This is a genomic window from Coxiella-like endosymbiont (genome assembly GCF_030643785.1).
Taxonomy (GTDB): domain Bacteria; phylum Pseudomonadota; class Gammaproteobacteria; order Coxiellales; family Coxiellaceae; genus Coxiella.
The window spans coordinates 1,211,100-1,268,770 of sequence record NZ_CP094378.1 but is presented as its reverse complement, the minus strand read 5'-3'; the positions used below and the strand labels follow the sequence as shown (position 1 = coordinate 1,268,770).

The window sequence follows — 57,671 nt, the reverse complement described above, 5'->3', positions numbered from 1 at the left end:
TATTGACGCAACAATTGGCCAAAACACATGCTGAGCAAGCTAAAGAATTTACCAGAATTAATCGATTACTTAATGATTTATTCAAGGATATAGAAGCATTGCGTAATTCGCCAGCAACGGAATCGCCTGAATCTTCAGAATCCTCTGTCACTTCGGAGATTAAACCCTTAAAAGAGGAAAAAGAAAAAAATAAGAAAAACATAATTTATTAAGTTAGTTTAGCTTTTTGATTTTTAGCTAAGTAATTTCAGAATCAATCTTCAATATAATTAATTCTTTTTATAGTTTTGCGTAGGTCTCTTTTACCAGAGAGTTTGCTAATATCAACGATAAAATATTGAGTAGGAGCATAAAACTAAAACCAATAGTCAGTTTCTGAAAGAGAATAGCCGTTAACCAAAGATTTGATAAATAAACTGATTAAGGGCGAGATAATCTCCCAAAAAATTATTAATGTGTTATTCAAGTCTATTCCGGAAGTTAGCGTTGTAGCCAAATAATCCTATGTATCCACAAAAAATAAGCGTTGGTTTTCGACTCTTTGCAATATTCGAGAAATCCCCCAGCAAAAGACACCGGACAGCAAAAACAAACTAGGTGAAAGAAATCATGTCAGCAGCTAGTGCCTAAAAAAGGCTTCTTGATTCAAGATAATTAGTACCCCAAATAGCACCAAGAATAAAAAGAGATGAATAAAAACTTGCTGAATAAAAAGTAATATACTAGATTTTCGAGTTTTGAAATAAAACAAGCGTTGAGAAATTTTTTAGATCTTTTCAAGTAAACCAATATTTCTTGACTACGTGGTTTATTTTTTACAATAAGCAAACTGAGGAAAGTTAAAACAACTCCAAATACGCGAATGGTAGCAAGAGCTAGTCGCCAATTACCATGAACTTGGGCTAGAAATGAAATCAATGGACCACCAGCTAGAAGTGGCCCCATCATTCCAATAAAGTGTGTGAAGCGCCTGCAAAAAATCCAAAATAATATCGCGGAAATTAAGTTGTAGCAATTACTAACAAGCAAACAAAAGCAAAAGAAGAACTAAAGCCCATGAGTGTTCAACTGAAAAAAAGCGAAGGTGAATCCTGTGGTGTTTGAAAATAATAAAGCTGAACTAGCGCAAATCAAAGTAAAAAAATGATAATCTATTTGACTCAAAATTTTTCTCCTAAAATCTCTACCAGGATTTGCATGATATCGTAAGCGATATAATAATCGGAGCCGACAAGAGCAAAAGATTCTGGAGAAAGATGCAAATCTGGGATAATTTGTGATGCCACAGTCCCAATGAATATTCTAAGAAAGAATTCGTATAAGAAAAAAACAGAAGCTAATAGCTATATAATGAGACCAAAGAATGAAATAGGTGATTTCTTTGTGATTGCCATAACAATTATTCGGCTTCTTTAAATTCTTCGATGCTTTTTCTCTTCAGTTTTTGAGATGGGGATCCGCTTTTCTATTTCTGAAAAAACGGCGACTTAGAACAAGATTTTGCCTTCATGTACTAACGGTAAATTGTTTTTACCTACGATAATTTCTTCTTATGGGTTGATAATGGTGACATTTTCTATACCTCCAAAAGGATCTTTAATTAATTACACATAAAATTCCACCTTTTGAAATACGCTGTCCCAATTTTAATTTGGAAAAACTAATTCCACTAGTTAAAGCATGAACACAAACGGTGCCTTTAGTAAAGAAAATGTTAATTATCTTTTTGAAGATGACATCCTAAGTCGGGTATCATGGTTAAATTTAGAAATTCCTTTGATACCTATTTTGATGGCATGTTCAGTAAAACGCATAGCTTCTCCAGCTTTATAGACTAACAAAGAATTTCTTTCTTTACAGGTTAATGCATGCAATGACCCTTTTTTGATAGGGGTGTCCGAAAATTACTAGAGCGCCAAATAAAACGTCTAATTATTTAGAAGTTTCGTCATAGAAATTAAAATAAATTTGAGTTAAATTATTTTGGTTTAAACGACTTGTCTGAAGATCAATACAATAATTAGCTTTTATTAATATTTCTCGAGTGAAAAGATCGGCGAGATACGCGGCATGAGAGCCGTATTTAGAACCCGGAAAGCTTCGATCGAAGTCGATCCCGCCTGTGTGTTAAAAAATAGCGAGATCAATTAATGAAAACCGTATACGTTCATAACCGGGATGGCAATAAAAATCCTCGCAAGCCTTTTTAAGAAGGCTGTCTAATAAACGATTAATGATTTCCATACCATTAAGTTGATCACCATGTAGAGCAGCAATGATTAAGAGAAAATGATCTTTTTTCTTTTCCGTGAACGACTTTAATAGACATGTATATAGGCGCACAACTGAATAATTCAGGCAGAGGCAATCCCAAAGAAATCCGTTCACCTAGGTAAGTCGTTTCATTACAAATTTTAAGCAGTGCATTTTTTATAATACGTAAACAATAACCAGCTTAACAGATTTAGACCGAAACTTTAAAAATAAGCAAATTAGGATGTTAGGATGTGCGTAAAATTTCTATTTTTTCTTAATTATCTTACCCAAGAACTGGATTATTTAGCCAAATTTCGTTCGCCTGTAAACTCATGATTAATTTTTGTCTCAACTCTTTATACTAGGAATTCTTTGGCAGAGAGTGAAGATCGAAGTATAATCAAAACGCCTTTTTTCCAGTAGGTTATGTGGAAATTACTTTGAGTGCCATAAAAGCTGATGCAGGTAGTATTAGCTGTCATATCCGATCTACAGTTGAAATACTAGATCCTGTTCAAACATTTTTGTAAAAACACATCGATTTTAAATTATTAATCGATGGACTTATTACATTTAGGGGTGAACCATATTTCTATTGTTTTTTTACATCAGTAAGGCTTAGGAGATGAAGAAGTACATGTGGGTTTTACATGGCAAGCTTTTCTTGCTGACACTAATGTCGAAAAAATCAGGGTAATTATCGGGCAGGCCAAAATTTACTGGTCGATGCGCTTTCCGGAAATGTTCGAGGTGCAGACCACAGACCCAGGAGTTGCAGAAATCAAATTCACTCTTAATCCTCAGTAAGAACATCGACATGCAGAATCTTTTATTTTATATTCGCTAGCGATAAATGTGGTCCGGAATTGTTTAACGTTACTTTATATTCATTTTTTTGTGATCCCATGCATAATGGTGGATTACTATTAAGTCCTAAAATGCATAGGGGATGGACATTTATCATCATGGTATAGATTATAAGGCGGAAAGGGAAGATCGAATTATTAAACTGGATATTCCCGAACGAGAGTGGGATGTAGCCACTTCATTAAAAAATCCCGATCTCTATGCCGTCGAATCAATCCATTTACGTTTTAAGCCGGAAGAGCACAGGTAGTGTCTCTTTCAGCAACTCGTCTGCATGATATTGTGCATGATATTGCTAGAAAAAATAGAGCAAAAGATGACCCTATTGCGATTATACGTAATCAAAAAATTTTCCCAACCCTCGGAAGAAATTATTGAGCCCTATTCGACGATTAATCAGATTATCAATAGGAGAGCTCGTGGTTCCAATAACATACCTCAATTGCCTGTCTCTATTAATATCCCATTTATAAGTCTTTATTGTTATCCATTAATTTTATCTATTGGATTTTCTATGAATGAAGAGAGACAATTTTCTAAGCGCTATGTTGAATTTTTTGCAAAACCGGTCGGAATTATGCTCGCTATGTTTTGCAACGACGCGCGTCGTAGAAATCTGTTAACAATGCTTTGTAGGTATAACGATAGTGCAACAGGTAGGAATTACTTATAAAAGGCTAGTTGATACTTTGAAAAAAATTGATGAAAAATTTGAATTAAGAAAATAGAGATCTAATAGAAACACGAAAGGGTTAACAAACACCTTAAGATGCCTACGTTTTAAAATGGAAATCTAAATGCAACATAAAAGAATGCATCTCAATTAGCAAATTTATTAGAACAACTAGGATATTTGATGTCATTAGAAAGCGTGGAAGCACGAATGGCAGCTTTTAATATTACTAACCATAAAATGATCATCGCCGAACAAAAAATACAATCGTAGGTTTAATTGCTTTCAGGCGCTATCAAAAATTCAGAATATATCGAAAATACTGACACATTTACATATTAATCATTAATGAAAATTACCGAGGTCAAGTAATTGGAAATCGATTGCTGGCATTAGCAGAAAAATATCGTATCGAGCATAGATCGAATATAATGGAGCTTATTACTTATAATCATCGAAGAGAAAGCGGAACATATGCTTTTTATGAATCTCTAGGATATAAATACTATTTGGTTCTGAATTACTTATTATTTCGAAAAAAATTTAGTGAGATATGAAGATTATCTCAATGAAGGAAATTTTATTTCGATAAGTAAAAAAGAAGTGGAATCGATGGTCGCTTATCCCTATTTATGCGATTTCAGATCCTTACTTATAGAGATACAATGAAGGTGAATTAGTTGATTTAAAAAAATTTCTATCCTTAAAAAAAGGAGAAATCAAAAATATTTAAATTGAAAAATATATTCAGCGATTTTTCTATTGACGATCTGAAAAAATCTAAAGATTTTTACATTAATATTCTTAGTTTAGATATTAAATAAGAAAAGTATATTCGATTAGAGCTCGCCTTAGGAAATGATGCAGTTGTTTTTATTTATCCAAAAGAAAATAATCAATCAGTGACTTATAAAGTCTTAAATTTTGAGTAAGAGTTGATTATATTAATCAAACAGTCGATATAATTACAAGGAATAATATTTAAAAATAAACCGAAGAATTAAAAACTGATAAAAAATTAATATTTCGTAGTGATTTTAAAAAGAAATATCTAAATATAGACTGATTCAAAGAATGTGATAAAAATATTATTTCATTAATAGAAAAAAGTGAATGAAATGGTAAAAAATATAAAAAAATCTCTTTTTAAATTAATTTTAGATCCGTTACAATATGAATCATATGAAAAAAGATAAAATAGATAATTGGGATCAAAGTCAATGAAAAAATTATAGAAAATATAAGTATATTTTTGAGCATATCTAAGACTATTAATCAAAGGAGGAAAAACCACAATGGACTTTTCTTTCTCATAAAAAATTTGATAGCTTCAGTAAATTAATTTATTTATTGTGTCAAAGAGGTTATCAAAAGAGGATATCAAGGTGAATTGGTTATACCAATTTTGTATTAAAAAGTTGCCATAATTTTTTATATTCGCATGAATCAAATAGTTTTAATATTTTTTGAAGTCCTACTGGCCAAGTAAGTTAGTGGATTCCCGTGAATATGCAAGGTGGTATACGTGCTATTTCTAAAACAGAAAATCAATGGGGTTTTTATCCAAATAGTTTATTAAAAAATACAGAACCTAATGTATTACATGAGATAATAAAAAGACATTTATAACAATAGGAATATTGGTGAACATGATTATTAGGAAATTTTTTAGATACTCGCAGTTCTCAATATTTACTCGATCTTCTTAAAGAAAGTATTAAAAACAGTTTTTCTTTAACTGACATGTTTTCTAATTTAGGCGACTAGTACAATCCCAATCAAAATCTAAATGAAGAATGGATGATTGGAGATCCCGTAAAAAAGTACCTGTTGTCAGAATTGCCTTTATATGGGCAGAAAAATTATCGCTTAATTTGAAACTGTATCCTTCGCTAACACAAGATGAAAATGTAGCCTCTTAAATTTTATCAGATTAGAAAAATAAGTTGTTTTACCAATTAGCTACTAGCATCTGGTATGCTATCTACTATATTAAGTAGTACTATTTTTTATTTTTATTAATAGGAGATTTGATTCATAAACTATTTCCTAAATTTTTTTTGGAATATTCAAATTTAAAGAACTAAATTTATTATTTTAAAATTATTTATATTTATTAAGAAGAGGATTTCTTAAAAAATTTAGTTTATGAGAATTTCAATTTTTTAAATTTAACTGACGTTGTTTTTTTGATGCAGCTACATTATATTCTTTTGAATTTTATTAGTGTTTTTAATAATCAGAATTATTAATTTCAAATATTAGTAATAGTGATGATAAAAAAAATTTTTTATTAAATTAAAGAAACGTTTTTGAATATATTCATTTTATTTTTTATCCTAAAAGGATATACCACATTTAAAAAGATATGTAATTGATAATCGATTCTACATAATTTATTGATCTCACTTTTACGTATAAGTTCTTTTGTAGCAATTCACTGTAAGGATCTAGAACTGTATTTTAAATACAATTTTTTTCAGTTATATATCTTTTTATAGAAAGAAATCATTATTAATTCTTATTAAGAAAATAATCCATTTTTTTATAAAAAGTGAAATTATTAAATCAAAAAATAAAATCTCTTTGTTTTCGTTTAATCTTTGAAATTTCCAGAATAGTAAAAGATGCTAATGCGATCTTAGAAATATTAAAAAACTTTCTTAAGAAAATTAACAATTAGTCTACGATAATTTTTCCTGGAGTTGCTTCCGAGAGTATGAATATTTTTCGAAAAGACTGGTGGACTGCCTCGTCAGTGGAACTTCTGATAAACTTCTTTTGAGAAAGCTAAGCTTTTTTGAAAATAACGTTATATTCTTGTATGTTTAGTTTTTCTTATTTACATCATTGAGTAGCCACCTTTAGCTATATTGCTATGATTGTGATACTGAACATTTTATTCGTATCTCTTTCGTACTATGCTGTATCTCTCTGCTTTCGGGTAGAGCTTTTCCCTGCGGACATTCTAGTAGACATGATCTACATCATTTATAATTTTGTCCAGTGAGAAATCAAGCATTAAATTTTTATGACGATATTGATTAGTGTCGTCCTTTTAGTTATCTCCTGTCTAGTAAGACCATTGCATTGACCAGTGTAGCTGGGTTTTTCCTGAGAGAAATATTAGATTATTCGATTTACTTTTACAAAAAAACCAATATTAGAACAGTTGATTTAATCGTCGATTATTAGTTCTTTTGTGGATAATATTGTCTTTTTAGGAGTATCGGGGTGATTACACAGAATGGAGTTTTGGGTTATGACGTTGAGTGAAATAACATGTATCTTTTTTCTGTGGTTAATATGGAGATATCTCATGCTGAGAAAAAGTGTGTTGACATGAGAAGTCAATCATATCTTTTACTATTAATCATATTGGTCACTTTTTTATGAAAGTGCTTGATATCGAAAAAATTTTTTATTTCTACAATCAAGTGCTTAGGATAAAAATAACAACCTTTGAAAATAATTGAAAAGAAATGAGCTTTAGTTTATAAAAAATTAATTTTTTATATTAATTATTCTTTTAATATTAATATCTTTTAAAAATACTTTATCATGAGAGATTGTTAATAAATCGCCATGATAAAGTTTTAAATCATTTTTAATTGCTTCGATTGAGTCTAAATCTAAATGATTAGTAAGTTCATCAAAAACAATCAACTGTGTAGGCTGTATTGACATTAAGCTAATGGACAACCCTCTTAGATTTTTTCTCGGCCTCTGAGCACAGAAACACGATTTTCAGAATTTTTATTTCTAAATTTAAATGCAACTACTTCTGAATAAGCATAAAATTTTTTAGTTTTAGGATTGAGTTTTAAAAAATTATCAACAAGCGTTAAATTAGTATCGAGAAAAAAATTTCTTAATCTAGATGAGTAATATGATCTACACTGATGTAAAGAGTAACAATTTGTATAGAAATTTTTTATTAATTAGATTGATTAATGTAGATTTTCTACATTAATTAGATCTGAATATGAAAAATTTTTCAGATCCTGTTATTTAAAAATTAAAATCTTTGATTAAAAAATAAGAGCTAGTTTCATATTTAAAATATAAATCTTCAATTTTAATTATAATTTTTTTAAGAACTCGTGTTTCGGATAAATAAAAATAAATATTTTCTTTTATTTCAATTTTTGATTTTTACCTCTTCCAATTTCTGATTAAAAAAATCTAGCTTCCGACTATCTTGGGGCTTGGATATGAAAGATTGGATACGGATGCGACGATTAGTTCTCTCACTTGAACCATTCTTCGATTTGAGTTCTATTTTATCATAGGAACTCTTTGATTTAATTTGACATATTTTTCTTTTCTTATTTTTTCTTCATTTTTCTGGCAAATTTTTAATTGGGTTTGTACCATTTATTTGGATTTTATCAATGATTCAGTCTTTGATTTTATTTCTTATTGTGTGGACTGCAATTTAAGTTTTTTATTCTTTATAAAAATCATAATTATCAAAAAAATATTAATACTGTTAGTAATTATTTCAATAATTTTATCTAATTTATTTAAAAATATTCTATATGGATGATAATAATGAATCCTTTAGTAAAACTCTAAACATAATCATATAAAATTTTGTGCGATAGTTTATCAAGATTTTTAATGAGTTCTTTAAATAATAAAAAATTAATCGCAAAAATTATCGTTTTTACTAACAATAACTTGATTTTTTTCTACAGTTTAACGATAAAAACGGTTTCTCAATATTATTGACCATAGGTTAAATATCTTTGAAAAAGTTTTAATATGATTTTCTATATCTAAATATTCGATAACTGTTTCAAAGTTATTTTCATCAACGCTAATCTGGTTGATGTGCTGAATCGTTTTGATAATTTGATTAGTGCCAAATATATCAGAAATCATTTCCTTTTCATTAGAAGAAATATGGAATTGCAATACTTCAATCGTATTTCTAAATCTCTTAATAGACCTACTATCCGGAGTTAATCGAATTGAAATCAGATTTAGAAAAGTGGTTTTTTCCAATCCTGTTAGTTCCGATAATGCCGTATTTCAATCTTTTAAAAATCAAATTAATGCTATCAAAGGCAACAGATGTATGATCGAGGCGAAATGATAAATTATTTAGAGTAAGGTAAGTGTCTTCATGGATAATCTCTTTTCTTTGTTAATAACGGATAGTTATAGAAAAAAAGATTAATTTCGCACTGAAATTAATACATTTTTAAGAGTTGATTGAGTGATAATAGTACTATAAAAGAAATTGTTCTTATAAGGAGTAAGTAGTACTGTTAGGGAAGAAAATATGTGCCACACTTATTAGTTCATTTTATTATGCTCATATGAAAATTCGGTTTTATTTTTTAAAATAAAAATAATATTTATAGTTAAAAAGCGTTTCTTTATCGATTGAAGAATGACTTTCTAATATTTTATTTTCTATAATGTTCATTTGAAACAGTTAATAAGTAGACTTTTTATTTTTCCATTTTTGAAAGTATATTGGAATAGGGTTTCCAATCTCACATCTTAACTGTTTAAATAATATTCTAAATCTTTTTTCAATTCCTTTATATTTAAAAATACAATCTGATAGCTTTTGTTTCAGTAATTATTTATTAGAAATTTTATTCGTAATTAAAATTTTTAGTAATTGAAAATTTAGATAAACGCTTACGATTCAATCATTAGATTTTTATAATACAATCAGCCATTCATGTAAGATAATTTCAATTTCGCGATAATTCGACTTCAAACATAATTAAAACAAATTCAAAGTCTTTATTTTTTAGAACACACCAATTTGGGATAAATAAAAATGAACAAGTAAGAAACTATTTTTGTTGTTAGATACTCTGCTTTGAAAAAATTCTTTTTACGATGATCGAGAAATTCGAGTTGGAAAAATGCAATGGTTAAAAAATTCGATGGTTAATAGCACTCTTGCTAAAACTTTCAAGAAGGTTAAGATAAAGAAACGAAAGGATTTAAAAAGGTGATCTGAAATGTGTATGCAACTATGGAATCAAACCTTTAGGAGCTACTCAAATCTGCTTTATAACGATTTGAGTTACTTTATGAAAAATACTGATAATTTATAAACTCAAATTTATAATTAAGATAGGTAAAAATATTATCGTCGATAATATAGGAATTTATCTTTCTCAACATAGGTATTCCTTTACCGTTAATTTAATTGTACTGGCAATATAACATTTATTTTAGAAATTTTCAATTAATCATGGCGTTATAAATTTAAATAATCTAACTATTTACAAATTTATTTTCAAAATTATTATAAGCGCTTAGACTAATTTTTAGTTCGTTGCTAAAATATAAGGGATAATATAAAATCTTTCTTTTGCTCGATCAAAAAATATGAAATTTTTTCATTGTTTTTGCAAGTTTCTATAGTTCTCTGATTTTTCTCAGGGGAGATGTGTGAAGGAATTTTTTCTCCAGCACATCAATCTTATCAAATTAAACCTCAGAAAACAGAGAAATTTGTCTCACGCTATTTAAATTTTGTATGATCAGTAGAAAAGATTAAGCTTGTATTATAATCTAACTAGTCATTGTTGTGAAATTAATTTTGAGTACGATTTGATCGCCTACTTTATAATACTTTCAATTCCAATATTTCATTCGGCCTGTCGATCAAAAAATCCGAGTTTTCAATTGATAAAATAATTTTATTATTAAATTCACACATTACTGAAATAGAAAAATATGATTTTTTTCGCTGATTGAATATCATGTGTTTCATGGCTAATATAAAAGGTTTCTTCATTTGTTAAATGATAATATTTTAACAATTTCTTTAAGGATTTACTCTTGCTAAATTAGATGCTTTCAGAATAAATAAAATCAAATAGATCCAAATTATTAGATTCTATACATAATTCAACGTTTTCTTGCTGTTGGTTGTTAAAATGCTAAATTGTTTCCGGATAGAGGCAATAATGGCAGGGGAGACTAAGGTAGTATCTTTTTTGTCAGTTGGAAGATTTGCTTTGATGAGAGAGACCTCAATTTTTCATAATTTTCACTTTTTAATGTGTGGAAAATCGTGTGTCTGCCATTGTACGATAGAATGGCCTTTTTTGTTAATGTAAGGAACGGTGTTACATTTATAAACACAAAAAACACAAAGTGAGATTATTGCCGACTTGCAATCCTATTTTTATGGACGGTATCAAGAAGCGTGTTTACCAAATTTTGATATTAAAAAATTATTGGATCAACTGTATTAGGGTGATATTGCTGTGATGGCGCTTGCGCGATTGCGAGTTGGGATATTTGTTCTAGGGCAGTAACCTGATAATAAAAGCGAAGAAGTAGCACGCACGTTATTTTTTCAACGAGCTAAAAAGTAATTCGTATTTCACAAAAAGACATTCGTTATCAAACTAAAAAGGCGTATTTTGGCCACCGATGAATGCTCCTGGAGATATATTAGCTACTCTTGGGCAATTGCTGCTTAACAAAGGTGATATTTATATTATCCTCAACAATTACAAAGAAGTTCGAATCGATACATATTCTAATATCGATACATATTCTAATAATGTTCGCTTGGAAAGCGTGGCTGATAAATTTCATGCAATTGTGCAGTAATTAAACAGAAAACGCGATTATCCCTATTCTCCAGATCGATTGAATCAAAAGTTATACCAGCACTTGCATCTTGCTTATATTCGGTTTACTGATAATGCGCCTCGTTAGGATGCGAAACATACCATTGCCAATCACGCTAAAATTTGGGTGGTTGATGATCGTCTTTTTTATGTGGGTTCTAATAATTTATATCCGTCTAATTTACAGGAATTCGGCTATGTGATCGATAATAAAGAATTAACACAAGAATTTTTAAATCAATACCAGAATAAACTCTGGTACTATTCGAAGGCTACTTGCTATTTCCGGCAATCTAGGAAAAAGTTGTTATTTTTTGCATTTGCATTAACCTAACGTCTCAAGTAAATCCAGAAAATATGACTAAGCAATTCGCACTTAACATAAATTTAAAAAATATTTTGAATTTTGATCGAAGGCGTTTTAGCCTTCATGCAACGCATAAGCGAAGGAGACTTATACTTTCCGATTTTTAATGACATTCCAGTGAGTAAACACGCCGAAAGGAGGTGATATTAATATTTCAATGTTGGAAGATTTTAAGAGGAGCCCGTAAAATGTTAGAATTAAAATGATTGGTTCGAAAGGGAAATTTATAATTTATAGAGGAAGCACAGCAATTTGTGGATTATTTTAAAATGAAATCCCAAGGAGGACGGCGATAATCTGGAATATTTCCTCTACATAGTCTATCCGAAAGATGGTATTGATGGTACGAAATGAATAGTGATTAGGGTGACGATGTAACCCGACTATAATTTAGTGCACAACGGTTGGTAAATCCCTCTGCCGGTTCAACGCAAGAAGCAATGGATAGAACCGTTTTATGACATTTTGGTTAACATTTCGAGGGAGATTTAAGTGATTATTACTCCTGAACAGCATACGGGTTCTTATTTTTAGAATTGTTTTGAGAAAACTGACTAGAAGACTGACTATATGATCCGCTGGATGATACCAATTTGGCTCAACAGCAATCTAAGTTGTTTATTATTTTAGGGAATCAATGAATTCTGTTGTAAATGTGGATAAAAGGGGTATGAATAGTAACTTCACTCCCACAAAAGCTCCGAAAGGCTTGAAGCGGGCGTAATTGAAAACGCAATGGTTAATTATAAGCGCTTGATTTCATATTGATTATTGGCTCCTCGGGAGGGACTTGAACCCCCGACAAAGTGATTAACAGTCACCTGCTCTACCGACTGAGCTACCGAGGAGTGTTGGTAGAAAGAGAAGTCGTATATTACCGATCAATGACCTGAGAATCAACTGACTTATTAATTCAGCAAGGATGCCACACAAAGGGTTCTGCAAAGGAAAATTCAGAGGCGTTACCAGGGTTCTTAATGATCGAGCACATTGGATAACCGATCCAGTGCCTCACTAAGTTTTTCATTGCTAGTAGCACAAGAAAGGCGGATGTGGCCTGGCGAGCCAAAGGTACTTCCAGGAATTACAGCTACATTAGTTTTATCCAGCAAATGTGTAGAAAGTTCGATATCGGAGGGTAGTTTAAGTCGTTTAACGGTCTCTGTGACGTCTGGAAAAAGATAAAAAGTGCCATCCGCGGGAATGCATCTCATGCCCTTCATTTGATTGAGTGCTTGCAATGCCAAGTCGTGACGTGCTTTGTAAGCTTCGTACATATAACTAAAATAACCACGGTCATAACCTAGAGCGGTAGTTGCTGCCACTTGAGCAATTGAATTGGGACAAGAAGTACTTTGAGATTGAATTTTTTTCATGGCTTGAACAATGGCTTTAGGAGCAGCAGCATAACCAATCCGCCATCCTGTCATAGCAAAGGCTTTCGAAGCGCCATTAATCACAATGGTTCGATCTCGTAATTGAGGGCATGCATTCACAATATTAGCAAAATGATCTTCTCCCCATAAAATGTACTCATAAATATCGTCAGAGAGAATTAACATTTTTGGATGCTTCAATAATATTTCCGCTAGAGCTTCTAATTCCGATTTACTATAAGCCACTCCAGAAGGATTGTTCGGACTGTTTAAAATTAATAAGCGGGTTTTTGGCGTTATGGCTTCTTCTAATTGCTGAGGGGTTATTTTAAAATTTTTGGAGAGTGTGGTTTGAATAATGATTGGGACTGCTTCAGCCATTTTCACCATAGGGGGTAACTTACCCAGTAAGGTGCCGGAATGATTGCTTCGTTGCCAGCATTCAATACAGCCATGATAGCATTGTAAATAGATTGTTTCGCTCCATTACTCACAATGATTTCGTTAGGCTCGTAATCCAATTGGTTATCATGCCTCAATTTATGAGCAATGGCCGTTTTTAAAGCAGGAGTGCCTTCAATATTGGTATATTTAGTAAACCCTTGTTGGATCGCTTCTATCGCGGACTGTTTAATAGGATCGGGAGTATCAAAGTCCGGCTCACCGGTGCTAAGACTAATTACATCGTGTCCTTGATTTTTCAATTCCCGAACTAAGTCAGCAACGTCTACTGTAGCAGAAGGCTCGATTTGTCGGGCTCTAGTGGATAAGACGTCGTTCATGGTATAAGCTCCTTTGATATTGCAGTGGTAGAGTAGTGGAAAATAAAATTGTAAACAATGAGAAATTCCTCTCAACTCTAGAGTGGGAGTGAGTGGTAGTTAAGAAATGACAAAAACCTTTAAACTCATATCGAAATTCAAACCCAGTGGTGATCAACCTCAAGCTATAGAGAAATTGGTGGTCGGTTTAGAGGATGGTCTAGCGTACCAAACGCTTTTAGGAGTAACGGGGTCTGGCAAAACATTTACCATTGCTAATGTGATTGAAAGGCTTCAACGTCCGGCTCTAATTCTGGAGCCAAACAAAACTCTCGCCGCCCAATTTTATTCCGAAATGCGGGAATTTTTCCCTGAGAACGCTGTAGAATATTTTGTTTCTTATTATGATTATTATCAACCCGAAGCCTACTTACCTAGTTCAGACACGTATATTGAAAAAGATGCTTCCATAAATGAGCACATTGAACAAATGCGCTTGTCTGCTACCAAAGCGTTAACTGAGTGCCGAGATGCTATTATCGTGGCAACGGTATCGGCCATTTATGGCTTGGGTGATCCTGATTCCTACTTAAAAATGCTTCTTCATTTAAAAAGAGGTGATCAAGTTGATCAGCGTCAAATATTACAACGGCTAGCTGAATTACAGTACACCCGAAATGATTTAGAATTGCGCCGAGCAACCTATCGTGTACATGGTGATGTTATTGATATTTATCCGGCGGACTCCGAACGGGAAGCCGTTCGAGTAGAGTTGTTTGATGACGAAGTTGAAAATATTAGTTTTTTTGATCCATTAACAGGTGAAATGTTAAGACGAGTTCCGCGAATCACTATTTACCCAAAAACTCATTATGTCACGCCCCGTGAAAAACTATTAACAACTGTTGATCAAATTAATTTGGAATTAAAGGAGCGTTTGGTAGAATTAGAGAGGACAAATAAGTTAGTGGAACGCCAACGTTTGGAACAACGCACCAATTTTGACTTAGAAATGATCCTGGAGCTGGGATATTGCAGTGGGATTGAAAATTATTCTCGCTATTTATCAGGTCGAAATGTGGGAGAGCCACCGCCAACTTTAATGGATTATTTACCTAAAGATGCATTACTTATTATTGACGAATCCCATGTCACAATTCCTCAGTTAGGCGGAATGTACCGAGGCGATCGGGCGCGCAAAGAAACTTTAGTAGAATATGGTTTCCGCTTACCGTCTGCGTTGGACAATCGACCGTTGCGGTTTGATGAATTCGAAAAATTAGCCCCCCAAACTATTTTTATTTCTGCAACACCTGGCCCTCATGAAAAGCAAAGAAGCAATCAAGTAGCAGAATTATTGGTACGTCCTACAGGATTGATCGATCCAGAAATTGAGGTGAGACCGGTAGCCACCCAGGTAGACGATTTATTATCGGAAATTAGAAAACGAGTTCAACAAAATGAACGCGTATTAGTAACTACCTTAACCAAGCGAATGACTGAGGATTTGACTGAATATTTTTCCGAGCATGGTGTACGGGTTCGCTATTTGCATTCGGATATTAACACCCTGGAACGAGTGGAAATTATCCGCGATTTGCGGTTAGGTGCATTTGATGTGTTGGTGGGAATTAATTTGTTGCGCGAAGGTTTAGATATTCCGGAAGTATCATTAGTGGCAATTTTGGATGCTGATAAAGAAGGATTTTTGCGCTCCGAACGATCTTTGATTCAGACAATAGGCCGGGCAGCAAGAAATTTACATGGGAAAGCTATTTTATATGCCGATAAAATTACCGACTCCATGAAGCATGCCGTAGAAGAAGCAGAAAGAAGGCGTCAGATACAAGTTCTGTATAATAACAAACATAATATTACTCCGAAGAGTGTCGAAAAGGCAATCACAGAAATAATAGAGGAGGCTCACGTATATACCAAAAAAGGGTGGTTTGTAAGCGAAGCTCAACAGGTATCTGAAGAAGAAGCGCAATACATTACTATGTCACCCAAGCAGTTAGCCAAATATTTGCGTAATTTAGAGGAAGAAATGTATCGTTATGCTCGAAATTTAGAGTTTGAAGAATCGGCATTGGTACGGGATAAAATTCAGCATATTCGAAAAGGTATTCTGGAAGTAAAAAATAAGGAAAAACCACATGACTGAAAATATTGACCTTACACAATGGGTAATGGCTATTGGTTACCTAGGTTTTGTTGGTTATATTTTTAGAGACAGGAATTTTTATTTGTTTCTTTTTGCCTGGAGATAGCTTGCTTTTCTCTGCTGGGTTATTCGTTTCGCAAGAATTTTTTAAAATTTGGATCCTTAGTTCCAGCTGGGTGGACGAAAATCTGGATGATTGTCTTTATAAAAGCAAAAGGATACTTTTTGGTGTAAGAAAAGTTATTTGGTTCAAGCGAAGAAATTCTATAATAGGCACGGAGGGAAATCGGTGATTTTAGCAGGATTGGTTCTAGTCATTCCTACTTTTGTTTCTGTTGTTACTGGGATGACGTAAATGGATTATTATCGTTACAGTGTTTTTAATATCATTGTTTTTAATATTATTGGGGTTGCTCTTTTGGGTTGGAAGAATTTCCTTCTTAGTTTATTATTTTGATATTTAATTCCTAATGCTGATAAATATATTTTATTGCTTGTATTGGTTTTTATTTTTATGTCTTTATCTGGTATCTGGCACATTATAAAAAATCGTTTTTCTAATTCCCCCTTAACTTGTTCTTTTATCCAGCGGACCCTCCTCTGGTGCTGAAAGCTTGCAACAAATACATTGGAGAGTGAAAAACAATTGTGAAAAAAACTATCTGAAACTATCTGGAAGAATGTTGCTGCATGGTAGTTAACGCAATGGTTACTTTAGATCGAGAAGGTCGATCTAAATAATCGCAAATTAATTACCCTTTTTTTATTAGCCGATTTAAATCAACTCCGCATTGGATTTCCATACCATTTAATAAATAAACGACGTCTTCTGTAGCGACATTTTTACCAGCACCTGGCGCGTAAGGGCAGCCCCTGAGGCCACCAACGGTGCTATCAATAGTAGTAATTACTTTGTCTAAACTGACATAAATGTTTGTTAGCGCTTGCGCATAAGTATCATGAAAATAAACGGCTAGTTTTTCGACAGGAATTTTTTCAGAAACTACATCGATCAGCTGCTGTGCTTTAAACGGTGTCCCGATCCCAATTGTGTCTCCTAACGAAATTTGGTAACAGCCTATAAGCGAATTAATTTTTTAGCTACTTGGAGCACTTGTTGTGGTAATATATCTCCTTCATAAGGACAACCCAGTACGCAAGAAACATAACCCCGAACAGCAATAGTATTTTGCTTCGCTCGTCCAATTACTCGTGTCGTGCGATGCGATTTAAACTTTCTTCAATCGAACAATTGCTGTTTTTGCAAGAAAAAGTTTCTGAAGCAGCAGTAAATACAGCAATTTCTGAGGGTGTAGCCACCAATGCGTCGTTGTGAAACCGTGCTCATTAGGTACTAATTCCGTTAACGAACATTAGGGTACCGTTTAATTTTATTTATAATCTCCGCATGATCCTTCATCTGGGGAATCCATTTAGGAGATACAAAGTTAGTTGCTTCAATGACTGATAAGCCCTTCTGTGACAATTGATTAATAAATTTAATTTTCAATTCAGTAGGTAAGATGGAAGGTTCGTTCTGAAGTCCGTCTCACGGACCCACTTCTACGATCGTAACTTTTTTGGGGCATCATTAGCTTACAACAATTTCTAATTTTGGAAAAGCTTTATTTAGGGTAAACGCGATCTACCCATTTTAAAGTGTTTTTGAGTATGCGTTTAATATCTAATTTTGTAAATTCACCTTGTTTAAGTAATTGTTTGCCTGCCACCCACACATCGCTCACTTGAAGTCGGTTAATTGCATACACTAAATGTGATATAGGATTAAAGACGGGTTGAGTGAGATAAGAGCTTAAGTCCACAGCAATTATATCGGCCAATTTCCCAATTTCGAGTGAGCCAATTTTATTTTCTAATCCTAGTATTTTAGCTCCATTCAAAGTTGCCATCTTAATAGCTTCTTCAGCCGGCAAATGCGTGGGGTTTGCGTCCGATACTTTAGCGGTAAAAGCAGCGGTTCTCATTTCGCCGAATAAATCGAGATCATTATTGCTCGCTGCTCCATCGGTGCCAATGGCTACATTGACTCCTGCTCGTAGAAGTTTGGCGATGGGAGCAATGCCACTAGCGAGCTTTAAATTGGATTCTGGACAATGAACCACATTGGTTTGCGTTTTTCGAACAAGCTCAATTTCTTTTGGTGTCAGTTGTGTCATGTGCACGGCGATTAGGTGTTGGGATAATAAACCAAGCTCATGCAATCGAGCGAGTGGTCTTTTTCCATATTCCTGTAAACCTTGTTCAATTTCATGTTTTGTTTCATGAATGTGCATGTGAATAGGCAGATTGTATTGTTCAGATAACTTTATAATTTCTTTTAAAGCGGTGTCGCTGACCGTATAGGGTGCGTGTGGTGCTAAAGCCCAGGAAATGAGAGGGTGGGTCTCATTTTTGGTTAGAGTTTCTTTTGCACGAGATAAATAAGTTTTTTCGTCTTTAGCCCACTCGGTAGGAACATTCATCACAAGTACTCCCACACAAGCGCGAATACCTGCTTCACTGGCAACTTGAGCAATTGTGTCATGAAAAAAATAATGGTCATTAAAACAGGTTGTTCCACCGCGCAACATTTCAGAAATAGCCAATTCGGTTCCTGTGCGAACAGATTCCGCATTGATCAAAGCTTTTTCAACAGGCCAGATATATTTTTGTAACCAATCGAGTAATTGCAGGTCATCTGCTAATCCACGTAAAAGATTCATTGGAGTGTGCGTATGAGAATTGACCAAACCTGGCATTATCACGTGGTCTTCCAAATTTAGATAATCTGTGGCGCGATATTTTTGCTTAGCTTGTTTTAGAGATAGAAGGTCAATAATATATTCGCCGCGAATAGCTAAAGCATGGCGTTCTAGAATTTGATTCTGGGGGGCGATTGGGAGAATCCACCGTGCACTGATAAGTAAATCAATGTTTTCCATAGAAAACAGCTCCATCATAAACGGATGTCATAGTAACGGAAGTCATAGTAACGGAATGATAATGCTCGGTCTAGTTGATATTCTCTGAATCACTTTAAGCGCCTTAAGCAGAAAATCTGCCTTTGCTTACAAGCCCACTAAGATGTGATATAATGTTTTGCTTTGCAGAAAGCAGTAACAAATTGTTTTAATTGGAAAAAACAGAGGAAGCGTCATGGCGGAATTTGCACACGAAATTATTTCCATCACTATCGAAGATGAATTGAAACAATCCTACCTCGATTACGCTATGAGTGTGATTGTGGGTCGAGCGTTACCGGATGTGCGGGATGGGTTGAAGCCAGTGCATCGTCGGGTTCTCTATGCGATGAGTGAATTAGGAAATGATTCAAATAAACCGTACAAAAAATCTGCTCGGATTGTGGGGGATGTGATTGGTAAATACCATCCTCATGGCGACGTTGCTGTCTATGACACGATAGTAAGAATGGCACAGCCTTTTAGTCTCCGTTATTTGTTGATTGATGGCCAAGGTAATTTTGGTTCTGTTGATGGCGATGCACCTGCAGCTATGCGCTATACCGAAATTCGATTGTCGCGATTTGCTGACGCCTTAATGGTAGATCTCGATAAAGAAACCGTGGATTATGTTCCCAATTATGACGAAACTGAAACGGCACCGTTAGTGCTGCCTAATCGTATTCCCAATTTATTAGTCAATGGTTCTTCAGGTATTGCGGTAGGAATGGCGACTAATATTCCTCCGCATAATTTGAATGAAATTATCGATGCTATTCTGGCGTTAATTGATAATTCGGATTTAACCGTAGAAGAGCTCATGCGTTATGTACCCGGTCCTGATTTTCCAACGGCAGGAATTATCAATGGTCGTAACGGTATTATCCAAGCATATAAAACCGGCCGAGGGTGTATTTATGTACGTGCGAAAGTTGACATCGAAATTACAAAAAGTGGGTGTTCACAAGTTATTGTTTCTGAACTTCCTTATCAAGTGAATAAAGCGCGCTTGTTGGAAAAAATTGGCGAATTAGTGCATGAAAAGAAAATTGAAGGGATTTCTGGGTTACGCGATGAATCCGATAAGCGCGGTATGAGGATGGTAATTCAAGTAGGTCGTGGTAATAATGTGGAATTTGTACTCAATAATCTCTATGCTCAGACCCAATTGCAAACGGTATTTGGGATTAATATGGTGGCTTTAGATGACGGTCAACCACGCATATTAAATTTAAAGCACTTACTAAGTGCTTTTTTACAACACCGTAGAGAAATTGTAACGCGCCGAACTCTTTTTGAATTGCGTAAAGCTCGCGAAAGAGCACATATTTTGGAAGGGCTTGGAGTTGCTCTGGCCAATATCGACGAAGTAATTGCTCTTATTAAAAAAGCGAAAACTCCCGCGATTGCTAAAGAAAATTTATTAGCAAAAGCATGGCAACCTGGGGAGGTGGCGAGATTATTACAAAAAACGGGAAGCGATCGTACTCGTCCTGAGAATTTAGAGCTTGAATACGGATTGCAAATCGACGGTTATCATTTGTTGCCGGCACAAGCGCAAGCCATTTTAGATTTACGTTTGCATCGATTAACTGGTCTTGAAAGCAATAAAATTTGTGAAGAATATATTGCTATTATCGATCACATTAGTGAATTAATTTCGGTTATTTCTGATCCTGATAAATTACATCAAGTTATTCGGGATGAATTAATTGAGGTCAAAGCTCAATTTGGCGATGCGCGTCGAACTAAAATTTTCGATGTTAAATCGGATTTAAAAAATGAAGATTTAATTCCTGAGGAACATTTATTTGTAACGTTGTCACACGAGGGTTATATCAAATCTCAATCGTTAAGTAGTTATCAAGCCCAACATCGAGGGGGACGAGGTAAGCTTGCTGCAGCAGTAAAGGAACAAGATTTCGTAAAAAATATTCTCGTGGCGAATTCCCATGATACGATTTTGTGTTTTTCTACTTACGGAAAAGTATATTGGCTTAAGGTTTATCAAGTGCCGCAAGGTGGTCGCACTTCACGCGGACGCCCGGTCGTTAATTTACTTCCGTTAGCTAAAGACGAACGCATTTCCACTATATTGTCTATACGTCATTATGACAAATCTCATTTTGTTTTTATGACTACAGCTCAAGGCTCAGTGAAAAAAATTACATTAGCTGAATTTTCTCAACCCCGAACGAATGGGAAAATTGCATTAGCATTGAAAGAAGGGGATCGGTTAGTAGGAGTTGATATTACGGACGGAAATAAAGAAGTGATGCTCGTGACTGATGTGGGCAAAGCCATTCGTTTTCATGAAAATGAAGTACGTCAAATGGGGCGTTCAGCACGGGGAGTGCGTGGAATTAAATTGAAAGAAAACCAAAGTGTAATTGCGTTAATTATTGTAAAATCAGGAGGGTATATTTTAACAGCAACTATACATGGCTATGGACAACGCACGACTATAGAAGATTACCGGCCCACAGGTCGAGGCGGCCAAGGTGTTATTGCCATTCGTATCAATCGTCGTAACGGAAATGTAGTTTCCGCCGTCCAAGTGTTTGATAATGATGAAGTATTATTAATTAGCGATAAAGGTACTTTAGTTCGCATCCGTGTGAATGAGATTTCACAAATGGGGAGAAATACTCAGGGAGTTCGATTGATTCAGTTGGCACAAGAAGAGTCTTTAGTGGGAATGGAGGCTATTTCTACGGAATTAATAGGAGAACAGGAATAAGGGAGGTGTAGTTGCCTAAAATATCAGCACAAGGATTTTTTTATGTCTCGTGTTTACAATTTTTCTGCTGGTCCAGCCATGTTGCCAGAAACGGTCTTTCGTACGGCAGGTAATGAATTATTAGATTGGCACGGCACCGGAATGTCGATAGCGGAAGTTTCCCACCGTGGTGAAGAATTTAAAAAAGTCGTTAAAGAGTCGGAACATGATCTTAGAGAGCTATTGGCGATTCCGGAAAATTATCGAGTTTTATTTTTGCAGGGTGGGGCTCGATTGCAATTCTCTATGGTGCCCATGAATTTAATAGGTAACTATAAGGCTCCAGTTTACGTCGATTCCGGGATTTGGTCCCAACAGGCGATTGAAGAAGCAAAACGTTATTGCAATCTTCATTTAGCGGCAAGTGCAAAGAGTTTCCATTATACAACCCTTCCTGATCAAGCTACCTGGGATGTTCCCGAAGAGGCAGCGTATTTATATTACGTTGATAATGAGACAGTAAATGGAATGGAATTTCCCTTTATTCCTGCAACGAGTTTGACTTTGGTTTGTGATATGTCATCAAATTTATTATCGCGTCCTTTTGACGTCTCGCGATACGGATTGATTTTCGCTTGTGCTCAAAAAAATATTGGAATAGCTGGATTGACGATCGTAATTATTCGTGAAGATATATTAAATCGAAATCCTCTTCCAACTACTCCCAGTTTTTTGCATTATGCCTTACACGCCAAAGAAAATTCGTTATGGAATACACCACCGACATTTGCTTGGTACATTGCGGGTTTGGTTTTTAAATGGTTGAAAAAGAAGGAGGCCTTTCGGCTTTAGCTGAACGTAATGAACGAAAGGCGAAAAAATTTTACAATGCTATCGATAAAAGTAATTTTTATCATAATGGCATCGATCCTAAATATCGTTCGAGAATGAATGTTGTTTTTACGTTAGCAAATGAAAATCTTAATTCTCTTTTTTTAAAAAAAGCTGCAGAAAAGGGTTTGGTAAATTTGAAGGGACATCGTTTGGTAGGCGGGATGCGAGCTAGCATTTATAATGCGATGCTGGAATCTGGCATCGATATCTTAATTGATTTTATGCAACAGTTTGAAAAACAATACGGTTAAGAAGATGGACTATTACATTATCGCATCGAATAATTTAAATGGCGAAATTTGTGTTCCGGGTGATAAATCGATTTCTCATCGAGCGGTGATTTTAAGCGCTATTTCTGAAGGACGAACACAGGTGAATGGTTTTTTAATGGGTGCCGATAACCTGGCTACAATAAGCGCCTTTCAAAAAATGGGTGTCACTATCGAAGTGATCGAAGATGAAAATATATTATTAGTGGATGGAGTGGGAAAGGATGGATTAACTGCTCCACCCGATGTTATTGATTGTGGTAATTCGGGGACAGCTATTCGATTATTAACTGGTTTATTGGCGGGACAATCCTTTACTACTACTCTCACAGGTGACCAGTCCTTAAAGCGTCGTCCAATGAAGTGTATTATTGATCCTTTGGTGCAAATGGGTGCAAAAATTGAATCGGCTGAAAACGTGCCTCCACTTAAAGTTAGTGGAAATTCTAATTTAAAAGGGATTCATTATCATTTACCTATCGCAAGCGCTCAAGTGAAATCTTGCTTATTATTAGCAGGATTATATGCGAAGGGAGAAACTTGCATCACAGAACCAGTTCCTTCTCGTGATCACACGGAGCGGCTGTTAACGCATTTTAATTACCCTGTGCGAGTCGAAAATCTTCGTACTTGTCTCTCTGTAGGAGGCATTCTTAAAGCAAGAGATATTTCGATTCCTGGCGATATTTCATCGGCCGCTTTTTTCATTGTAGCAGCAACTATTACACCTGGTTCTTCTGTTTGTTTGCGTCAGGTCGGTCTAAACCCTACACGTCTTGGTATTATAAATTTATTAAAAATGATGGGTGCGAATATTGAGATTGTAACTCATCAGGAAAAAAACGGAGAACCTGTGGGCGATATTTGCGTGCGCTATGCCGGCTCCCTTTTTGGTATTGAAATTCCACAAGAACAAGTGTCGGTCGCTATTGATGAATTTCCTATTCTATTAATTGCTGCCGCCACTGCACGAGGGCAAACTGTATTGCGAGGCGCTAAAGAATTACGAGTAAAAGAAACGGACCGAATTGCTGCCATGGCAGAGGGGCTGCAAAAGTTAGGAATTAAAGTAGAATCGCTTCCTGATGGACTCATTGTTCAAGGAGGGAAGTTTCAAGGTGGAACGATTTCCAGTTACGACGATCATCGCATTGCCATGGCGTTTGCAATTGCAGGGACTGTAGCAAAAGGTCCTGTGCGTATTCACAATTGTGAGAATGTTAAAACTTCTTTTCCTAATTTTGTTAAGTTAGCGAATGAAATAGGAATGGAATTAAAGGTTCTTTAAATTTAGACGGGAGATCTTTAATCCTTTCCAATGGAACGAAATATGGGTAATCTAAAAAAACAAGCCCCGGTTATTACCATTGATGGTCCTTCCGGTTCCGGAAAAGGGACTATTGCTCTTAGAGTCGCTCAAGCTTTACATTGGCATATTTTGGATAGTGGGATTATTTACCGTACGATAGCTTGGGCATTATCTTACTATGGGGTTTCCTTAACAGACCAGAAAGTAATTGCTGATCTTCTAAAACGACTTCAAATAGCAGTCGAAAACCAGCCTGTTGTTAGAAATCTAAAAGTCAGTTGTGATAACCATGATATTACGGAGGCCATCCGAACCGAAAAGTGTGGCGCTTTAGCTTCTAAGGCTTCAGCTCTGTCGGTAGTTCGGCGAGCCGTTTTTCAATACCAGCATGATTTTCGTCGTTGGCCGGGGTTAGTGGCTGATGGTCGCGATATGGGAACGGTTGTTTTTACCAACGCTACTCTTAAATTCTATTTTGATGCCGACTCGAAAGAACGCGCTTACCGGCGCTATAGGCAGTTGCAAAAACAAGGGATTAATGCTAACCTGAATGAGATCCAAGAAAATGTAGAAGAGCGTGATCGCCGTGATGTTAACCGAATGATTTCTCCTACCAAACCCGCATCGGATGCTCTGATTATCGATACCACTAAACTAAGTATCGAAGAAGTTTTTGTAAAGGTTATGAACCACATCAAAGAGCGCGGGGACTTAGTTAATTAAGTTAGGGTCTTGGTTAGGGGAGAGGGAGGGGTCTTGCCTATCTGTCTTAGACTTAGACAGAATAAAATTTTAGACAGAAAAATTTAACGATAATACAACCCCCTTTGATATGGTTGAAAATAATGTGTGAGTGCATGAGCGAAAATTTTGCTGATTTATTTGAAAAAAGTTTAACAGAAACTGATTTACGGCCTGGTGCTTTAGTTAAGGCTACTATTGTTGAAATTGGACCCGACCGAGTAATTGTCAATGCCGGTCTTAAATCCGAAGGAGTCATACCTGCTTCTGAATTCCGCCAAGAAGAAATCCATGTGGGTAATGAAGTGGACGTGGTGGTTGATACTCCTGACAATGGTTTTGGTGAAACCCGTTTATCACGTGAAAAAGCACGTCGTACGAAAGCTTGGAACCAGCTTGAAAAATCTTATAAAACCGGAGAATTGGTTAAAGGCAAGATCGTAGAACGGGTTAAAGGTGGATTTACTGTGGAAATTAATTCAATTCGTGCTTTTTTGCCGGGTTCTTTAGTAGACGTCAAACCTATTCGAGACCCAGATTCCCTAAAAGATACCGAACATGATTTCAAAATTATTAAGATGGATCGCCATCGAAATAATGTTGTTGTTTCCCGACGTGCCGTAATGGAGGCTGAATCTAGCGCTGAGCGTCTCGCTCGATTAGAGGAACTCCAGGAGGGCCAAGAAGTTAAAGGGGTTATTAAAAATATTACTGATTATGGTGCTTTTGTCGATTTAGGAGGCGTTGATGGTTTACTCCATATCACTGATATGGCTTGGAAACGCCTCAAACATCCAAGTGAGTTGCTTAATGTAGGGGATGAGGTTCACGTTAAAGTTCTCAAATTTGATCGCGATAAAAATCGTGTGTCATTAGGAATGAAACAATTGGCCGATGATCCCTGGCTAAATATTGACCGACGCTACCCCGTAAACTCGCGAGTATTTGGCAAAGTAACCAATATCACGGATTACGGTTGCTTTGTTCAACTTGAAGAGGGTATAGAAGGGTTAGTCCATACTTCTGAATTGGATTGGACTAATAAAAATATTCATCCCAGTAAAGTGGTTCGACCTGGAGAAGAGGTCGAGGTTATGGTGCTTGAAATCGACGAAGAGCGTCGTCGTATTTCATTGGGGATTAAGCAATGCAAGCGTAATCCCTGGCAAGAATTCGCTGAAAAACATCAAAAAGATGAAAAAATTACAGCTAAAATTCGCTCCATTACCGATTTCGGCATGTTTATTGGATTGGAGGGTGATATCGATGGTCTCATACATTTATCCGATATTTCCTGGTCAGAAAGTGGTGAGGAAGCAATTCGTCGTTACAAGAAAGGCGATGAAGTGGAAGCCGTTATCTTGGCGCTCGATCCTGAGCGTGAGCGGGTTTCTCTGGGCATAAAACAGCTCGAAGGCGATCCTGTAGAAGAGTTCCTGGAAAAACAGGATAAAGATGCGATCATCCAAACCAAAGTAAAAGAAGTTGAAAGCAAACAAGCTATTTTAGAATTGGCCGAGCAGGTGTTTGGTCAAATGCGCTTAGCAGACTACACCTATGATCGTGTAAAAGATTTGACAGAGGAACTCAATGTAGGTGATGAAATCGCGGTCAAAATCATTAATGTTGATCGTAAAAATCGTCTCATTCAAGTATCCCATAAAGCTGTAGAAGGACGTTCTGATAAGGGAAGTCGGACGGTAACTGATGCGTCGACGAAAACTACTTTGGGAGATCTCCTCAAAGAGCAAATGCAGAACAAAGAAGAAGAGTAAATCGATAAATTTCATAAATCCTTTCCATAAATCCTTCAGATAAAACTGTCTGCTGTTTTTCCCATTATAAAGGGGAAAAACAGCATTATTTCTCTCTTTATCCCTTTATAAGTCTCTACAAAATTATTTCATTTCTCTGAAGTGCTCTACGTTTTTATGAGCCAAGCATCTCTTATTAATTTCAGGTAGAATATCGATTGGAAAACTCCTCGCGTAACTGAATGAAGGACGGACTTATGCGTTACATTTCGTATCTTTTTTGGATATTGATTATTTTGTTAGCTATTACCTTTGCCGCTCTTAATCCGCAAAAAATAGTTCTCAATTATTACCTGGACACAAAAACCATTTATTTGCCGTTGATAATCTTATTAGCACTGTTGGTTGGTGCGGCATTAGGAATTATTGTTTTGTTGCCTTCCTGGATTAAAAATAAAAACACCGTTCGTCGGCTTAAATATAAAGTAAAACAAATCGAACAAGAAGTGGAAAATTTAAGAACTATTCCAATTAAGGATGTTCATTAGTGATTGTCGAAACACTTTTTTTATTATTGCCTTTAGCAGCCATCGGAGGGTGGTTTGCGGGTCATCAAGTTTCATTTAGAAATAATTCTAAATTGTCGCCCGCTTTACGTCACAATTATTTTAAGGGTTTAAATTATTTAATTAATGAACAGCCTGACAAAGCTGTCGATGTTTTTATTAAATTACTCGAGGTGGATACAGATACGATAGAAACGCATTTAGCATTGGGTAGTCTATTTCGTCGCCGTGGCGAAGTCGATCGTGCTATTCGTATTCATCAAAATTTAATTGCTCGACCCCAACTTGCCAAAGAACAGCGATTTCATGCTTTATCTGAATTAGGACAAGATTATTTGCGAGCTGGGGTATTGGATCGTGCAGAACGTTTATTTCTCGAGCTCGTGGAAATGGAAGAAGAGAATCAAGGCAGCTTACGATTTTTGTTACACATTTACCAACAAGAGAAAGATTGGCAAAAAGCAATTGAGACTGCGCAAAAATTATTGGCCTTGGGTGAGCCTGTTAAAGATATTATTGCTCAATACCATTGTGAATTAGCTGAACAAATGATTGATAAAGGACACCCTTCCCAGGCCGCTTATTACTTAAAGAGAGCACAAGCCATAGATCCTAATTGTGTCCGTGCCAGTTTGCTTCAGGCTCGTCAAGAAAGTACTGAGGGACATTATAAAGAGGCCATTGGGTGTTATAAACGAGTCATTGATCAAGATCCCGATTATATTTCTGAAGTGGTGGTAGCGCTTGTTGAATGTTACCAACATATAAATGAAGAAGAAAAATTAGTTGTTTTTTTTAAAGAGTGCTTAGCGCGATATTCTCGAATTTCGCTCGTATTAGCTATTTCAGATTATTTACAACGTCAAGAAGGAAAGAAGGTTGCTATTGAGTTTGTAGCCCAACAAATTCAGCGGCAACCCTCCTTGCGAGGGCTTGCCCATTTGGTGAGCTTATATCTACTCAATTCCAGCGGTGATGATAGAGATAAGCTATTGATTTTAAATAGATTTATTGAGAAACTGCTGGCAGATAAGCCTATCTATCGATGTTCCCATTGTGGTCTTTCCGGAAAAATGTTGTTTTGGCTTTGCCCGAGTTGCCAACATTGGAACATGGTAAAGCCTATTCAAGGCTTGGAAGGAAACTGAAATGGAAAAGAAGGCTGGACCTAAAATTATCGTTGCTATTGATGCCGACACTCGGGATCAAGCATGTGAACAAGTGTCTTCATTAGACCCTCAATTATGTCATCTTAAAATTGGAAATATTTTATTTACACGTTATGGACCTTCGCTTGTTGAAGAACTAATGCACAAGGGTTATCAAATTTTTTTGGATTTAAAATTTCACGATATTCCGCAAACAGTAATTGGTGCTTGTCGCGCGGCTGCGCTTTTGGGCGTATGGATGATTAATGTTCATATTTTGGGTGGACGAACCATGTTGGAAACTGTGGTCGATTCGCTACAAAACGTGATGATCGCTAAAAAACCGCTTTTAATCGGTGTTACGGTTTTAACGAGTTTAGACAGCGACGACTTAAAAATGTTAGGAATTAACGACGATCTATCCGTAATGGTTTGCCGTATGGCAATGCTGGCTAAAAAATCGGGATTGGATGGGGTAGTCTGTTCAGCGCATGAAATATCCGCTTTACGTAAACAATTGGGATCAAATTTTTTATTAGTAACTCCTGGTATTCGTTTGGCGATGGATCAAAAAAATGATCAGAAACGGACCATCACACCTGAAGCGGCTATTAAAGCGGGAAGCGATTATCTCGTCATTGGTAGACCCATAACCCAATCTAGAAACCGGAGAGAAACCTTACAAAGGATTACGAATTCGATAAAAAAAGTGATCTAACAATCATAACCCCCCCGCAATATCCACTGACCGACCCTGTATTGCTCTTTTCAGAATTTCCAAGTATTGCGGTTGGATAGTACTCAACTACACCGCTGCTGTTTTTAATTATTTAAGAGAATTTTATGAAAAAGATTGTTCAAATTGTTTCACTAATAATATTTATTGAGGTATTTTTTTCTGTACAAGCAAAGCCCACACTCTGCCGTTAGCAAACATTATCGCACATCAGTAGCTTTACAGAAATTGGGAGCTATCGGTATCAACAACCGATGATATTGCCATCCCACAATTCAGGCTATTATTCTGTAATCAATCCCGCTTGAATAGTCTTTTTAACCCTTGTTATCATCTTCCTCTTGTGGCGGAACAATAAAGGTGTTCAATTTTTCAGGTCAGCAGGAGAGGTTGAATTTTATGGAACTATTAAAAAGTGGTATAATTACATTTTTAGCCTCGTTATTTTGTATTTGGCTCTTACGACCATTGGCTATTCGAATTGGGTTTGTGGACCGTCCCAATGGACGGAAATGGCATGAAAAAAATGTCCCTTTGATTGGGGGAATTGCTTTATTTTTTTCTTTTTGGTTTGCTTTATTAGCACTTTCAACATCATTACTTCCTTATCGAGGAATGTTGGCAGGTAGCAGCATTTTAGTGCTTATGGGCGTGGTAGATGATTTTAGAGATTTAAGTTCTAAGCTGCGCTTGGTGGGCCAATTATTTGCGGCATTGCTGATGATTATTTGGGGGAATGTGATCTTTTCTAATTTGAGTAATTCATTTTTTTTGGTTTAAAAATAGGTTTATGGCCAATACCTTTAACAGTATTAGTAGTATTAGCTAATATTAATGCCATGAATATGGTCGATGGTCAAGATGGCTTAGCCGGGGGCGTTGCTTTAGGACAAGCGGTTTTATTACTCTTTTTAAGCAAGCAGTTACAATGCGTTTCAGATTCTCGATTTTTATTTATTTTAATTATTTTATTAATCGTTTTTTTAAGCTTTAATATGCGATTGCCCTGGCGCAGACATGCCAGTATTTTTTTGGGAGATTCCGGAAGTACCTTTATCGCTTTCCTATTAGCGTGGTTTGCAATTGATTTATCCCAGCAAAATTCTGCGTTGATTAATCCTATGACGGTGCTGTGGATAATGGCTTTTCCTCTTTTCGATTTGATAAACGTCATTGCCTTGCGAGTTCGACAACGAAAGCCCATATTAGTAGCTAGTCGGGACCATTTTCATCATTTTCTACATGTGGCAGGTTTGAATGCTTCTTTGTCCACTTTATTATTATGTACTTTATCCTTTATTTTAGGGCTCATTGGATTGGCAATGAGTTATCTTAGAATCTCTGATGCCTGGCAGTTCATTTTGTGGGTAGCAGCTTTATTATTATACATTTACATTGTGGAACTCACTCGCAAACCTCTGATTACCAACGCCAGGTTAGAGGAAGCGGTGACAACTCAGGAAGGCTGAAAAACTACTTTTACTGTGTTAATTTATTATAAGTAGCTAATTCTATTTCTTCTCTGACTCCCGGGGTGAGTAATATTCTCTTTATCAAAGCGCGCTAGGAAATGCACTTAGTAAAAGTTTTTTTAGAAAGGAGGAGATAGGGTGAATTAATCTTGTATCTGAAAGATCATTTCCAGAATTTTGGTTTCTCTTTGGTGATTATACTCACTTATCGTTTCGATATTAATCCACTCAGTAAAGATAAGGACATCCTTATTTTTTATTTGATGGCTCTCTTCGATACTAGAAAAAAGATTTTTTCGTGAGTAATGAAAAGAGTACGCAATTTCTATTGGGCAAAGTAATCGCTTTTCTTAATGCAACTGCATTCCCCTCAATAGATAAATTTTTTAGATAGTCGTTAAGAAAAAAATCTTTAATAGCACGGTTGATAGTTTCAAACAATGTTTTTTCATCCTGAATTTTATATTTTTGAAGCTCCCATAATCTCCATAAAATTAAGTTTCGTTGGAATATCTGATTCTTGAGTAAACGCTTCGAAAAGATTCACCAAATGTTGTGAATCGACTTTTTGGAAATTTTCAATTATAGAATGGACATCCTTGAAACGAAGTGTAAAAACTCCTTTTAACGTTTTCGTTTAAGACTTAATATATCGGAATTTTTTGTAAATGTTTAAGAACTTTATCAACTGATTCTAAATTTTTAATTTTGATAGTAAGATTGATGTGACAACGATTTTCTAACTTATTCACATAGCTGTTTAATTCTAAAATTGAAATGTTTTCATTAGTGATTGTATTAGTAATCTCGCGAATAATGACAGTCTTATTATCAGCGATAATTATAACATCGACCGGGATATTGTTTAGGTAAAGATTCATCCCAGTGGATTATTGTGACCCACTGGGGACGATATTTAAGAGACTGCTGGATAATTAAAGTAATCTTGATGATGGATTGGTTATCCCTCGTCCCTGAGTAATATAACCAACAATAAGATCGCCTGGAATGGGGTTGGCAACACCGGGCTAATTGGATTAACAAATTACCCATTTTTTTCCAAACTGATGTAGGGACTAATTTTTGTTTGACGCATTTCTAGTGGTATAAGAAATGTTTGAGGCTCTGGAGTTTTTTCTGAGGCTCGAAGGCGGTTTAATACCGACTGGATTTCAATATCACCTGTACCAATAGTGGCTAACAAATCTATTACGGAAGCGAAATTAAAAGAAAAATAGATTTGATTAAGAGTCTGTTTGGCAAAACAGGTTTGGGATACTCTTTTTCCCAGATTTCTTCTCCAGAGGCTATTTGACTTTCTCAATCCTTTTTATGAAAACTAATGACGGACTTTGCTTTTTGATTGACGAGTTTTTTTAAATAACTTAATGTGAGCCCAATCCCGACTGGGATAACCTTCTTTTATTGCTTTTTTTCCCTCTTTATATTTCGAATAAGCGGAAACCCCTAACTCCGCTTGTTCGTGGATTTCGTAAGTCCGGATTTGAATTTCAACGTTATGATTTTTTGGGCCAATGATGGCAGCGTGAATAGAACGATAGCCGTTATCTTTAGGTTTGCCGATATATTCATGGAATTCTTTTGATATGAGTTTCCAGAGAGAATGTACGATACCAAGAATGGTATAACAATCTTCTAATGTACGGACTAAAATACCCACGGCACTGATGTCATATATCTCACTGAAATCTAATTCTTTTCTTTGTATCTTTCGATAAATACTATAAATATATTTAGCCCACCCAGAAACATTAAAATTTTTAATATGGTTATCTGAAAACAATTTTTCTAATTGTGTGATGAAATCCGAAATATATTTTTCCTGCTCGATTCTCCGCATATTGAGAGATTTCGAAATCCTGCTGTAATTATCATGGTCCAGGTAGCGAAAAGCCAAATCTTCTATTTGCCATTTAAGTTGACCGACCCCTAGGTGATTAGCTAATGGCGCATAAAGATCCATAATTTTTTGGGCAATATCTTTTTGTAAAGAAGAAGATTAATTGCGTAAAAAACGTAAGGTAACTCTAATCGCTCTGCTAATTTGATGAGTACGATACGAATATCGTCCACTATCACCAATAATATTTTCTGAAGATTATCAATAAAATTTTTTGTTGAGAAAATTCACTAGCCCAAAGCGATATGTGATCAATAGTATCCATGCGACAAACACCAATTAATAATTTAATTACAGCGTCATCGATTTTGCTCGTTGATACCCCCTCATTTGATTCTTTCAATTGTGTAAAGGCGGGATAAATTAACGCAGCAGCGAGTTTCTTATTATCACAACGGAGGTATCGCAATTCGGAGTCGATGGCTAATCGCTAATCCTTTTTCCACTAGATCTTCTTTGAGCGCGAGATCACTTAATTGTTCTGCGAATAAACAGGCTTCTCTTAACAGATGATTACAGGCTTCTCTTAACAGATGATTATTTTGTTGCTGGTCTATTTGAGCTAACCATTGTTCAACTTTTTCTAACATTTTGTAAATAATGCCATGGCTTCTATATGATTGGTGTGAGGAAACATATCAATGAGACCTATGGTTTTTAAAAATAATCACCTCTAATAATTCTTTGGCATCTTCTGCCAACCTTGTCGAATTGTAAGAGATATATACAATGTAGATAACATTGGTTTTTACTATCCATTATATCAGTGCATATGAGTGTTTTGGCGCCGTTATGGAGAGAATAATATGATTTTGTCATAACGGCGTTTTGCCCATTCTTCGATGTAAGGAGAATCGAATAAATCTTCACAAAAAAATTCTGCACTTGAAATAGAATTATTTTGGGCATTTATTTTTGCTTGTTCGACAGCGGTAAGGTAAAATCAGCTTCAACTTCTACAACGTACTTCACATATTTGGCCAAAAGTAATGAAAAATTACCAATACTACAAAATAAATCAATTAGTTAGTAGTTAGTAGTTGGTCCTGAGACTTTAAATCGAGCAGTATTTTGATGCAGATTAACGGAAATATTTATTTGAATAAATTGATGAAGTAAAAATTGGATGGTGAGTTTCTTATTTGTTTGCTACATTTGCTACATGATAAGTTAAAGAATTCTTTTCATTTAGTCTCTATAAATAGAGTATTAATTGATATTCGTTAGAAAAAGCACGAAATTTTTCCAGATCGAAAGGAGGAAGAGGTGAAAGGTGTCTAACGATAATAGCAGCTTGTTAATCACCAACTGCAATTTCTATTTGAGGAATCTTATTGTGTATTTTAAGTTGATATAAGAGTGTGCTGAACTTAAAATATGTAGACCAACTATACTTAAGGGGTCTAAAATTTCACAGAGTTGAATATCAGCCATATAACGACCTTTATTTCGCAAAATCTGACTAAAACTTTATATTTTTTTAATTACATACTCTACGCTCAATCGCGCTTTGCAACGATAACCCCAGAGAGAATTTTGCATGGGTTTCATAAGTAATGCTGTTTAAATGCATTGCGAAGATAATATTTCTAAAAGTCGTTCGGTTTTATAATTAATTTGCTCATCCTAATGAATGAGAGATTTTGGAGTTCACAGAAGCCGGGGGGTCCACCCACCACATACGCCAAAATGGCAGAATTGTGGTTGTGCTGTGCCAGCGCGTCTATATTTATTGCATTGAGTTTCTCATAGTCTGGACACTTCACTTCAGCGCGGGCACAATAGTACCTCTATGAGTCTAGTCATTGCCATTTTGGGCGCTATTATAGCCATCTTCAGCATCATCATTTTGCATGAGTTAGGGCATTTTGTTGTTGCCTGTGCCTGCGGTATTAAAGTATTGCGTTTTTCTATTGGCTTTGGTAAGGCACTTTGGAAATGGAAGGGAAAGAGTGGGACGGAATATATTTTGGCTTTCTTGCCTCTAGGAGGCTATGTTAAAATGTTAGGAGAAGGCGATGAGATTACGTCTGCTAAAGATGCCCATCGTGCCTTCAACCAAAAACCTCTTCTTATCCGAATGCTGGTCGTTCTTGCTGGACCGTTCACTAATTTTTTGTTAGCGCTGATTGCCTTCTGGGGTGTATATCTGATGGGCGTGACTCATACTCGACCTATTGTGGGCAAAGTTGTCCCCCATTCAATCGCAGCGCAAGCAGGAATTAAACCAGGTGATGAATTGGTAGAAATCGATGGGAAAGCGATTAAAAACTGGCAGCAGGCTTTAATGGCAATAATTGCTCTAATGGGTGATCGGAATCAAATGGAGATGATGGTTAAGCCTCAAAATTCCTCTCAAGCAAGTTTGCGGAATTTAGAATTATTGAAGTGGAATTTAGATCAGCGCAGTCCAGATGTGTTTAAAAGCTTGGGTTTGCTTCCTTATCAACCGAGAATTCCTCCCGTCATCGCCTCAGTAATGAAGGGGTCGCCAGCAGAAAGAGCGCAATTACAACCGGGTGATCGCGTGAAGGCGATCAATTATCAGCCGGTGAAAGACTGGCTAGAAGTGGTTAATAATGTCCGACAAAAACCAAATGAGAAAATTCAACTCACAGTAACGCGAAATAATGAAACTCATCTAATTTCCTTAACAACGGGTAAAAAGTACGTGGAAGGGACAACGGTAGGTTATTTAGGTGTTTTATCGCAACCACCCCCCTCAATGGCCTGCTAATTTGATTTACAAAGAAGAATATTCGTTCTGGGGAGCTTGGCGGTCGGCGGTAGAGCAAACTTGGCGGCTTTTGACTTTTAATATGATGGTTATGGTAAAAATGATTGTCGGCAAGATTTCTATCCACACCCTTGGAGGTCCCATTACGGTATTTCAGGCGGCTGGGAAAGCAACCCAAGCTGGATTTCAAGCCTATTTAGATTTTATTGGATTTATTAGCTTAACAATCGGTTTCATTAACTTATTACCCATCCCAGGATTAGATGGTGGACATCTTTTTTTCAGATAATTGAGGGTCTTTTTCGCCGTCCTGTACCTGAACGCATTCAAATTATTGGTTTAATCCTAGGTATGGTATTTTTCATTTTCCTGATGGTTCAGGCGACAATTAATGACATCGCTCGTTTATTTTTTAAATCATAAATTCGACTCATCTTTTATTGAATGTCTCTCTTAAGGGAGAGTTTAAGTTATTTCTGAAAAATTAGAGAGATATTGTTATTTTTTTGCATACGCACCAACAAATAAGAATAATTTACCATGTAACCCATTGAAAAATAATTTTATGATAATGTTTCTCTAAATTCATATTGTAGGGAATTTCCGTTCTCCATTAAGGGAAGGGTCTTTTTATCTTTAAATTCTGAGTTAATATAGAAATTCGCTTTAGTTTCAGAAAAATATGTTTTTATAAGATGTAAACCGCGCAAATCAGATATCAAAGGTGAACTTAAAATAAACAATTACGAAGGATCTTTTTATGAGAAAAGCACTTGCTAGTATTGTCGTAATTATCTTTGCGGGCTTATTATGCAGGGGAATTCTCTCCCAAGTCGTTATACGGCTAACCAGTCGTTGTAATATCCATACTATATGTCTTAATTAAGAAAGATCGTTTCGATATAAATTTATTTCCCCAAACCTGCCCGCTATTCTTTTGGACGGCGGTTTTTTTATCGTCATTGAGTTGAGGGTGTTTTCAAGAATAGTTGCATTCTTTGATGTTTTTGTCGCAAAATGGATTTTGCGCAATAAGCCGATGAACATAAAGGAGAGGGATAGTGCTATGACCCGAAATAAATGCTTTTTTATAGATCTTGAAATTGTTATAGCTCTTGAAATTGGAATTCTCCTCTCTTTTTTCTAGTAGTCGGGGGGTTTGTTCTCGTAGTCGAGAAGTCATAGCTGCGCAGCAATCTTTTATGAGATCTTTTATGAGATTGCAACTGTGCGCGATACTGATGCTTGCACTGCTTTGGATACGTTGAGCCGAAGCTCAAAGACAACCTTTGGCAATTCGAGCTACCTAAATTCTAAAACAGTTACCTAAACCAATACAGAGATTACATCCCTGGGTAAAAATCTCTAAGAACTGTGAAACGAGAGATTCAGGTACAGGTAAGAGCCTAAAAATTCTTTATTTTTTAATTGTTTTATTGGATTTTTTGGGAAATCCGTATATAGTGGAAAAATTGTGATCCACTACTACGAGGAGTACTCATGTCAGTTCGGTCTTTGACTGCGCAACCTAAACCTTTTTATCTCATCTTTTTCATCGAAATCTGGGAACGATTTGGATTCTATGGTGTACAAGCGCTACTCGTTTTATACATGGTCCAACGATTGGGTTATAAAGATAGTCATGCTGATTTCCTTTTTGCTGCTTTTAGTGCCTTAGTTTTTTTACTTCCCTGTTTAGGCGGATATATTGGTGATAAAGTATTAGGAACTAAACGGACGATTTTATTAGGTGCAGTAGTTTTAGCGCTGGGCTATTTATTATTGTCCTTACCAGCAATTTCCAGCCATCATCTTGCACTTCCCTTAGCTTTTATTGCAGTAGGGGTAGGGCTCTTCAAAGCCAATCCTTCCAGTTTACTCTCAAAAGTTTACGAGGAGACACCTCATAATCTAGATAGTGGTTTTACCTTATATTACATGGCCATTAATATCGGTGGAGCCATTTCAATGAATCTCACCCCCATTTTAAATAAAATTTTTGGTTGGCATGTGGCTTTTTCTGTTTGTTGTGCTGGAATGATCCTTGCTATTTTAAACTTTCTTTTTATGCGGAAGACTGTAGTTGGCGTCGGATCTAACCCTGACCAAAAGCCTATGCGCTGGAATTATTTTGGCTATGTTTTATTGGGAACAGCGGCGTTAATCGTCGGGAGCAATTTTTTATTAAATCATTATCAAATGGTGTCTTGGCTTCTTTTGGGTGGGACTATCACTTTACTCTTCTCTTATATGAGGTTAATTGCTAAAGCAGCGCCGGAAGAACGAAAAGGAATGTTTTTATTTATAATTTTATTCGCTCAAGGTGTTGTTTTTTTCGTATTATATTTCCAAATGCCAACGTCGTTGTCATTATTTGCTTTGCGCAATGTTCATCACTCAATACTAAGTATTCCGATTCAACCGGCTCAATTTCAAATGCTCAATTCATTTTGGGTAATGGTAATGAGCCCAGTAATGGCTTGGTTTTACCAGGGATGGCATAAACATAATCGAGATTTATCATTACCAGCTAAGTTTTCATTAGGAACGCTCTTAGCTGGATTAGCCTTCTTATGCTTGCCATTGGGTTCTCTCTTCAATCACCACGGGGTAATTTCGGGTATGTGGTTAGTTTTTTCCTATTGGTTGCAAAGTACGGGAGAACTTTTGGTAAGTGCTCTTGGTTTGTCCTTGGCGGCCCGCTATGTGCCACAACGATTTATGGGATTCACTATGGGCCTTTGGTTTCTGTGTGCTTCCGTCGCTAGCATCATTGCAGGCAAAGTGGCTAGCATCGCCAGTATTCCTGCAAATATTTCCACAAATCCTTATTTATCATTGCCTATTTATAACCACTTATTCATAAAAATTGGTTTAATAACGGTTGCTATTTCACTGGCCATGTTTACTTTAGTACCTCTTCTTAAGAAACTAACGGGGAATGACCGACAGGTAAGTGGTGGGCAAGTGGCGGATGCTTATCGGAAAATGAGTTAGCGGAATTAGTGAATAATAAAGCCTATTAGCTGGGACATTTTTTCCCTACAAGGCGGCCCCCTAGACCTAGGGGGGCTTTGCGCTTTGTTCTCTTGTCTGATTTCTGTAGACTAGAATCAATTTTTAATAGGAAAAATTGATAATTAATCATGTACTTAAAGACAATTAAACTAGCAGGATTTAAATCATTCGTTGATCCTACTTTAATTCCCATTCGTGGTGCCATGAGTGCCATTGTGGGACCTAATGGATGTGGTAAATCGAATGTGGTGGATGCAATTCGTTGTGTCATTGGTGAAACCTCAGCGAAACAGTTGCGAGGACAGTCTATGAGCGATGTTATTTTTAATGGCACTACATCACGTAAACCGGTGGGGAAGGCTTCTATTGAACTTCATTTTGAGAATAGTGATGGTCGAGTAGGGGGAGCATATGCCCAATACGCTGAAATCGCCATTCGGCGAGAAGTAGAGCGCGGTGGACAATCCGATTATTTTGTCAATGGAATGCATGTACGCCGACGCGACGTGGTGGACATCTTTTTAGGAACGGGTCTTGGGGCTCGGAGCTACGCCATTATCGAACAAGGAATGATATCCAATCTTGTCGAAGCAAAGCCTGAAGAATTGCGGGCGCATATCGAAGAAGCTGCAGGGATCTCCAAATATAAAGAACGTCGCCGCGAAACAGAAAATCGGATGTGCCACACTCAAGAAAATTTAGGTCGAGTCAATGACATTTGTGAGGAATTGGCTAAGCAATTGCGTCATTTGAAGCGACAAGCGAATGCTGCAGAGCGTTATAAACTTTATAAAAAAGAGGAACGCTTATTAAGCGCCCAAATTAAAGCATTACAATCGCAAGGATTGAACCATAAAATTTTAGAATTTGACCAAATGATTGATCGACAACACACATTGCGAGAGGAAAAGCAAAGTGATCAACATCGTATCGAAACCGAAATAGAAAAAATACGAGTACAATTAGCAGAAATAAATGAAAAACATCAGGAAGTTCAGAAAGAATATTACGGATTAGGAGCCGATATTGCCCGTTTAGAACAACGCATTAAAGATATGCAAGAAAAAAATCAGCGGTGGCAAACGGAATTAGAAGAAAATGAAGATGTTTGGGAAGAATTGCAAAACAATACTTCAGAATGTGAAGAACAGATCACTAAGTTGGAAGCAGAACTAGAGCGCTTAAAGCCTCAATCATCCACTATTAAAACCATTGTAATTACTGCTGCGCAGGCCTTAGCAGAGATGGAAACGAATATGAATCGGTGGCAAGAAATATGGGAGGCTTTCCAAGCTGAGACGTCACAAATAGCTAGTCAGTTTGAAGTGATGCACACGAAAAAAGAGCATTGCGAGCAACAGTTAACTGAATTAGGAAAACGCCGTCAGCAATTTCAGCAGAATTTGAATCAGTTACAGCTTGAGGAGCTGCATAGTGAAATTTCTCTTTTGGAAGATCACTCGGCAATGCTAAGCAAAAACCTCAAAGAAACCCAAGCTCAGTTACAAACCTTTGCTAACGAAATTGCACTCCAACGAGAAGTGAATAAGGTGTTGCGTGCGAAATTGCAAACCTCGTATCAGGCTTTACAAGCTATGGAAGCGCGTGCGGCTTCGTTAGAGGCTTTGCAAAAATCGGCCTTAGGAGACAACACTAACGAAGGTGTCAATGAATGGCTTTCCCGTCAAAATTTAAAAGAGAACCCCCGATTAGGTCAAAACTTAACAGTAAATTCTGGGTGGGAAATTGGTGTAGAAACTGTATTGGGCGGATATTTTGATACAGTTTGTGTGGATTTATTGGAAGCATTTATTTCTCCTGTGACTGAACTCTCTGCGGGTAGGCTCACTCTCATGGATCGAAGTACAATATCTGCAGAACCGTCTCAGGACAACAATAAAGCAACCCTTTCCAGCCAAATAAATAGCGATTGGCCTTTTCAGCATTGGTTGGCGGGGATTTATATTGCTGATTCTTTAGAGGAAGCTCAGCAATTGCAGTCTTCATTGCAAAATAATGAATCTGTGATAACCCGTGAGGGGATATGGTTAGGGCCGAACTGGATCCGTATTTCTAAAATGCAGGATGCACAAAACGGATTTTTGGTCCGAGAGAAAGAGTTGAAACAATTGAAAAGCCACATTATTAAGCAACAGGAAAAATGTAAGGACCAAGAAACATTTTTGAAGGAAGGCGAACAAAAATTAATTCAGCAAGAAGCACATCGTGAATCATTGGTTCGGCTTTATCAAGAATTAAGTTCAGAAGTGACGACAATAAAAACCACCTTGGGTGCTAAAAGGGCGAGGTTGGAGGATGCTCAACAGCGACAGCTTCACCTGAAAGAATCGTTAAGCGATTGTGAGCAGAAAATAATCGAATACCAAAGGGAATTAGAATTCATCAAAACCAAAGCTCACTCCTTGAGCGATTCGAAACAACAATTGATCACCTGGCGTGAGGAATTATTGCAGGAACGCGATCATTATAAACAAGCATTAGTTGAGCGCCGAGAAGAAGATCATCAAAAACGTAAAGAGGCTGACGAATTAGAACTTCGTTTAGCGAGCAATGAGGATCAATTGAATTTATTAAAAAAAACCATTGTGCGAGATCAACGACAATTAAAGCAATTGACAGAGCGGCGGGAAACATTATCTCAGTACTTATCAGGAGGAGACAAATCTTTAGAAGCATTGAATCAAGAATTACAAGCACAATTGGATAAACGATTGACTATTGAAAGAAAATTTCGTGAAGTGGAGGAAAATTTAGAAGAAATTAATCAAACTTTACGTCATCTTGAAAGCGAACGTTCCGCCACGCAAAAAGCACTCAATGAAACTCAAGCTCAATTAGAGGAGTGTCGGATACAACGGCAAACGGTAAGTGTGCGTCAAACTACTATTCAAGAACAATTAAATAAAAACGCATTTAATTATGAGCAATTGATACGCGAGTTACCTGAAGAAGCTGCAATTAATACTTGGCAAGAAAAACTCGATCATGTAGTGGAGTGTATTCAACAAATGGGTCCAATCAATTTAGCAGCTATTGAAGAATATGAAAATATTAATGAAAGAAAAATCTACTTGGATAAACAACATGCAGATTTAACAGAAGCTTTAGAAATTTTAAAAAATGCCATTCATAAAATCGATCGTGAAACGCGTGCTAAGTTTCAAGAAACTTATGGTCGAGTTAATCAGCAATTTCAATCATTATTTCCACACATTTTCGGTGGGGGTTGTGCAGCGTTGGAAATGACGGATGCTAATCTATTAACTACAGGTGTTATTGTTCGTGCGCAACCACCTGGGAAACGAAATGTTACTATCCATATGTTATCCGGGGGTGAAAAAGCATTAACCGCTGTTGCTTTGATCTTTTCTTTATTTCAGCTAAATCCGGCACCCTTTTGCATTTTAGATGAGGTGGATGCACCGTTAGATGATATTAATGTTTGGCGCTTCTGCCAGTTGGTTAAAGAGATGTCAAAAGAGGTACAATTTTTAGTAATTAGCCATAACAAAGTAACCATAGAAATGGCCGATTATCTGATTGGTGTCACCATGCATGAGCCAGGTGTTTCACGTATCGTTTCCGTCGATATAAAGGAGGCTATTCGGATGGTGGAGGTGGCTTAGAAAGGTAGATAAATTTTATGTGGTTCATTTTATTTTTAATATTTCTGTTGATAGGGGGATGTTGGATTCTGTGGATTCGTCAGCGAAGATGGTTGGTAGAGATCGTCGGAGTTACCGTCGAGAATCATTGCTCTCGGGAGATTTTCAAAATGGCAAGACGGAAATCGATATAGACGATACTTTAGGTTTGCCTGCTAGAAAGAAGACTGAAATTAAAATAGAAAATGCGAATGGTACTTTGGGAAAGCCAACAAGCTCTAATGATATTGCCAACATTGTGACTCTCTACCTAATGGCGCCTCCAGAATATTCTTATAATGGGTATGAATTATTGCAGGCCTTTTATTGGCAGCCGACTTGCGGTATGGTGAGAAAAATATTTTTTATCGACATGAAATGAAAACCGGGCGAGGTCAGATATTATTTAATTTAGCATCGGTAAATAAACCAGGAACATTTGAATTGTCTAAAATGGGTAGTTTTTCTTGTCCTGGTTTGGTGTTATTTCTTTTATTAAAGCGTGTGCCAAACCCAATGACGGCTTTTGATAGTATATGTTAGAAACGGAATTGGAGTTAAGCGAAGATTTGGGTGGTGAAGTGTGGGATGAAGAGCGGAAGCTTGTAAATATGGATAAAGTTGTCCAAATCCGAACTCGGATTCGTTATTTTGAAGAATCCCAATACAGGTACAGAATTTTTTGAAGAAAATACATCAGTTAAAGTATAGGTGAAAAAATTGGCGGTTCCTGCAAAGCTTCGCAAGCAGGTCGAGCGGTTACGTAAAGAGATTAACGATTACGATTATCGATATTACGTTTTGTCGGAGCCTATTATCCCCGATTCGGTTTATGATGAGCTTTTTCGCGAATTAAAACAATTAGAAGAAAAATATCCGGAATTAATTGTGTCTACCTCGCCCACGCAAAGGGTAGGTGCTGAACCACTTAAAACATTTAAAACTGTTTTTCATGAAATTCCTATGTTATCTCTAGATAATGTGTTTGACGAAGCAGGATTGCGAGCCTTTGATAAAAGAATTCGACAGCTATTGAAATCAAACGAATCCATTGAATACATCTGCGAACCTAAAATGGACGGTATGGCATTGAGTTTGCTTTACGAAAAAGGTAAATTGATTCGTGCCGCAACGCGGGGTGACGGCTTTTCCGGAGAAGATGTTACCCAAAATGCCCGGACTATTTCGACAATTCCTTTGCAATTACGTGGCCACGATTTTCCTCGAGTCGTTCAGATACGGGGGAAGTATTAATGCCGAGCGAAGGGTTTGAAAAATTTAATCGCGAGGCCGAAAAACGAGGAGAAAAAGTATTCGTAAATCCCCGCAATGCTGCTTCAGGAAGTTTACGCCAATTGGATCCACGAATTACAGCGAAACGCCCTTTAATTTTTTACGGTTATCTCCTAGGACTAGTTAGAGGTAGTGATTTACCCCAAAAACATAGCGACGTTCTGGTGCAATTTAAAAAATGGGGGATTCCAGTTATTTCTGAAACGATGGTATTGGAAGATATCGAAGCTTGTTTTGGTTATTGTGAGCATTTACGAAAAATTCGGGACATTATTCCTTTCGATATCGATGGTGCGGTTATGAAAGTTAATTCTCTTTCTTTGCAAAAAAGATTAGGTTTTGTATCACGTGCACCAAGGTGGGCAATCGCTTATAAATTTCCAGCTCAAGAAAAAATGACTATGGTAAACGACATTGAATTTTATGTGGGACGAACGGGTGCGGTAACGCCAGTAGCGCGATTAGAACCCGTTTCCGTTGGAAGGGTAACGGTCAGCAATGCTACTTTGCATAATTTCGATGAACTTCATCGAAAAGATGTTCGTGTGGGTGATACGGTTATTGTACGCCGGGCTGGCGACGTGATTCCCGAAATCGTTGCGCCTTTATTAGCAAAACGGCCCAAGAATGCCAAAGTAATAAAAATTCCTACTCGTTGTCCCGTATGTCAGGCGGAAGTTATAAAACCCGAAGGTGAAGCCGTAGCTCGGTGTGTTGGGGGTTTATATTGTCACGCTCAATTGCGAGCAACCATTAAACATTTCGTTTCGCGCCGAGCAATGGATATTCAGGGGTTAGGTGACAAATTAGTCACTTTGTTTATTAATGAAAAATTAATTAGAGATATAACGGGTATTTATGAACTGGATAAAGCTGCTCTTTTAACTTTGCCTAGAATAGGTCAAAAATCTGTCAAAAATTTATTAACTGCCATTGAAAAAAGTAAAAAAACCACTTTGCCCCGATTTTTATATGCATTAGGAATCCTCGGAGTTGGTGAAACAACAGCGCGAACTTTGGCTCGGCATTTTCAGGAACTTGAACCACTAATGAAAGCTTCTAGTGAGGAGCTGTTAGCTATTAAAGATATTGGCCCAGTCGCCGTTGAGAATATTAGAAGTTTTTTCCAACAAAAATATAACGTTGAATTAATCAATAAATTAATCCGACTTGGCATTCAATGGTCAAAAGAAAAAGTGACCTTGAAATCAGGAATTGCTGGAAAAAATTTTGTGTTATCCGGTAGTTTAAAAACCTTAACGCGGGACAAAGCAAAAGAAAAAATCGAACGCCTCGGTGGTAAAGTTAGTAGCAGTGTATCTAAAAATACGGATTATTTAGTGTCTGGGAAAAATCCTGGTAGCAAATACGAAAAAGCAAAGAAATTAAACATACCTATCATTGATGAAAAATCTTTTTTGGAATTGTTAAAAAATAATCAAAAATATGCTCTTCGATTGGTTTTCGAAAATTATTAACAAAAAAATTATTTTTGATATTTTATTATATAAAAATAATTTTTATATAAAATACTGACTTATTAATTTTCAATTATCGATTCTATTGAAAAATTTTTTAAATTTCTATCCGATAAGAATAGAAAAGTAGAGATATTTTCGTCCAGCACCTCGCTTAATTAACCAATTTCATCTAGTTAAAATGGTTGCATTTCGATCCAAGTATCTTTTATAAAAAGATAAATATTTAAAGAAAATACATTTTACAAATTTTCAAATAACTTTATGAAAAAATAAAATTATTAAGAAAAAATTATTTTAATATTAATATAAATTTTTATATCATGCAAGCTAAATTTAAAAATGAATATATTTAATTTCTAAATTAATAGAGGAGAAGTAAATTTCGTTGTGGTTTAATATAAAAAAATTAATATAAAAAAAGAAGAAGTGCTAATAGGTTATAATGCATTAAAGGAAAAGAAAATAAAATTTTATAGAACTAAAAAATTTTTTTGAAGATATTTCGTATGTTTATAATCAAATTATAGAGATCAATTATGAGAAAATGGAATCTAAAGAGGATACATACGAAAAAATAGAGAATTTTATATTTTTTGATAATTTTTTATATATTCTCATACAAAATTTATTTTTTTGCTAAATTATATAAATAATTTTTTTTATGGATAGATATGTATCAAAGCAAATAGATTTATTTTTTAATATATCTAAAGGATACTTGACAGAAAAAATAAATAGTCTGTTACGTTTTACTAAATATATAAATCTAAATATATGAATAATGAGGCTGATGAAATACTAAGAAGTGATATCGTTGGTTATTTCAATTTCTTGACATACTATCGTGATAGCAGAAATCCAGGGTATAGCCGAATAAAAGAAGCGATTGCTTTTTAGTTCTTATGTCTAAAAAGATGTTTTCACCAGATACTCATAAAAGCAATTTTTTATTAGAGTTAGTAAATCTTCAAAAGATTTAGTCAAAAAATTAATTGAAGTTGCTCTAGATGCTAATAATCTTAAAGATATTAGTGAGGAGTTAACCAAGGAAACGATTGGTCGTGTCATTGTCTTATTTTAGTTGCGAATAGGTTTGAATTTTCTAAGCTTTCCCGCACTGAATATAAAATTGAAATTGAGCGAATTTTAAATCATCAGAAAGGATTAGATAATAAAAAGCTTTAAAATATTCTCAAATGAGGTAATGGAGAGCCTGATTTGATTGTACATGCGATCATATCGGCCAATAAATGGTCTGTTTTGCAAAAATTAGAACTCCAAGTGCCTCCTCCGCTTTATCGTCTTTGGAACGTCAGATTCGGTCTTCCTCTGCATCAAATACATTGCCACTAACTTCGTCAGCGCTACCGTCGCTACCACTACTACAGTGCTTCCACTATTTCCGCTAAAGGAAAAATCACACCGTTGAAAACCAAAACAATTAATTGCAGCAGACGCCTAAAGTAGGTAATTTTAGTCTGGCTGATTCTTAGTAAAGTGGAATTAAAAAAAATTCTAGAGAAAGATAAATAAAAAACTTCCTCTGTTTCTGATGAACTCGACCTAAAAACAATTTTAGATGCCAAAAACAAATTGAAAAAATTTGAGATACCAGAGAAATCAAAAGAGGAACCACAATCGAATGATGTGTGGCATTAATATTAGTAAGACGTATGGTTATGGAATTAAGTGACTCTGAATTAGAAAAAGGATTAGAAAATGAGAGTTCAGATGACTGGTCTGATCGGGAAGAGGAGCTAGATTTTTCGAAGGGAAAAAATGGAAAAGAGAAATCATCAGGTTCTTAAACTTCGGTTGAAGGCGATCAGATAAAATCAGGAGAACAATTTCCGAATGGCAGTCTACATAGTCTTCTGTCTACGGTGTACTTATAGATGAAGTTACGGAGATGGAACCGCGAGTTGCTCAAAAATCTAGTTGGCTAAAAAATCAATTCGGATTGTTTGTAGCAACTTCTAAGGATATTGCTGGCGGGAAAACTAGTGTTGAAAAACAAAAATCTGATCAGAAGGAAATGTCTTCCCAGACGGTATCAGTGAAATATTTTTCCAAATAAACTAACCAAAAGGAGATAAAACAATAGCTATACAATTTTGGGAAAATCAAAAAATTGATAAACTATATTATGACTATTCCTTGCACTCCTTGATTAAGGACGCTGGTATAATAGAAGAATGTAAAAAATTCTCTACTAAATCGTGCAGCAATATGCAAAGAAAAAATTTAAAGTGGGCAAGATTTGTTCGATAGCCTAGAAATGGAAAGAACGGCGTATTTTATTTAATTACGGTTTATATTGTTTTCCAGGATGGAAAAGCTTTAGTGGTAGATAAAGACAACTTTTTAGAGGTGGGTATTTTGATAAACCTACCCACAAGCCTATTATAGTTTGCCTATTATAGTTTAACATTAGATGACAAACGTGAAGTCGTGCAAGTGTCTAAAATGGACATGGTTGTAAAAGCCAAAAAATTAGAAAGCTCACGTAAGGGGTACTAACTTTCTCGAATTAGAAAAACAAAAACGGGTAAAAAAGCTTAATATAATATGCTATGGATAAATTTCAAGAAGTTACGCTTAAAAAATCTTGAAAAACAGCAGAACTGGATTTAAATAGATTTAAATATCTGTAGTCGTTTGTTAATCGCCTACGTTTGTTAATCGCCTACAAAGTAATGAAAAGAAATATCGGAAATTCATGATAAAAAGGTATCCGACATAGAGATTTAAATCCATCGAATATTTTATTCGACCTTGAAAGAAAAGAAGTTTTAGTTTTAGATTTTGGTTTGTCTGAAACTCAGGATAGTTTTTTGCTAAGAGCGATTTTGAAAGATTGCGATTTAGGCTATGCAGATAAGTATCAGCAACTAAATCTAATGATTAAGTCTATGACGGATTCCGATCCTAACAGAAGACTTACAATCCAGGAAATGACAGATATTTTTCTGGTATGTATACTATCTTATTAGTAAGATGGAAAAGTTAATAAGGCTTAAAAACAAATTAGAAAAAATCGAACCCTTTGTGAAGAGAAAAAATTTACTAACCTGTATTAATTTAGAATTAAAGGAGAAAAATTTTATAGAGAAACCAAATTATTCTATTGAAAAGTTGCAGAATGAAGCAAAAACCCTAATTGCTTAAAAAGCAAAACAAAATTCACATAGATTATTTAAGAGCTTGAAAGGATTCTCAATGATTATGATTTGCTGATTTGCCGAGCTCTTTAATAGAATTAAGGCTATCAAAAGACTTCTTTTTTATTCTGTAATGTAGATTAAATACTCCGAAGAGAGCCGAGTAAGAAACATCTTTTACTGCGGTCGGTTCTCTCTCATTTAAGAGTGCTTAAACTTGAGCTATACTTTGGATTATATTAATTTGCGCATATGATAAGTTCTAAGCTATAATATGAGGCATACAACAAAGGGATAAGACCATGAAATTTTTTGTTATTATTCTTATTTTATTGGTTTTGATAGGTGGCTATGCTGTAGCAACTTACAACAGTTTAATTGCCTTAATAGAAGCAATTCGCAACAATAACAAACAAATCGATATTCAGTTGGACCGACGATATAAAGTATTTGAATCGTTAATCGATGTTGTTAAAAAATACATGGATTACGAACGTTCCACTTTAAAAGACGTGATAACATTACGTAACCAAGCACAAACGGCGAAACAGACAGGTGACGATGATGCCCGTATGAAGGCAGAGAATAAAATATCCACGATTCTTAGCAGATTACACGTTGTATTTGAACAGTATCCTGATCTTAAAGCAAATCAAAATGCAATGCAGTTACAAGAGACAATTGTTAATACCGAAAATAAATTAGCTTACGCTAAACAAGCTTATAACGATACCGTTGAACGTTACAATGCGAAGAAGAAAATGGTCTTTCCGTCAATAGTTGTTCGTGCATTTGCTAGTAAATTAGATTTTGATTTTCCTTATTGGCAATTGCCGTCGGAAAAAATTCAGGAACAAGAGAATTATAAAGTGCAGTTATAGGTCTCTATATGGGTTCTATTCATGGTTTTGAATCAACTGCCGTTGATTGGCGAGGGTCATTACGACGAAATCGACGGCGAACCGTTTTAGTTATTACTACTTTTATATTAATTTATTTAGCGATCGGGCTTCTTATCGATCTATACATTTACGCAGGCCATTACCCAATGGCCACGGTTTCCCAACTTTTTACAGCGCTGATTACCTTAAAAATATTTCCCATTGCTACATTTTTTACCGGATTAATTGCGCTATTTTCTTTGTATGTGACATTTGCTTTCCATCATAAATTAATGCTTCTTGGTACCGATTATTGGGAAATTACTTCCAGCACTGCTAGAACTCTTCAAGAAAAGATACTTTATAATGTTGTAGAAGAATTAAAGGTCGCTGCGGCGCTTAAATTTATGCCTAAAATTTATATAATAGATGCGGATTATATGAACGCGTTTGCTAGCGGTTTTGGTGAAAAGTCGGCAATGGTTGCTATTACTAATGGCCTTTTAATGAAATTGGATCGCAGCGAATTAGAAGCTGTTATGGCACACGAAGTCAGTCACATCCGCTATATGGATATACGCTTAACTTTGACAGCTTCCGTGCTCGCCAATATTCTTTTGATTTTTGTTGATATTCTCTTTTTTAGTGCTCTTTTTGGGAGACGTTCCCGAGAAAATGGAGCCCGAAATCAGTTATTTATTTTCATATTAATGTTGCGCTATTTATTACCTTTAGTAACCATGCTATTAATGCTTTATCTAAGTCGGATCCGAGAATATATGGCTGACGCGGGCTCCGTAGAATTAATGCGTGACAACGAACCTTTGGCGCGGGCACTATTAAAAATTCAAGACGATCATGTACAAAATAGAGACGAATACGCGTCTCAATATATGCGAACTCCTCATGAAAGCGTTCGGCAAGCGGCCTATATTTACGATCCGATCAAGGCGGGTATCGAACCCCGAAATTCATTAAGCGATCTTTTTTCAACACATCCTTCGTTTATTAAGCGTTTAGCAGCTATTGGATATAAACTTAAAAGGTAAGCTGCATTGTAAGATTAAATAACCTTCAATAGGTTCTTTTTAATTTTAATTCTTTTGATATGGTTTAAAATATTGGCCATACAGACCCTTGTTCCACAGCTGAGATCAAGAATTGCCACACGGGGGGTGGTTATCGTTAAATTCGTTTTGAATAGTTTTTTATTTGGTATTGCAAATGTAAGGTCAGATGCTAACCATAATAGTTAGCATCTTCGTCGAAAAGATTTTGAACGTAAGCCTAGGCGCGGCCCCCGCTCTAGGAGAGTTTCTTTCTTCTTTAATGTAGTTAAAATATGTTTAATTTCGGGATCTTAGGATTTGTTTTATTTATTTTTAATAAATGGCGGCGATGTTTAAATGAGCTTCTAAATAATCTGGTTTTAATTCAAGCGCTTCCTTAAAATAAGCGATTGCTTCACGATGTTGTTCTTTGTACATGTGCAACCACACTGATATTGTAATAACAATCTGTGGTTGGCACTTTTTCTAATTGACGGAGATAATGATGAGCAAGAGCAAGCTTTATGTTGTCCTTGCTGTACATAAAAAAGCGGTAGCTAAAGCCTAATGACAATCAGGCTGATTGGAATTCAACGAAAGGGCGCGTTGTTAGTAGTAAAATGATCAATTGCTTCTTTTATAATAAGCAATAGCTTGAGGATAATTTTCTTGATATAAATAAAATTTGACCCAATTGACTGCTCGCTTGAAGCATAGTAAGGAGAAAAGGGCTTCTTCTGTTTCCAGTGAGATCTTCCTGAAGAACCTCTTGATAACTTTTTAAAGCTTCTTTGAGCTTTCCTTGCTGATATTTTTCCAAGGCGCACTTCACTTTCCTCTGACACAAGAAGCTTGTTGATCATATTGTTTGTGAATCGCTTGACTCAATTGATAAACGGCCATAGCGTAAATTATACGCGGATTGTACCGCATAATCACACTAAAATTTGGAAAAATGAGCCAGTATTCAGGGCCATTGGTTCCTTGGAGCTGAACCAGTGCTGCTGTTTGAGAGGGGGAAAGGAAGATTGAAGGGTTTATTCGTTTATTTTTTAAATAGTTAATGGTTCTCATTTTCTTTGATTTTTTGGAAATCAGCGAGAATATCAAGGGCTTTTGATGAGTGAGTGTGCACGCGATGGGTTGATTCTTTTGCCATCCATGGGTATGCAAAAAATTAGCGACACTAACGATGGCGTCATTATTGTCCTTCATAAGATCGATACCCCCTTCTTGAGAATACTTTACTGCATAGTGTCGATAGGCGCTGGGCATGAATTGAGGAATGCCAATAGCACCTGCATAGGAACTTTTTATTAAAAAAATGGGTAATTGTTGTTCTTCGGTCAGTAAAAAAATTGAGCAAGTTCGTGCGAGAAAAATTTAGCACGAGCTTTGTAATGAAAGGCTAAAGTAGTTAAAGCGTCTAAGGCGGAATAGTTCCCAACTTGTTGAGCATAATTAGTTTCAATACCCATAATAGCTATGATAATTTCAGTAGGGATACCATATCTATGGTAGGCATACTCTAAGGCGTGTTGATGGGCTTTCCAATAATTGACACCATCCTGAATACGCGTTTCTGTTAGAAAATAATCGCGGTAAACGTTCCAAGGTTTTGCTTCGTACGTATGGGTGATCTTATAGATGACTTCTTGATTGTATTTAGCGTGAGAAAGGATATCAATAAGTTTTTTACGCTCAAATCGATAATGTTTTACCATATAATTAATGAACGTATCGGTTTTCAGAGGTAATTGCGATGCCTTAGTGGGTTCAGCAATGGCGGCGGTACTGAATAATATTAATAAGATATAGTAGAGTGCTGCTCGAAACCCCTTTAATAACATGTAAATTCCTCTTTAATTAGAGTTCTAGATAAACGTATTAGGTGTTTCCAGGAACTGCTCTCTGCCTAAATTAACTAGGCCATAATTTTCTATGCGTATGTATCGACATGATAATACCAAATCCAGCCATTGTCGTAATAACAGAACTGCCTCCATAGCTAATAAGCGGCAGGGGTATGCCGACAACAGGTAAAATGCCAACAACCATTCCTATATTAATTAATGCAGATAAAATAAATGTTAAACTTAAACTTCCGCTTAATAAACGGCTATAAGTATTCTGAGCTTGATTGCTTATATATAAACACCGGATAAAAATAACTAAGAAAAGGGTAAGTAAGATAAGACAGCCAATAAAACCAAGCTCTTCGCCACTCACGGCAAAAATAAAATCAGTCGCATGAGCCGGTAAGAATTGAAGATGTGATTGTGTCCCATGTAGCCATCCTTTGCCAAATAGACCCCCAGAACCGAGAGCAATTTTTGATTGGATAATATGATAGCCGCTTTCTAAAGGATCCCTTTCTGGGTTAAAGAAGATTAACACCCGATCCTTTTGATAAGGATGCATAAAATGCCAGAGAATGGGCGTACTCAACGCACCTAAAGCAAGAAAAACTAAAATTAATCGCCAATTTATTCCGGCTAATAATAAAACGGACCAGCCTGCAATTCCTATGATTATGGCGGTTCCTAAATCAGGTTGTTTCGCAGTTAGAATAGCAGGGAATATTAAAAGTACGAGAGAAAAAAATAATGGTGTTTTCTGAGGGGGTAATTCTTTATTACTGAAATAATAAGCAAGCATCATGGGCATGGCCAGTTTCATAATTTCAGAAGGCTGCAAATGAAAAAATCCTAAATCAAACCAACGTCGCGCCCCTTTACCAATATTTCCAAAAGCCAATACGCTAATTAATAGAAACAATCCAAAACCGAATGCCCAAGGTGTCCATTGACAATAAAATTTCGGAGAAATATGAGCAAAGAGAAACATCACCATAAAACCAACTAGTAGCCAGGATAGTTGCTTAACCATAACGCTCAAATTTTGGTTGCTGGCACTGAACAAAATAAAAAGACCAAACACAGCAAGAATAGAAACCAGAACCACTAGCCAAGGATCAATATGTAATGACTGCCAGCGCAGCTGAGCGACTCGTCGTTTAAGTCGCGTTTCGTAATTTAAGGGGCTAAATGGAATTAAGTTTTTGAGCATTCGTTTCTGGATGTTTAAAGTAATAATTCATAATCTCCCCCGTCATTTTATCAGCCATGGCACTGTGCTCAACCACTACTGCGACGGTAATTTGCGCGTGTTCTACTGGGGCAAAAGCGATAAAAAGATGATTATTGCGTAGTCGTTTGGGAATATTAGTTCGGTTTTTGTCTTCATCGCGTTGATGACCATAAACTTGAGCAGTTCCAGTTTTAGCTGCAACAGAGAATCCCTGATGTTTGCCAAAAAATTCAGCACTCCCCCAAGGTTTATCGACTACATCTTGCATAGCATGGATCACAATATCCCAGTTGAGCGGATTTTTTAATATCACCGGCGGCTCTGAAATAGGTAATTGGATTTCTTCATTTCCATTTGGCATGATGGTTTTTAATAACAACGAGGGACGATATCGTTTTCCCCGTTCAGCCAAGATACTAACCGCTTGAGCCAGTTGCAAAGGGGTAACAAGGAAAAATCCTTGTCCAATACCTGTTTCTATGGTGTCTCCCGTATACCAAGGGTAACCTTTGACTTCCATTTTCCAATGCGGAGAAGGTACAAGTCCGGGTACCTCCTCTTTAGGTAAATCGATGCCTGTTAAGTAACCAAAACCAAAGCTATGTAATATAGCCTCCATGCGTTCAATGCCCAAAGCTACCGCTAGGTTATAAAAATAAACATCGCATGAAACGGCAATGGCTTTCCTTACATTAACCCATCCATGTCCTCCTACTCGCCAATCGTGATAAATATGGTGAGTGTTAGGTAGTTGAAACCAACCAGGATCATAAATTTGATATTGTGGGGTTATAATTCCCTGATCTAACCCCATTAACGCTAAAAAAGGTTTCACGGTTGAGCCAGAAGCAAACTGCCCCCGAATGGCTCGATTGTAAAGGGGTTGGTCGGGTGAATTTAGCAATTTTTGGTATTCTTCCTGACTTAATCCCGATACAAAAAGGTTGGAGTCAAAACTGGGATTAGTGACTAGAGCTAAAACTTGTGCCGTGTCCGGTTGCACAATGACGATAGCACCGCTTTTATCACCCAAAACTTTTTTGCTTCGGCTTGTAATTTACTGTCAATAGTCAAATAAATAGTATCCCCGGATACAGGGGAAATTTCCTTTAAAATACGTACAGCCCGTCCACTGGCATCAATTTCAGCCTCTTCAGCGCCTATTTTTCCATGAAGTTGTTTTTCATAGTATTTTTCAATACCGGTTTTTCCAATCACATCATCAGTGGTATAACACTCTGCACCCACTTTATGTAATTCACGGGGATTGATTCGCCCCACATAACCTAAGACGTCACTGGTAATATCGGCCAGGGGGTAATAACGCATCATTTGTGTTTCAATACGCACAGTTGGAAATTGATAACTGTTAACATAAAAACGAGCAACTTCTTCGTTAGTTAATTTATATTTTATAGGAACAGGTTGATAAGAACGGTATTGACATAAAATATGATGAAATTGTTTCACTTCTTCGTTAGAGATTGGAATAATTTTTGTTAATTGTTTTATTTTTTCATCTAAATGCTTAGTATCATTCGGAATAATGACTAATGTATAGGCTGGAATATTCTTCGCCAAAAGTACTCCATTTCGATCGAAGATTAACCCGCGGTTAGGTTGGATAGGTATAACATTTAATAAATTATCCTGAGATAATGTGGAGTAGAAGTGATGGCTTTTAATTTGGAGATAAATCAAGTGTCCTATAAGGGCAAATACAAAGAAAAGAATAAAGAAGAACGCGCTAAAACTACGACTTTTAAATAATCGCGTTTCAAATTGAATATTTTTAAGTGCCAGTCGTACTTTTTTCATACGTTGGTATTTTGTCATTAACGATGATAAGGATGATTGGCCATTATACTCCAAGCTCTATAAATTTGTTCTGCAATAACAATACGAATTAATGGATGAGCCAGAGTTAATTGAAAGGGACCAAACCCAATTGGCTTTTTTAAAACAAAAGGGGTACGAGTCCTTCTGAACCTCCAACTAACAAATTTATTGCTCGATCTTTGTCCCGCCAGTCCGCCATTTTGTGATAAAATTACGGTATTAATTTCTTCCCCCAGTTCTATTAAGAATGATAATTTCACCCTTTTTGGGAAATGGCTTCAAGCAGAATTTGGCTTTCTTGAAGGATTATTTTTGCGAGATCAGCGTTTTTGGTCCTCCTTAATGTGAGAATTTCAATAAGATTTAAAGCGAAATCCCGCGGTAGACGATCAGCATCAGTTTGAAAACCGTTATTGGACCAATCTGGTAACCTTTTCTCTGTGGCAATAAGATTAATCTTCATAACGTTGACGAGTGTTTTCTGCCATACTCCACAACTTTTCGAGACTATAAAAATCGCGGACTTCGGGAAGCATGATGTGGACAATCACATCATGTAGATCAATTAGGATCCATTCTGCTTCAGTTTCACCCTCTACTCCGAGAGGCCGCACTCCATTTTCTTTCGCTCGGCGAATGACTTTATAAGCTAATGCATTAGCGTGGTATTTTGAAGTGGCACTACAAATGATGACATGATCGGCTAGATCGGTTAGGGCCGTGACGTCGAGATCGCTGATTTGTAACCCTTTGTGCTCATCTAAGGTATTAGTGACTAATTTAACAAGTTCACCACTTTTCATTGGTTGTGTATTACCCCATAAGGTAAAAATTTCTAATCATAGCTGCATTTCGCATTCCGAACAAGCTGGATGGGGAAAATTTAAGGGTTACCCCGTTAAGCTCAAAATGTTAGCCGAAAATCCATCGGAAGAATCAAATAGGAAATAAAGAGGATTCTAGCTGCACGTTTCCAGACTTCTGGTGTGGAGTATTAAAGTATGACAATACTTTTAATACCAGGTGCGACTGCATCGCCAAACAGCACGTCTTGCTTGCCGATAATAGCAGTCAACCGTACTGGTGCATCCCGAAAAAATAAACAGGGACGACGGTAAATACCGCAACTTACGTACCGTACCTTTTCATGGTGGTGCCAATGAGGATGTCCCTATCGGGAAACCCGAACAGGTCGATAACAACCCAGAGACCCCTAAGCGATAAAAATAATATTGAGCCAATTGGGTAGATTTGTTGATTTGGGGGTTTTGGCCCTGGTGTGGCGCTAAAGTCGAACTCACCCGGCGCTAATAGCGAAGCTACTAACAATAGCTGAAAAACACGATTTTAATTTTCCCATATATTTTCTTCTCATTCCCTACATAAAACTTTAGCATATCCTTGTCCGTAAATTCGTCTACGTAAATTAGAGCTAATTGATAATTAAAAAGTTATTATTTTTTTAAATCCAGCGCGTTTATCGATAAAGACCATGCTTTTTTATGTATTCAAGTACCCTTTTAGAGAGCATGGATTCTACAGCCGAGTAATTACCTTTCGCTAAATAACTTCTAATCTCAGTGGAGCTAATCGGGTAAGTATGAAGTTGTTGAAACAATATTTTTCCTGAGAGAAATTCTGCTAGATCATCAGGATCTTCGGTTCGATGTTGGAATAAGGTTTCTAACCATTTCGCGGTAGGTAAATAGTAATTTTCTCGATTTATTACGATCAAATGACAATAGGTTAAAAATTCTGCATAGCGGTGCCAGAGATTAAAATCAGCAAAAGCGGCGGTGGAAAGAATGAAACAAAGGGAGTGGTCGGGAAATGAATTTCGTAAATATTGGAGAGTATAAATGGTGTAAGAAATTTCTTTTCTTACAACTTCGATATTATTAACAGAAAAAATGGAACGATTACTGATAGCGCATTTTATCATTTCCAAGCGGTCTTTGGGACTGGCTATAGGTTGTGGGCGATGAGGCGGTTGTCCACAAGGGATTAATTGAATGTTTTTGAAAGTAATTTTTTCTATTAATTGGCTAAGAATAGCTATGTGTCCGCTATGAATTGGATCGAATGTTCCTCCAAATAATCCTAATAATGGGAAGCTCATCGTAATTCCTTCCCTGCAATAGCTAAACTTAATATCTCTAATTCTTGCCAGGCATTGCCAGGAATTATCCCCTTTATAATCCAATCTACTTGTTTTGAGTGTTGCAATAATTTGGCAATAAGTTGGGGATTGAGGCGTGAGAGTGCCATTTTCAATGGTTGCTTACGGGTTTGCCATTGCGATGCTAATAATTGTGAGAGGGATTTTCCATTTTTAAGTTCTTTAAAAAACATATAAAGGTTGCGTAATTCACGGGTAAGCGACCACAATACTAAGGGAGCGGCTTCCTTGTCGACAAACTTCAAAGCTAACAAAATTCGAATAACTCGTGATGTTTTAGCTAACAATGCAGCTTCCGTTAAATCAAAAACCGTAAAGCATCCGCTGTCATTAATGACAGCGCTTACGGTTTGCGGAGGGATTGGTTTATTTTGATAAAGTAAACGCAATTTTTCTATCGCTTGTTGGGTGGCTAATAAATTCCCTTCCGTCAATTCCGCAAGAAGATTTATACTTTCCATGTCGACAGTTAAATTAAATTTTTTAAAACGTTGTGCAATCCAGGTTGGCAATTCTTGAGTGGATATTGGCCAAATCGGGATAACCGCCCCCAATTCAGCAACAGCTTTATACCACCTGGTTTTCTGTTGTGCGGCTGTTAGTTTGTTAGTAACAATTAGCAATCGTTTGTTAGGTGGCGGGTTCTCCAAATAGCGTAGTAATATTTGAATTCCTTTCTCGTCAAATTTTGCTTGAGGGTTTC

40 protein-coding genes, 1 tRNA gene and 8 pseudogenes (2 of these 49 cut by a window edge) are annotated in these 57,671 nt (G+C 36.1%); 27 read left to right on the top strand and 22 right to left on the bottom strand.

What is annotated here, in order from left to right; translation table 11 throughout:
• Positions 1-212: the 3' portion of a hypothetical protein gene (locus tag MRH55_RS06415; protein WP_304985363.1), read on the top strand. It extends 133 nt beyond the left edge of the window; the window shows 212 of its 345 coding nt (coding positions 134-345); its start codon lies beyond the left edge, outside the window; it ends in the stop codon at positions 210-212.
• A 948-nt stretch (positions 213-1,160) separates the two neighbouring features.
• Here MRH55_RS06415 and MRH55_RS06410 read toward each other — a convergent pair.
• Both MRH55_RS06410 and MRH55_RS06405 read right to left on the bottom strand, forming a co-directional pair.
• Positions 1,161-1,286, bottom strand: coding sequence for a hypothetical protein (locus MRH55_RS06410; protein WP_304985362.1), 126 nt, complete (start codon positions 1,284-1,286; stop codon positions 1,161-1,163).
• A gap of 841 nt (positions 1,287-2,127) precedes the next feature.
• Positions 2,128-2,343, bottom strand: a complete 216-nt coding sequence (locus MRH55_RS06405) for a hypothetical protein (RefSeq protein WP_304985361.1) — start codon at positions 2,341-2,343, stop codon at positions 2,128-2,130.
• 779 nt (positions 2,344-3,122) lie between these two features.
• On the opposite strand from MRH55_RS06405, the gene MRH55_RS06400 reads away from it, so the two are divergent.
• The 5 genes from MRH55_RS06400 (at position 3,123) to MRH55_RS07925 (ending at position 4,353) form a co-directional block, all read left to right on the top strand.
• The gene (locus MRH55_RS06400; protein ID WP_304985360.1) at positions 3,123-3,230 is read left to right on the top strand and encodes a fructose 1,6-bisphosphatase; all 108 of its coding nucleotides are present in this window, start codon (positions 3,123-3,125) and stop codon (positions 3,228-3,230) included.
• A complete protein-coding gene (locus MRH55_RS06395; RefSeq protein WP_304985359.1) occupies positions 3,206-3,373 on the top strand; it encodes a hypothetical protein in 168 nt (55 codons plus the stop codon). Before MRH55_RS06400 ends, MRH55_RS06395 begins: the two co-directional genes overlap by 25 nt.
• Positions 3,373-3,501, top strand: coding sequence for a hypothetical protein (locus tag MRH55_RS06390; protein ID WP_369421128.1), 129 nt, complete (start codon positions 3,373-3,375; stop codon positions 3,499-3,501). The genes MRH55_RS06395 and MRH55_RS06390 overlap by 1 nt, the downstream gene beginning before the upstream one ends.
• Entirely contained in the window at positions 3,440-3,796 is a 357-nt protein-coding gene (locus tag MRH55_RS06385; protein WP_369421126.1) for a fructose 1,6-bisphosphatase, read from the top strand. Before MRH55_RS06390 ends, MRH55_RS06385 begins: the two co-directional genes overlap by 62 nt.
• A 383-nt stretch (positions 3,797-4,179) precedes the next feature.
• Positions 4,180-4,353: a hypothetical protein gene (locus tag MRH55_RS07925; protein WP_369421124.1), complete on the top strand. Its 174-nt coding sequence runs from the start codon at positions 4,180-4,182 to the stop codon at positions 4,351-4,353.
• 2,947 nt (positions 4,354-7,300) lie between these two features.
• Here MRH55_RS07925 and MRH55_RS06380 read toward each other — a convergent pair.
• The 4 genes and pseudogenes from MRH55_RS06380 to MRH55_RS06365 all read right to left on the bottom strand — a co-directional run bounded on the left by MRH55_RS06380 (position 7,301) and on the right by MRH55_RS06365 (position 13,943).
• Positions 7,301-7,483, bottom strand: coding sequence for a P-loop NTPase family protein (locus MRH55_RS06380; RefSeq protein WP_304985358.1), 183 nt, complete (start codon positions 7,481-7,483; stop codon positions 7,301-7,303).
• 1,014 nt (positions 7,484-8,497) lie between these two features.
• Positions 8,498-8,806, bottom strand: a complete 309-nt coding sequence (locus MRH55_RS06375; RefSeq protein WP_304985357.1) for a hypothetical protein — start codon at positions 8,804-8,806, stop codon at positions 8,498-8,500.
• 3,751 nt (positions 8,807-12,557) lie between these two features.
• Positions 12,558-12,633, bottom strand: a tRNA-Asn gene (locus MRH55_RS06370).
• Between the two features lie 126 nt (positions 12,634-12,759).
• A pseudogene (locus MRH55_RS06365) lies at positions 12,760-13,943 on the bottom strand (pyridoxal phosphate-dependent aminotransferase).
• A 106-nt stretch (positions 13,944-14,049) separates the two neighbouring features.
• Here MRH55_RS06365 and uvrB point away from each other — a divergent pair.
• Positions 14,050-16,086 carry an excinuclease ABC subunit UvrB gene (gene uvrB, locus MRH55_RS06355; RefSeq protein WP_304985354.1) on the top strand — a complete coding sequence of 679 codons (2,037 nt, stop codon included), beginning with the start codon at positions 14,050-14,052 and terminating at the stop codon, positions 16,084-16,086.
• Positions 16,087-16,754: 668 nt separating this feature from the next.
• On the opposite strand, the pseudogene MRH55_RS06350 reads toward uvrB, so the two are convergent.
• Positions 16,755-17,656: pseudogene (locus MRH55_RS06350) on the bottom strand (hydroxymethylglutaryl-CoA lyase).
• A 55-nt stretch (positions 17,657-17,711) separates the two neighbouring features.
• Positions 17,712-19,028, bottom strand: a complete 1,317-nt coding sequence (locus tag MRH55_RS06345; protein WP_304985353.1) for a TRZ/ATZ family hydrolase — start codon at positions 19,026-19,028, stop codon at positions 17,712-17,714.
• 214 nt (positions 19,029-19,242) lie between these two features.
• Between MRH55_RS06345 and gyrA the strand changes: the two genes are divergently transcribed.
• From gyrA to MRH55_RS06300, 9 genes and pseudogenes are all read left to right on the top strand, one after another.
• Positions 19,243-21,786: a DNA gyrase subunit A gene (gene gyrA / locus MRH55_RS06340; RefSeq protein ID WP_304985352.1), complete on the top strand. Its 2,544-nt coding sequence runs from the start codon at positions 19,243-19,245 to the stop codon at positions 21,784-21,786.
• Between the two features lie 42 nt (positions 21,787-21,828).
• A pseudogene (gene serC / locus MRH55_RS06335) lies at positions 21,829-22,910 on the top strand (3-phosphoserine/phosphohydroxythreonine transaminase).
• A gap of 4 nt (positions 22,911-22,914) precedes the next feature.
• The gene (gene aroA / locus MRH55_RS06330) at positions 22,915-24,216 is read left to right on the top strand and encodes a 3-phosphoshikimate 1-carboxyvinyltransferase (RefSeq protein WP_304985351.1); all 1,302 of its coding nucleotides are present in this window, start codon (positions 22,915-22,917) and stop codon (positions 24,214-24,216) included.
• A gap of 30 nt (positions 24,217-24,246) precedes the next feature.
• Entirely contained in the window at positions 24,247-24,960 is a 714-nt protein-coding gene (cmk, locus tag MRH55_RS06325; RefSeq protein WP_304985350.1) for a (d)CMP kinase, read from the top strand.
• 134 nt (positions 24,961-25,094) lie between these two features.
• On the top strand, positions 25,095-26,753 hold the full coding sequence (gene rpsA, locus MRH55_RS06320) for a 30S ribosomal protein S1 (protein WP_304985349.1): 1,659 nt from the start codon (positions 25,095-25,097) through the stop codon (positions 26,751-26,753).
• Positions 26,754-26,989: 236 nt separating this feature from the next.
• A complete protein-coding gene (locus MRH55_RS06315) occupies positions 26,990-27,280 on the top strand; it encodes a lipopolysaccharide assembly protein LapA domain-containing protein (RefSeq protein ID WP_304985348.1) in 291 nt (96 codons plus the stop codon).
• A complete protein-coding gene (gene lapB, locus MRH55_RS06310) occupies positions 27,280-28,446 on the top strand; it encodes a lipopolysaccharide assembly protein LapB (RefSeq protein ID WP_304985347.1) in 1,167 nt (388 codons plus the stop codon). Before MRH55_RS06315 ends, lapB begins: the two co-directional genes overlap by 1 nt.
• A 1-nt stretch (position 28,447) precedes the next feature.
• Positions 28,448-29,164, top strand: a complete 717-nt coding sequence (pyrF, locus tag MRH55_RS06305; RefSeq protein WP_304985346.1) for an orotidine-5'-phosphate decarboxylase — start codon at positions 28,448-28,450, stop codon at positions 29,162-29,164.
• 417 nt (positions 29,165-29,581) lie between these two features.
• A pseudogene (locus MRH55_RS06300) lies at positions 29,582-30,651 on the top strand (MraY family glycosyltransferase).
• Positions 30,652-31,298: 647 nt separating this feature from the next.
• Here the strand turns inward: MRH55_RS06300 and MRH55_RS06295 are convergent.
• The 6 genes from MRH55_RS06295 to MRH55_RS06275 form a co-directional block, all read right to left on the bottom strand.
• Positions 31,299-31,535 carry an ACT domain-containing protein gene (locus MRH55_RS06295; RefSeq protein WP_304985345.1) on the bottom strand — a complete coding sequence of 79 codons (237 nt, stop codon included), beginning with the start codon at positions 31,533-31,535 and terminating at the stop codon, positions 31,299-31,301.
• A 54-nt stretch (positions 31,536-31,589) separates the two neighbouring features.
• Positions 31,590-31,649 carry a hypothetical protein gene (locus MRH55_RS08200; RefSeq protein ID WP_500784523.1) on the bottom strand — a complete coding sequence of 20 codons (60 nt, stop codon included), beginning with the start codon at positions 31,647-31,649 and terminating at the stop codon, positions 31,590-31,592.
• Positions 31,650-31,699: 50 nt separating this feature from the next.
• Positions 31,700-31,978 (bottom strand): RelA/SpoT AH/RIS domain-containing protein, encoded by a 279-nt coding sequence (locus MRH55_RS08195; protein ID WP_500784509.1) that lies wholly within the window; start codon positions 31,976-31,978, stop codon positions 31,700-31,702.
• A 15-nt stretch (positions 31,979-31,993) separates the two neighbouring features.
• A complete protein-coding gene (locus tag MRH55_RS06285) occupies positions 31,994-32,638 on the bottom strand; it encodes a RelA/SpoT-related domain-containing protein (RefSeq protein WP_304985343.1) in 645 nt (214 codons plus the stop codon).
• On the bottom strand, positions 32,617-32,748 hold the full coding sequence (locus MRH55_RS06280; RefSeq protein WP_304985342.1) for a hypothetical protein: 132 nt from the start codon (positions 32,746-32,748) through the stop codon (positions 32,617-32,619). Before MRH55_RS06280 ends, MRH55_RS06285 begins: the two co-directional genes overlap by 22 nt.
• A gap of 216 nt (positions 32,749-32,964) precedes the next feature.
• Positions 32,965-33,165 carry a hypothetical protein gene (locus tag MRH55_RS06275; RefSeq protein ID WP_304985341.1) on the bottom strand — a complete coding sequence of 67 codons (201 nt, stop codon included), beginning with the start codon at positions 33,163-33,165 and terminating at the stop codon, positions 32,965-32,967.
• Positions 33,166-34,367: 1,202 nt separating this feature from the next.
• Here MRH55_RS06275 and rseP point away from each other — a divergent pair.
• From rseP to htpX, 11 genes and pseudogenes are all read left to right on the top strand, one after another.
• Positions 34,368-35,312, top strand: coding sequence for an RIP metalloprotease RseP (gene rseP, locus MRH55_RS06270; RefSeq protein ID WP_304985340.1), 945 nt, complete (start codon positions 34,368-34,370; stop codon positions 35,310-35,312).
• Between the two features lies 1 nt (position 35,313).
• Positions 35,314-35,601 (top strand): site-2 protease family protein, encoded by a 288-nt coding sequence (locus tag MRH55_RS06265; RefSeq protein WP_304985339.1) that lies wholly within the window; start codon positions 35,314-35,316, stop codon positions 35,599-35,601.
• 1,211 nt (positions 35,602-36,812) lie between these two features.
• Positions 36,813-38,338 (top strand): annotated as a pseudogene (locus MRH55_RS06260) (oligopeptide:H+ symporter).
• Positions 38,339-38,458: 120 nt separating this feature from the next.
• Positions 38,459-41,977 carry a chromosome segregation protein SMC gene (gene smc, locus MRH55_RS06255; RefSeq protein WP_304985338.1) on the top strand — a complete coding sequence of 1,173 codons (3,519 nt, stop codon included), beginning with the start codon at positions 38,459-38,461 and terminating at the stop codon, positions 41,975-41,977.
• 58 nt (positions 41,978-42,035) lie between these two features.
• Positions 42,036-42,377, top strand: a complete 342-nt coding sequence (locus tag MRH55_RS06250; protein ID WP_304985337.1) for a hypothetical protein — start codon at positions 42,036-42,038, stop codon at positions 42,375-42,377.
• Positions 42,323-42,538, top strand: a complete 216-nt coding sequence (locus MRH55_RS06245; protein ID WP_369421113.1) for a cell division protein ZipA C-terminal FtsZ-binding domain-containing protein — start codon at positions 42,323-42,325, stop codon at positions 42,536-42,538. The genes MRH55_RS06250 and MRH55_RS06245 overlap by 55 nt, the downstream gene beginning before the upstream one ends.
• 168 nt (positions 42,539-42,706) lie before the next feature.
• A pseudogene (gene ligA, locus MRH55_RS06240) lies at positions 42,707-44,766 on the top strand (NAD-dependent DNA ligase LigA).
• A 1,682-nt stretch (positions 44,767-46,448) separates the two neighbouring features.
• Entirely contained in the window at positions 46,449-46,577 is a 129-nt protein-coding gene (locus tag MRH55_RS06235; RefSeq protein WP_304985335.1) for a hypothetical protein, read from the top strand.
• 101 nt (positions 46,578-46,678) lie between these two features.
• Positions 46,679-46,846, top strand: coding sequence for a hypothetical protein (locus MRH55_RS06230; RefSeq protein WP_304985334.1), 168 nt, complete (start codon positions 46,679-46,681; stop codon positions 46,844-46,846).
• Positions 46,847-48,232: 1,386 nt separating this feature from the next.
• Positions 48,233-48,811 carry a LemA family protein gene (locus MRH55_RS06225; RefSeq protein ID WP_304985333.1) on the top strand — a complete coding sequence of 193 codons (579 nt, stop codon included), beginning with the start codon at positions 48,233-48,235 and terminating at the stop codon, positions 48,809-48,811.
• Between the two features lie 8 nt (positions 48,812-48,819).
• Complete coding sequence (htpX, locus tag MRH55_RS06220; RefSeq protein WP_304985332.1) at positions 48,820-49,860, top strand: zinc metalloprotease HtpX; 1,041 nt, start codon at positions 48,820-48,822, stop codon at positions 49,858-49,860.
• Positions 49,861-50,193: 333 nt separating this feature from the next.
• Here htpX and MRH55_RS06215 read toward each other — a convergent pair whose 3' ends face one another.
• The 8 genes and pseudogenes from MRH55_RS06215 to holA form a co-directional block, all read right to left on the bottom strand.
• Positions 50,194-50,298, bottom strand: coding sequence for a tetratricopeptide repeat protein (locus tag MRH55_RS06215; RefSeq protein ID WP_304985331.1), 105 nt, complete (start codon positions 50,296-50,298; stop codon positions 50,194-50,196).
• A gap of 390 nt (positions 50,299-50,688) precedes the next feature.
• Positions 50,689-51,584, bottom strand: a pseudogene (mltB, locus tag MRH55_RS06210) (lytic murein transglycosylase B).
• Between the two features lie 196 nt (positions 51,585-51,780).
• Entirely contained in the window at positions 51,781-52,929 is a 1,149-nt protein-coding gene (gene rodA, locus MRH55_RS06205; RefSeq protein ID WP_304985330.1) for a rod shape-determining protein RodA, read from the bottom strand.
• Positions 52,904-54,768, bottom strand: a pseudogene (gene mrdA, locus MRH55_RS06200) (penicillin-binding protein 2). Before mrdA ends, rodA begins: the two are co-directional and overlap by 26 nt.
• Positions 54,769-54,785: 17 nt before the next feature.
• Positions 54,786-55,049: a 23S rRNA (pseudouridine(1915)-N(3))-methyltransferase RlmH gene (locus MRH55_RS08120; RefSeq protein ID WP_439647879.1), complete on the bottom strand. Its 264-nt coding sequence runs from the start codon at positions 55,047-55,049 to the stop codon at positions 54,786-54,788.
• 192 nt (positions 55,050-55,241) lie between these two features.
• Positions 55,242-55,592 (bottom strand): ribosome silencing factor, encoded by a 351-nt coding sequence (rsfS, locus tag MRH55_RS06190; protein WP_304985329.1) that lies wholly within the window; start codon positions 55,590-55,592, stop codon positions 55,242-55,244.
• A gap of 674 nt (positions 55,593-56,266) precedes the next feature.
• Positions 56,267-56,908: a nicotinate-nucleotide adenylyltransferase gene (nadD, locus tag MRH55_RS06185; protein ID WP_304985328.1), complete on the bottom strand. Its 642-nt coding sequence runs from the start codon at positions 56,906-56,908 to the stop codon at positions 56,267-56,269.
• Positions 56,905-57,671, bottom strand: the 3' portion of a protein-coding gene (holA, locus tag MRH55_RS06180; RefSeq protein WP_304985327.1) for a DNA polymerase III subunit delta. Its footprint extends 247 nt past the window's final position; only the last 767 of its 1,014 coding nucleotides appear in the window; its start codon lies off the right edge, out of view — the gene reads right to left on this strand; the stop codon is at positions 56,905-56,907. Before holA ends, nadD begins: the two co-directional genes overlap by 4 nt.

Bases quoted from the DNA above. Each gene is read 5' to 3' on its own strand.
- MRH55_RS06395 (WP_304985359.1), top strand. From the start codon at position 3,206: ATGGACATTTATCATCATGGTATAGATTATAAGGCGGAAAGGGAAGAT.
- MRH55_RS06385 (WP_369421126.1), top strand. From the start codon at position 3,440: ATGACCCTATTGCGATTATACGTAATCAAAAAATTTTCCCAACCCTCG.
- MRH55_RS06380 (WP_304985358.1), bottom strand. From the start codon at position 7,483: ATGTCAATACAGCCTACACAGTTGATTGTTTTTGATGAACTTACTAAT.
- uvrB (WP_304985354.1), top strand. From the start codon at position 14,050: ATGACAAAAACCTTTAAACTCATATCGAAATTCAAACCCAGTGGTGAT.
- MRH55_RS06345 (WP_304985353.1), bottom strand. From the start codon at position 19,028: ATGGAAAACATTGATTTACTTATCAGTGCACGGTGGATTCTCCCAATC.
- gyrA (WP_304985352.1), top strand. From the start codon at position 19,243: ATGGCGGAATTTGCACACGAAATTATTTCCATCACTATCGAAGATGAA.
- aroA (WP_304985351.1), top strand. From the start codon at position 22,915: ATGGACTATTACATTATCGCATCGAATAATTTAAATGGCGAAATTTGT.
- cmk (WP_304985350.1), top strand. From the start codon at position 24,247: ATGGAACGAAATATGGGTAATCTAAAAAAACAAGCCCCGGTTATTACC.
- rpsA (WP_304985349.1), top strand. From the start codon at position 25,095: ATGAGCGAAAATTTTGCTGATTTATTTGAAAAAAGTTTAACAGAAACT.
- MRH55_RS06315 (WP_304985348.1), top strand. From the start codon at position 26,990: ATGCGTTACATTTCGTATCTTTTTTGGATATTGATTATTTTGTTAGCT.
- pyrF (WP_304985346.1), top strand. From the start codon at position 28,448: ATGGAAAAGAAGGCTGGACCTAAAATTATCGTTGCTATTGATGCCGAC.
- MRH55_RS06295 (WP_304985345.1), bottom strand. From the start codon at position 31,535: ATGAATCTTTACCTAAACAATATCCCGGTCGATGTTATAATTATCGCT.
- MRH55_RS06285 (WP_304985343.1), bottom strand. From the start codon at position 32,638: ATGGATCTTTATGCGCCATTAGCTAATCACCTAGGGGTCGGTCAACTT.
- MRH55_RS06275 (WP_304985341.1), bottom strand. From the start codon at position 33,165: ATGTTAGAAAAAGTTGAACAATGGTTAGCTCAAATAGACCAGCAACAA.
- rseP (WP_304985340.1), top strand. From the start codon at position 34,368: ATGAGTCTAGTCATTGCCATTTTGGGCGCTATTATAGCCATCTTCAGC.
- smc (WP_304985338.1), top strand. From the start codon at position 38,459: ATGTACTTAAAGACAATTAAACTAGCAGGATTTAAATCATTCGTTGAT.
- MRH55_RS06250 (WP_304985337.1), top strand. From the start codon at position 42,036: ATGTTGGATTCTGTGGATTCGTCAGCGAAGATGGTTGGTAGAGATCGT.
- MRH55_RS06235 (WP_304985335.1), top strand. From the start codon at position 46,449: ATGGAATTAAGTGACTCTGAATTAGAAAAAGGATTAGAAAATGAGAGT.
- MRH55_RS06230 (WP_304985334.1), top strand. From the start codon at position 46,679: ATGGAACCGCGAGTTGCTCAAAAATCTAGTTGGCTAAAAAATCAATTC.
- MRH55_RS06225 (WP_304985333.1), top strand. From the start codon at position 48,233: ATGAAATTTTTTGTTATTATTCTTATTTTATTGGTTTTGATAGGTGGC.
- htpX (WP_304985332.1), top strand. From the start codon at position 48,820: ATGGGTTCTATTCATGGTTTTGAATCAACTGCCGTTGATTGGCGAGGG.
- MRH55_RS06215 (WP_304985331.1), bottom strand. From the start codon at position 50,298: ATGTACAAAGAACAACATCGTGAAGCAATCGCTTATTTTAAGGAAGCG.
- rodA (WP_304985330.1), bottom strand. From the start codon at position 52,929: ATGCTCAAAAACTTAATTCCATTTAGCCCCTTAAATTACGAAACGCGA.
- rsfS (WP_304985329.1), bottom strand. From the start codon at position 55,592: ATGAAAAGTGGTGAACTTGTTAAATTAGTCACTAATACCTTAGATGAG.
- nadD (WP_304985328.1), bottom strand. From the start codon at position 56,908: ATGAGCTTCCCATTATTAGGATTATTTGGAGGAACATTCGATCCAATT.